56 protein-coding genes and 5 tRNA genes (2 of these 61 cut by a window edge) are annotated in these 56,316 nt (G+C 58.6%); 11 read left to right on the top strand and 50 right to left on the bottom strand.

Annotation, left to right across the window (positions count from 1 at the left end; translation table 11 throughout):
- The 34 genes from WNY37_RS10940 to WNY37_RS10775 all read right to left on the bottom strand — a co-directional run.
- Positions 1–212: the 5' portion of a DUF1467 family protein gene (locus tag WNY37_RS10940; RefSeq protein ID WP_342973423.1), read on the bottom strand. It extends 31 nt beyond the left edge of the window; 212 of the gene's 243 nt are visible here — the first part of the coding sequence; the start codon lies at positions 210–212; the stop codon falls past the left edge of the window.
- A complete protein-coding gene (mce, locus tag WNY37_RS10935; RefSeq protein WP_342973422.1) occupies positions 212–643 on the bottom strand; it encodes a methylmalonyl-CoA epimerase in 432 nt (143 codons plus the stop codon). Before mce ends, WNY37_RS10940 begins: the two co-directional genes overlap by 1 nt.
- An 8-nt stretch (positions 644–651) precedes the next feature.
- Complete coding sequence (locus WNY37_RS10930) at positions 652–2,331, bottom strand: ribonuclease J (RefSeq protein WP_342973421.1); 1,680 nt, start codon at positions 2,329–2,331, stop codon at positions 652–654.
- Between the two features lies 1 nt (position 2,332).
- On the bottom strand, positions 2,333–3,106 hold the full coding sequence (locus WNY37_RS10925; protein WP_342973420.1) for a type III pantothenate kinase: 774 nt from the start codon (positions 3,104–3,106) through the stop codon (positions 2,333–2,335).
- Position 3,107: 1 nt separating this feature from the next.
- Positions 3,108–3,851, bottom strand: a complete 744-nt coding sequence (locus WNY37_RS10920; protein ID WP_342973419.1) for a biotin--[acetyl-CoA-carboxylase] ligase — start codon at positions 3,849–3,851, stop codon at positions 3,108–3,110.
- Complete coding sequence (locus WNY37_RS10915) at positions 3,848–5,272, bottom strand: NADH-quinone oxidoreductase subunit N (protein WP_342973418.1); 1,425 nt, start codon at positions 5,270–5,272, stop codon at positions 3,848–3,850. Before WNY37_RS10915 ends, WNY37_RS10920 begins: the two co-directional genes overlap by 4 nt.
- A gap of 6 nt (positions 5,273–5,278) precedes the next feature.
- A complete protein-coding gene (locus WNY37_RS10910) occupies positions 5,279–6,769 on the bottom strand; it encodes an NADH-quinone oxidoreductase subunit M (protein WP_342973417.1) in 1,491 nt (496 codons plus the stop codon).
- Positions 6,769–8,937: an NADH-quinone oxidoreductase subunit L gene (gene nuoL / locus WNY37_RS10905; protein WP_342973416.1), complete on the bottom strand. Its 2,169-nt coding sequence runs from the start codon at positions 8,935–8,937 to the stop codon at positions 6,769–6,771. The genes WNY37_RS10910 and nuoL overlap by 1 nt, the downstream gene beginning before the upstream one ends.
- 7 nt (positions 8,938–8,944) lie before the next feature.
- Complete coding sequence (gene nuoK, locus WNY37_RS10900) at positions 8,945–9,253, bottom strand: NADH-quinone oxidoreductase subunit NuoK (RefSeq protein WP_084393707.1); 309 nt, start codon at positions 9,251–9,253, stop codon at positions 8,945–8,947.
- A gap of 2 nt (positions 9,254–9,255) precedes the next feature.
- Entirely contained in the window at positions 9,256–9,864 is a 609-nt protein-coding gene (locus tag WNY37_RS10895) for an NADH-quinone oxidoreductase subunit J (protein ID WP_342973415.1), read from the bottom strand.
- A gap of 40 nt (positions 9,865–9,904) precedes the next feature.
- Positions 9,905–10,390: an NADH-quinone oxidoreductase subunit NuoI gene (nuoI, locus tag WNY37_RS10890; protein ID WP_342973414.1), complete on the bottom strand. Its 486-nt coding sequence runs from the start codon at positions 10,388–10,390 to the stop codon at positions 9,905–9,907.
- Positions 10,387–11,463 carry an NADH-quinone oxidoreductase subunit NuoH gene (nuoH, locus tag WNY37_RS10885; RefSeq protein WP_342973413.1) on the bottom strand — a complete coding sequence of 359 codons (1,077 nt, stop codon included), beginning with the start codon at positions 11,461–11,463 and terminating at the stop codon, positions 10,387–10,389. Before nuoH ends, nuoI begins: the two co-directional genes overlap by 4 nt.
- 9 nt (positions 11,464–11,472) lie before the next feature.
- Entirely contained in the window at positions 11,473–13,572 is a 2,100-nt protein-coding gene (nuoG, locus tag WNY37_RS10880; protein ID WP_342973412.1) for an NADH-quinone oxidoreductase subunit NuoG, read from the bottom strand.
- Between the two features lie 3 nt (positions 13,573–13,575).
- Complete coding sequence (locus tag WNY37_RS10875) at positions 13,576–13,956, bottom strand: hypothetical protein (RefSeq protein WP_342973411.1); 381 nt, start codon at positions 13,954–13,956, stop codon at positions 13,576–13,578.
- Positions 13,957–13,971: 15 nt separating this feature from the next.
- Positions 13,972–15,276: an NADH-quinone oxidoreductase subunit NuoF gene (gene nuoF / locus WNY37_RS10870; RefSeq protein ID WP_342973410.1), complete on the bottom strand. Its 1,305-nt coding sequence runs from the start codon at positions 15,274–15,276 to the stop codon at positions 13,972–13,974.
- A complete protein-coding gene (gene nuoE / locus WNY37_RS10865; RefSeq protein ID WP_342973409.1) occupies positions 15,276–16,403 on the bottom strand; it encodes an NADH-quinone oxidoreductase subunit NuoE in 1,128 nt (375 codons plus the stop codon). Before nuoE ends, nuoF begins: the two co-directional genes overlap by 1 nt.
- Complete coding sequence (locus WNY37_RS10860; RefSeq protein ID WP_342973408.1) at positions 16,403–17,602, bottom strand: NADH-quinone oxidoreductase subunit D; 1,200 nt, start codon at positions 17,600–17,602, stop codon at positions 16,403–16,405. The genes nuoE and WNY37_RS10860 overlap by 1 nt, the downstream gene beginning before the upstream one ends.
- Complete coding sequence (locus WNY37_RS10855; protein ID WP_342973407.1) at positions 17,595–18,212, bottom strand: NADH-quinone oxidoreductase subunit C; 618 nt, start codon at positions 18,210–18,212, stop codon at positions 17,595–17,597. The genes WNY37_RS10860 and WNY37_RS10855 overlap by 8 nt, the downstream gene beginning before the upstream one ends.
- 17 nt (positions 18,213–18,229) lie before the next feature.
- Entirely contained in the window at positions 18,230–18,799 is a 570-nt protein-coding gene (locus WNY37_RS10850; RefSeq protein WP_342973406.1) for an NADH-quinone oxidoreductase subunit B family protein, read from the bottom strand.
- On the bottom strand, positions 18,799–19,173 hold the full coding sequence (locus WNY37_RS10845; RefSeq protein ID WP_342973405.1) for an NADH-quinone oxidoreductase subunit A: 375 nt from the start codon (positions 19,171–19,173) through the stop codon (positions 18,799–18,801). The genes WNY37_RS10850 and WNY37_RS10845 overlap by 1 nt, the downstream gene beginning before the upstream one ends.
- Positions 19,174–19,365: 192 nt before the next feature.
- Positions 19,366–19,440: transfer RNA gene (locus tag WNY37_RS10840), tRNA-Phe, on the bottom strand.
- 87 nt (positions 19,441–19,527) lie between these two features.
- On the bottom strand, positions 19,528–20,769 hold the full coding sequence (locus WNY37_RS10835) for an aspartate aminotransferase family protein (RefSeq protein WP_342973404.1): 1,242 nt from the start codon (positions 20,767–20,769) through the stop codon (positions 19,528–19,530).
- A gap of 42 nt (positions 20,770–20,811) precedes the next feature.
- Positions 20,812–20,888 (bottom strand) — tRNA-Arg (locus tag WNY37_RS10830).
- A 12-nt stretch (positions 20,889–20,900) separates the two neighbouring features.
- The gene (locus WNY37_RS10825) at positions 20,901–21,206 is read right to left on the bottom strand and encodes an ETC complex I subunit (RefSeq protein ID WP_342973403.1); all 306 of its coding nucleotides are present in this window, start codon (positions 21,204–21,206) and stop codon (positions 20,901–20,903) included.
- 30 nt (positions 21,207–21,236) lie between these two features.
- A tRNA-Pro gene (locus tag WNY37_RS10820) sits at positions 21,237–21,313 on the bottom strand.
- 45 nt (positions 21,314–21,358) lie between these two features.
- Positions 21,359–21,793 carry a PaaI family thioesterase gene (locus WNY37_RS10815; RefSeq protein ID WP_342973402.1) on the bottom strand — a complete coding sequence of 145 codons (435 nt, stop codon included), beginning with the start codon at positions 21,791–21,793 and terminating at the stop codon, positions 21,359–21,361.
- Entirely contained in the window at positions 21,783–22,241 is a 459-nt protein-coding gene (locus WNY37_RS10810; RefSeq protein ID WP_342973401.1) for a DUF192 domain-containing protein, read from the bottom strand. Before WNY37_RS10810 ends, WNY37_RS10815 begins: the two co-directional genes overlap by 11 nt.
- A 52-nt stretch (positions 22,242–22,293) precedes the next feature.
- Positions 22,294–22,746 (bottom strand): cold shock domain-containing protein, encoded by a 453-nt coding sequence (locus tag WNY37_RS10805; protein ID WP_342973400.1) that lies wholly within the window; start codon positions 22,744–22,746, stop codon positions 22,294–22,296.
- Between the two features lie 164 nt (positions 22,747–22,910).
- Positions 22,911–22,985 (bottom strand) — tRNA-Glu (locus WNY37_RS10800).
- Positions 22,986–23,068: 83 nt separating this feature from the next.
- Positions 23,069–24,847: a single-stranded-DNA-specific exonuclease RecJ gene (gene recJ / locus WNY37_RS10795; RefSeq protein WP_342973399.1), complete on the bottom strand. Its 1,779-nt coding sequence runs from the start codon at positions 24,845–24,847 to the stop codon at positions 23,069–23,071.
- A 5-nt stretch (positions 24,848–24,852) separates the two neighbouring features.
- Positions 24,853–25,809, bottom strand: coding sequence for a class II fructose-bisphosphatase (gene glpX / locus WNY37_RS10790; RefSeq protein WP_342973398.1), 957 nt, complete (start codon positions 25,807–25,809; stop codon positions 24,853–24,855).
- A 35-nt stretch (positions 25,810–25,844) separates the two neighbouring features.
- Complete coding sequence (locus WNY37_RS10785; RefSeq protein ID WP_342973397.1) at positions 25,845–27,131, bottom strand: homoserine dehydrogenase; 1,287 nt, start codon at positions 27,129–27,131, stop codon at positions 25,845–25,847.
- 25 nt (positions 27,132–27,156) lie between these two features.
- On the bottom strand, positions 27,157–28,356 hold the full coding sequence (locus WNY37_RS10780) for an LL-diaminopimelate aminotransferase (RefSeq protein WP_342973396.1): 1,200 nt from the start codon (positions 28,354–28,356) through the stop codon (positions 27,157–27,159).
- A gap of 42 nt (positions 28,357–28,398) precedes the next feature.
- A complete protein-coding gene (locus WNY37_RS10775) occupies positions 28,399–28,803 on the bottom strand; it encodes a hypothetical protein (RefSeq protein ID WP_342973395.1) in 405 nt (134 codons plus the stop codon).
- A 100-nt stretch (positions 28,804–28,903) separates the two neighbouring features.
- On the opposite strand from WNY37_RS10775, the gene phaC reads away from it, so the two are divergent.
- Positions 28,904–31,063, top strand: coding sequence for a class I poly(R)-hydroxyalkanoic acid synthase (phaC, locus tag WNY37_RS10770; RefSeq protein ID WP_342973394.1), 2,160 nt, complete (start codon positions 28,904–28,906; stop codon positions 31,061–31,063).
- On the opposite strand, the gene argC is transcribed toward phaC, so the two are convergent.
- The 3 genes from argC to rplM form a co-directional block, all read right to left on the bottom strand.
- Positions 31,021–32,064 carry an N-acetyl-gamma-glutamyl-phosphate reductase gene (argC, locus tag WNY37_RS10765; protein WP_342973393.1) on the bottom strand — a complete coding sequence of 348 codons (1,044 nt, stop codon included), beginning with the start codon at positions 32,062–32,064 and terminating at the stop codon, positions 31,021–31,023. The genes phaC and argC overlap by 43 nt on opposite strands.
- Positions 32,065–32,154: 90 nt before the next feature.
- Positions 32,155–32,640: a 30S ribosomal protein S9 gene (rpsI, locus tag WNY37_RS10760; RefSeq protein ID WP_342973392.1), complete on the bottom strand. Its 486-nt coding sequence runs from the start codon at positions 32,638–32,640 to the stop codon at positions 32,155–32,157.
- Between the two features lie 5 nt (positions 32,641–32,645).
- Positions 32,646–33,110, bottom strand: coding sequence for a 50S ribosomal protein L13 (gene rplM / locus WNY37_RS10755; protein ID WP_342973391.1), 465 nt, complete (start codon positions 33,108–33,110; stop codon positions 32,646–32,648).
- Positions 33,111–33,146: 36 nt separating this feature from the next.
- Here rplM and WNY37_RS10750 point away from each other — a divergent pair, with 36 nt between their 5' ends.
- The gene (locus tag WNY37_RS10750) at positions 33,147–34,166 is read left to right on the top strand and encodes a hypothetical protein (RefSeq protein WP_342973390.1); all 1,020 of its coding nucleotides are present in this window, start codon (positions 33,147–33,149) and stop codon (positions 34,164–34,166) included.
- Here the strand turns inward: WNY37_RS10750 and WNY37_RS10745 are convergent.
- A complete protein-coding gene (locus WNY37_RS10745) occupies positions 34,141–35,166 on the bottom strand; it encodes a COX15/CtaA family protein (RefSeq protein ID WP_342973389.1) in 1,026 nt (341 codons plus the stop codon). The genes WNY37_RS10750 and WNY37_RS10745 overlap by 26 nt on opposite strands.
- Positions 35,167–35,254: 88 nt before the next feature.
- Here WNY37_RS10745 and WNY37_RS10740 point away from each other — a divergent pair, with 88 nt between their 5' ends.
- The gene (locus WNY37_RS10740) at positions 35,255–35,461 is read left to right on the top strand and encodes a DUF2842 domain-containing protein (protein WP_342973388.1); all 207 of its coding nucleotides are present in this window, start codon (positions 35,255–35,257) and stop codon (positions 35,459–35,461) included.
- Here WNY37_RS10740 and WNY37_RS10735 read toward each other — a convergent pair.
- Together WNY37_RS10735 and WNY37_RS10730 are read right to left on the bottom strand one after the other, a co-directional pair.
- Positions 35,458–36,381: a phosphatidylserine decarboxylase gene (locus WNY37_RS10735; RefSeq protein ID WP_342973387.1), complete on the bottom strand. Its 924-nt coding sequence runs from the start codon at positions 36,379–36,381 to the stop codon at positions 35,458–35,460. The two genes, WNY37_RS10740 and WNY37_RS10735, sit on opposite strands and share 4 nt — an antisense overlap.
- A gap of 12 nt (positions 36,382–36,393) precedes the next feature.
- A complete protein-coding gene (locus WNY37_RS10730; RefSeq protein WP_342973386.1) occupies positions 36,394–38,232 on the bottom strand; it encodes an ABC transporter ATP-binding protein/permease in 1,839 nt (612 codons plus the stop codon).
- A 100-nt stretch (positions 38,233–38,332) separates the two neighbouring features.
- Here WNY37_RS10730 and WNY37_RS10725 point away from each other — a divergent pair, with 100 nt between their 5' ends.
- On the top strand, positions 38,333–38,896 hold the full coding sequence (locus tag WNY37_RS10725; protein ID WP_342973385.1) for a TIGR00730 family Rossman fold protein: 564 nt from the start codon (positions 38,333–38,335) through the stop codon (positions 38,894–38,896).
- Here the strand turns inward: WNY37_RS10725 and gltX are convergent.
- The 4 genes from gltX to WNY37_RS10705 are packed head-to-tail and all read right to left on the bottom strand — an operon-like array spanning position 38,893 to position 43,995.
- Positions 38,893–40,236 carry a glutamate--tRNA ligase gene (gene gltX, locus WNY37_RS10720; RefSeq protein WP_342973384.1) on the bottom strand — a complete coding sequence of 448 codons (1,344 nt, stop codon included), beginning with the start codon at positions 40,234–40,236 and terminating at the stop codon, positions 38,893–38,895. The genes WNY37_RS10725 and gltX overlap by 4 nt on opposite strands.
- The gene (locus WNY37_RS10715) at positions 40,236–41,894 is read right to left on the bottom strand and encodes an NAD+ synthase (RefSeq protein ID WP_342973383.1); all 1,659 of its coding nucleotides are present in this window, start codon (positions 41,892–41,894) and stop codon (positions 40,236–40,238) included. The genes gltX and WNY37_RS10715 overlap by 1 nt, the downstream gene beginning before the upstream one ends.
- Positions 41,895–41,916: 22 nt before the next feature.
- Positions 41,917–43,071, bottom strand: a complete 1,155-nt coding sequence (locus tag WNY37_RS10710; protein ID WP_342973382.1) for a DegT/DnrJ/EryC1/StrS family aminotransferase — start codon at positions 43,069–43,071, stop codon at positions 41,917–41,919.
- 3 nt (positions 43,072–43,074) lie between these two features.
- The gene (locus tag WNY37_RS10705) at positions 43,075–43,995 is read right to left on the bottom strand and encodes a Gfo/Idh/MocA family oxidoreductase (RefSeq protein ID WP_342973381.1); all 921 of its coding nucleotides are present in this window, start codon (positions 43,993–43,995) and stop codon (positions 43,075–43,077) included.
- Positions 43,996–44,163: 168 nt separating this feature from the next.
- On the opposite strand from WNY37_RS10705, the gene WNY37_RS10700 reads away from it, so the two are divergent.
- The 3 genes from WNY37_RS10700 to WNY37_RS10690 all read left to right on the top strand — a co-directional run bounded on the left by WNY37_RS10700 (position 44,164) and on the right by WNY37_RS10690 (position 46,486).
- A complete protein-coding gene (locus WNY37_RS10700) occupies positions 44,164–45,186 on the top strand; it encodes an NADP-dependent oxidoreductase (protein ID WP_342973380.1) in 1,023 nt (340 codons plus the stop codon).
- A gap of 26 nt (positions 45,187–45,212) precedes the next feature.
- On the top strand, positions 45,213–46,124 hold the full coding sequence (locus tag WNY37_RS10695) for a hypothetical protein (protein WP_342973379.1): 912 nt from the start codon (positions 45,213–45,215) through the stop codon (positions 46,122–46,124).
- Positions 46,125–46,219: 95 nt separating this feature from the next.
- Positions 46,220–46,486, top strand: coding sequence for an HU family DNA-binding protein (locus tag WNY37_RS10690; RefSeq protein ID WP_084393670.1), 267 nt, complete (start codon positions 46,220–46,222; stop codon positions 46,484–46,486).
- A gap of 15 nt (positions 46,487–46,501) precedes the next feature.
- On the opposite strand, the gene WNY37_RS10685 is transcribed toward WNY37_RS10690, so the two are convergent.
- Complete coding sequence (locus WNY37_RS10685) at positions 46,502–47,887, bottom strand: MATE family efflux transporter (protein ID WP_342973378.1); 1,386 nt, start codon at positions 47,885–47,887, stop codon at positions 46,502–46,504.
- Between the two features lie 14 nt (positions 47,888–47,901).
- Positions 47,902–49,281, bottom strand: coding sequence for a 3-deoxy-7-phosphoheptulonate synthase class II (locus tag WNY37_RS10680; RefSeq protein ID WP_342973377.1), 1,380 nt, complete (start codon positions 49,279–49,281; stop codon positions 47,902–47,904).
- Positions 49,282–49,417: 136 nt separating this feature from the next.
- Here WNY37_RS10680 and WNY37_RS10675 point away from each other — a divergent pair, with 136 nt between their 5' ends.
- On the top strand, positions 49,418–50,728 hold the full coding sequence (locus tag WNY37_RS10675) for an AAA family ATPase (protein WP_342973376.1): 1,311 nt from the start codon (positions 49,418–49,420) through the stop codon (positions 50,726–50,728).
- Between the two features lie 10 nt (positions 50,729–50,738).
- On the opposite strand, the gene gor is transcribed toward WNY37_RS10675, so the two are convergent.
- Genes gor through glmU form a run of 3 tightly spaced genes read right to left on the bottom strand, consistent with a single transcriptional unit; the run spans position 50,739 to position 54,266 of the window.
- Positions 50,739–52,139, bottom strand: coding sequence for a glutathione-disulfide reductase (gene gor / locus WNY37_RS10670; RefSeq protein WP_342973375.1), 1,401 nt, complete (start codon positions 52,137–52,139; stop codon positions 50,739–50,741).
- Positions 52,140–52,199: 60 nt separating this feature from the next.
- Positions 52,200–52,898 carry a ribose-5-phosphate isomerase RpiA gene (gene rpiA, locus WNY37_RS10665; RefSeq protein WP_342973374.1) on the bottom strand — a complete coding sequence of 233 codons (699 nt, stop codon included), beginning with the start codon at positions 52,896–52,898 and terminating at the stop codon, positions 52,200–52,202.
- 12 nt (positions 52,899–52,910) lie between these two features.
- Positions 52,911–54,266 (bottom strand): bifunctional UDP-N-acetylglucosamine diphosphorylase/glucosamine-1-phosphate N-acetyltransferase GlmU, encoded by a 1,356-nt coding sequence (glmU, locus tag WNY37_RS10660; RefSeq protein ID WP_342973373.1) that lies wholly within the window; start codon positions 54,264–54,266, stop codon positions 52,911–52,913.
- 77 nt (positions 54,267–54,343) lie between these two features.
- On the opposite strand from glmU, the gene gph reads away from it, so the two are divergent.
- Entirely contained in the window at positions 54,344–55,027 is a 684-nt protein-coding gene (gene gph, locus WNY37_RS10655; RefSeq protein WP_342973372.1) for a phosphoglycolate phosphatase, read from the top strand.
- Here the strand turns inward: gph and WNY37_RS10650 are convergent.
- Positions 55,024–55,272: a hypothetical protein gene (locus WNY37_RS10650; protein ID WP_342973371.1), complete on the bottom strand. Its 249-nt coding sequence runs from the start codon at positions 55,270–55,272 to the stop codon at positions 55,024–55,026. The two genes, gph and WNY37_RS10650, sit on opposite strands and share 4 nt — an antisense overlap.
- Before the next feature lie 502 nt (positions 55,273–55,774).
- Here WNY37_RS10650 and WNY37_RS10645 point away from each other — a divergent pair.
- Positions 55,775–55,849: transfer RNA gene (locus WNY37_RS10645), tRNA-Val, on the top strand.
- Positions 55,850–55,965: 116 nt separating this feature from the next.
- Positions 55,966–56,316 carry the start of a lysophospholipid acyltransferase family protein gene (locus WNY37_RS10640; protein ID WP_342973370.1) on the top strand. It continues 357 nt past the right edge of the window, so the window shows 351 of its 708 coding nt (coding positions 1–351); the start codon lies at positions 55,966–55,968; the stop codon falls past the right edge of the window.

Raw genomic sequence — 56,316 nt, 5'->3', positions numbered from 1 at the left:
ACGACCAGTCCCGCAATCGCCGTGCAGATGGCCGCGCCTATGGACGCCCAGACAATTTTCTTTGGCATCATGTGCTTGGCCGGGGCGCCCTCCTCAGTTCCCTCGACGACCTCGCCATCTTCGAACTGTCCCCGCACGCCAATCGGCAGCACAGCAAAAAGGCACATCCACCAGGAGATGATGAAAATGACGACGCCGCCAACGAGGTTCATCAGTGATCCCCTTTGGGCGTTTCCATCAGTTCGATCAGAACACCGTTTGAGTTCTTTGGATGCACAAAAATGATTGGCGTACCATGGGCCCCGATGCGAGGCTCCCCGAGCACAGTGGCCCCACGCTCTTTCATCGCCACAACCGCCTCATGAATGTCATCAACTTCGAAGCAGACATGGTGCTGGCCGCCATTTGGATTTTTCTGCACGAAATTCCAGATGGGGCTTTCTTCGCTCAGCGGCTCGATCAATTCGATCTGACTGTTCGGGAGGTTCACGAAGCATACCTTCACGCCTTGTGCCGGCATGTCGAAAGGCTCAGTGATGTCGGTTGCACCGTATAATGTCCGGTACGTTTCCATTGCCTCCGGAAGGGATGGCACAGCGACGCCCACATGATTGAGCGGCCCGATTTTAAATGGCTTCGACATTGGCTTCCTCACACTCTCATTATCGTCACATCGACGAGCGGCTTGCGCCCGAAGACCTTCTCGCACGACCGTCGGATCGCTCTCACCAGAACAGTCTCCACGACGTCATCGTCAAGACGCTTGCGACGTGACAAACCGTCCAGCGCCTCTTCGCAGGCCGCCTCAACCGCATCCAGCGACTCATCGGCGAGGCTTCCATCATCCTCGGATAAACCGCGCGCTGATACAAAAGGCCCATCGGCTATGCCGCCCCCTTCGTCCAGGGAAACGCTGGCCGTTACGTAGCCGTACTTTGAAATCGCGATGCGCTCACGCAATCCTTCGGAGCCGGCCGGCACCAGACGATTGCCGTCCAGGTGCAAGCGACCATTCGGCACGATATCGATAACTTCCGCCTTGCCCGGCGCGAGACGAATAAGATCACCATTGCGCGGCGTGACCGCTTCGGAAATCTGGAGCGACTTCGCAAAGGCTGCGTGCTCCATGATGTGGCGGCGCTCTCCATGTACCGGAACCGATATGCGAGGACGCACCCACTGGTACATGCGTTCGAGTTCATCACGCGCCGGGTGGCCCGACACATGGATCGGGTCTTTGGACATCCTGTCGGTGATTATCCGGACGCCCTTTTCGGCCAGTGTATTCTGGAGGTCGAAAATCCCTTTTTCATTGCCCGGGATCACCCGGGAAGAGAAAATGACGGTATCGCCTTCGCCGAGACTGATGTGGCGATGGCTGCCGCTGGCGATTCGGCCAAGCGCCGCGCGTTCTTCGCCCTGGCTACCCGTGCAGAGATAAAGGATCTTGTCTCGCGGAAAGCTACCGGCGTCCGCTTCGTCAACGAGGTCCGGCAAGTCGGTCAGAACGCCCGTCGACACCGCAGCGTCTACGATCTTGTGCATGCTACGGCCGGCCAGGCAAACACTACGCCCCGCCTGTTTTGCGGCCTCGATCACGGTGGCGACGCGCGCAACGTTGGACGCAAAAGTGGCAACCGCTACCCGCCCGGTGAGGGATCCAATCAGGTCGATGAGGTTGCGGCGGACCGTTGCCTCAGACCCGCTCTCACCCTCAACGAACACATTCGTGCTATCGCAAACCATCGCAAGCACGCCCTCGTCGCCGAGGCGTTTGAGGCCATCGATATCGACGCCTTCTCCGATCAGTGGATCCGGATCGATTTTCCAGTCGCCCGTATGCAAAATCGTCCCTACCGGCGTTTTGATGGCGAGCGCATTTGGCTCCGGAATGGAGTGTGTCAAAGTCATATAGGTGACTTCGAACGGACCTGCCTCGACGCTTCCTTCCAGCGGTACGACATTCACGTCGACATGCGACAAGCCGCGTTCAGCAAGTTTTCCAGCGATCAAATGAGCGGTAAACGGCGTGGCATACATCGGCGCTCGCAATTGCGGCCAGAGCAGACCGACGGCGCCAATATGGTCTTCATGAGCGTGTGTGAGGAAGATCGCATCGATCTGATCTGCATGCTCTACGATGAACTCCGGGTCGGCGCAGATGAGGTCGATACCGGGCGTGGTGTCATCGCCGAAAGTGACGCCTAGATCGACCAGGATCCAACGACGATCATCGGCCGGGCCATAGCCATACGCATTCAGATTCATCCCGATTTCGCCGCATCCGCCGAGCGGAAGAAATACAAGTTCAGGCGTATCGAGATTGGGCATATCAGCCTTTTTGGTTGCGTCTGTAGATTTCCAGAAGCCCGGATTCCATCAGCGTCTGGTCATAGTGGTCGATCGTGGCGCTTGCGCCCTCGAACAGTGAAGCCACCCCGCCGGTCGCGATCACTGTCATGGGCTGGCCGTACTCTTCCTTAACGCGGCGCACAAGGCCATCGATGAGATCGATATACCCCCAGAAGACACCCGACTGCATCGCCGCAACCGTAGAATCGCCGATGACTTTCTCCGGTCGCTGGATCGCAATACGCGGAAGCTGCGCCGCTGCATCGTGCAAAGCCCGCATGGAGAGGTTGATACCGGGGCTGATGATGCCCCCCTCAAACCCGCCATCAGGACCGACAATGTCCAATGTCGTCGCTGTCCCGCTATCGATGACGATCAATGCTCCGGAATACGCCACATGCGCGCCAATGGCGGCGACGAGACGGTCCGCACCGACTTGCTCAGGCCTCGCAATACGAATTGGAACTCCCAATTCGACGCCCGCCTCACCAATGACAAGCGGCTCCACACCGAAGTAACGGCGCGCCAGATTTCGAAAATTGAAGAGCGCCTGCGGCACCACACACGATATCACGCAAGCATCCACATCGTAGAGCGAGACCTTGCGCATATCCATGAGCGGGCCGAGCCAGACCACATAATCATCGGCCGTCTTGCGAGGGTCGGTGGCGCTGCGCCACATCGCGACCCAGTCTTCACCATCATGCAATGCGAAGACCGTGTTGGTATTGCCAATATCAATTGCCAGCAACATCTCAGCCTACCTCTCTGACGAGCTCGACGTCGCCCGCCCTGATAATCTCCACCGCACCATTCGGCAATTCCAGGCGCAGCCCACCATCTGACTCAAGCCCGACGAAACGGCCAACCTTCGCCGACACGTCCTTGCCGATCCGTACCGTTTCGCCCAGACCTTCGGCAAAGGTCAGCCAGTCGTTGAGCAATCCGGGAAAGTCATCCCGCGCCTGCGCAATACGTTTGGCAAAGGCGGGGCGAATGGCCTCCATCACCAGATCCGCATCAAGCGGCGCGCCGGGCACCATGTCTTTAAGACAGGTCGCGCTTTGGCCGACGGCTTCGGGCGCAGATTGCACATTCGTGCCCATGCCGGCAGCCACCCATGAAGCGCCTCCCGGCCCTGCCCCGGCTTCCACCAGAATGCCGCAGAGCTTGGCGCCATCGACGCGCACATCATTCGGCCATTTCAGTTTAACGGGCGCGTCTGGTGCGATCTGGGCGCATATATCGGCGATAGCGAGCCCCGCAGCAAACGGGAATCTCGTCGCGACCTGTATACCGCCTGGCTCAAGGAACAGCGCCGTACAATACAGATTGCCTGTGGGAGAAGACCATTGCCGTCCCAGGCGACCGCGGCCGGCTGTCTGCTCGCGCGCGGCGATCCAGATCGGACCATAATGACCCGCCTGCGCCAGACGGCGCGCTTCTTCATTCGTGCTGTCGATGGAGGCGTGCCACTGAACCGGCGTGTCTGGCCTCACTGAGTGAACCTGTCCGTCACCGCAATCGCCCAGTCAGTAAACGGTGCGATAAAGATGAAGAGCCCAATACAGGCGGCTGCGGCCGCATAGATTGAAAGCGTGACAATCGTATCGACCGGTTGGAACTTCTCAGCTGGCTCGCGCACCCACATGATCAGAATGATCCGCAGATAATACCCGAATGCGATAACCGAGCTGATCACGAGAATGATCAGCAGCGGCAGCAGACCAGCATTCCAGCCAGCTTCAAAGATCAGCAATTTGCCGAGAAAACCAACAGCGAGTGGGAAACCTGCAACGGATATCACAAGGATGGTGAGCGCAATTGCCAGGCCAGCACGGCGACGAACCAGGCCGGCCAGTTCGTCGATGCTCTCAACCATGCCGCCTTCACGGCGCATCGCGAGAACGCCGCCAAACAGACCGATGGAAGCAATCACATAGCTCGTCATGAAGACCAGCAGGGCTGCGGCGCCGTTCTGAGCACCAGCCGCAATCGCGATCAGGGCGTACCCCATATTCGCAATCGAGGAATAACCAAGCAGCCGCTTCAGATTGGTCTGAACGAGTGCGCCAAATGCACCGACCAGCATCGAAAGAGCTGCGATGATGGCAATGATCATCTGCCAGTCTTCAAAGGCCGTTGGGAAAGCGGTGAACATCAGATTGGCAAAGACAACCATGCTCGCCATTTTCGGCGCCGTCGCGAAGAAAGCCACAACAGGGCTTGGCGCGCCTTCATAAACATCAGGCGTCCAGACATGCATCGGTGCTGCGGAGACCTTGAAGGCCATACCGGAAATCATCAGCACCATGCCAAACAGCAGGCCAATACCGCCCTCGGCCTCTGCGATGCCTTCATAGCTCGTCGTTCCGGCAAAGCCGTACACCAGCGAAATACCGTAAAGGAGCAGACCGGACGCCAGGGCCCCAAGCACGAAATACTTCAGGCCTGCCTCAGCCGAGCGCATCGAATCGCGGTGGAAGGACGCCAGCACATAAGAGGACAGGCTGAGCGTTTCGATGCCCATATAGAGCGTCATCAGGTTCGACGCCGAAAGGATGATGCCCATACCGAGCGACGCGAAAATGATCAGCAGCGGATATTCGTAACGGATCGTCTCATGACGCTTCAGGAAATTCTCACCCATCAAAAGCGTTATGGCGCCAGCGCCAAAGCTGACGAGTTTTGCAAAATTCACGAACGGGCCGGTTGTTACGAGGCCGCCAAACGCTTCCCCGCCTTCCCAATTCATCAGCGTCAATGCCGCAGCACCGATGAGCACGAGCGCACCGAATTTGAAGGATATCCCGTTGAAGCCGTCACGCATGACAGCCCCGAGCAGAACCCCGGTCAGGCCTGCTGCCGCCAGAAAGAACTCTGGCCCAATTGCCGCTATCATCGCCTCGAATTCAAACATGGGCGACTAACCTCCGGTGATCATCTGAAGCGCGCGAAGGCTCGTTTCGCGCGTGATCGTGAAAATGAGATTTGGAGCCACACCAAGCAGGATCGTACCAATCGCCAACGGGACGAGGCAGATCAGTTCCTTGGTGCTGACGTCCTTGATGGATTCCAGAGCCGGGTTGGTGATCTGACCGAATACCGTCCGCCGGTAAAGCGTCAGCATGTAAACGGCTGAGAAGATCACACCGAGCGCTGCGCCCGCCGCCGCCCAGCTGGAGGCCAGGAAGGCGCCAGTCATCGTCAGAATTTCACCAACGAAGCCGCTGGTACCGGGCAGACCGACATTGGCCATGGAGAACAGCATGAAGATGGCCGCATAAATCGGCATCTTGTGCACGAGGCCACCATAAGCGGCGATCTCCCGTGTGTGCATCCTGTCATAGACGACGCCGACGATAAGGAAGAGCGCGCCAGAGACCAGGCCGTGCGAGATCATCTGGAAAATTGCGCCCTGCATGCCGACTTCCGTGAAGGAGAAGATCCCCAGTGTCACAAAGCCCATATGCGCGACCGATGAATACGCGATCAGCTTCTTCATATCGGTCTGACGCCAGGCGACGAGAGACGCGTACACGATCGCGATCACGGACAGCGCAAACATCATTGGCTGGAAGAATTCACTGGCGTCCGGGAACATTGGCAGTGAGAAGCGAATAAAGCCGTACCCGCCCATCTTCAGCAGCACACCGGCCAGAATGACGGAGCCTGCAGTCGGCGCCTGAACGTGTGCATCCGGCAGCCAGGTGTGGACCGGCCACATCGGCAGCTTCACCGCAAAGGACGCAAAGAAGGCCAGCCAGAGCCAGATCTGCACCTCCGGCGCGAAAGCATAATTCGCCAGTTCTTCAATGTCAGACGTGCCAGCCTGGAGATACATGAACACCACAGCCGCTAGCATGAAGAGCGACCCGAGCAGCGTGTAGAGGAAGAATTTGAAAGAGGCGTAGATCCGATCAACGCCGCCCCAGACGCCGATGATGATGAACATCGGAATGAGGCCTGCTTCGAAGAAAACATAGAACACGACGATATCGAGCGCGCAGAACACGCCAATCATGAATGTCTCAAGCACCAGGAAGGCGATCGTGTATTCGGTGAGCCTCGTTTTAACTGAGCCAATCGACGCAATGAGGCTGATCGGGGTCAGTAGTGTCGTCAGCAAGATGAGGAGCAGTGACATGCCGTCGACGCCCATCTTGTACTGCACATTGGCGAACCAGTTCACGTTCTCTACAAGCTGATAGCCACTTGCGGACATGTCGAAACTGGCAAGCATGACAAGCGATGCGAGGAATGTCGCGACCGAGAAGATCAGGCCCGCGATAAGCGACTTCTCGCCGCCGCCAGCGTCATTGTCCTGGCCACCCGTCATGGCGCGCACGAGCATGATCAGCACAGCACCAGCAAGCGGCAGGAATGTTACCGCGGTCAGAATCGGGAAATTGCCCATCAGCCCGCGCCTCCGACGCGCCAGAAGATCACCGCGCCAAAGACGAGCGCCGCGCCAATGATCACGAATGCATAATGATAGAGATAGCCGGTATGCATGGCCGAAAGCCTGCGGGCGCCCCAGCGCACGGCAGAAGTCACGCCATCCGGCCCGAAACCGTCGATAATTTTCTTGTCGCCAACTTTCCAGAACACATTGCCGAGGATCCGCGCGCCGCGAATGATCGTGGCGTTGTAGATCTCGTCAAAATACCACTTGTTCGAGAACAGGCTGTGCAGGGGTCCCCCAGACGCGGCGATCTTCGCACCAAAGCCCCGGTTGAAGAGGTAAGTGAACGTCGCGATCAGGAAGCCCGTGACCGTAACAATCAGCGGCGCCCAGAAGACCCATTCCGGCACGTCATACTTTTCTTCCAACAGGTGGTTCGCCGGCGTTGTGTAGATCGCCCCCGCCCAGAAGTCTGCCTGGTGGTGGCCCACAAAGGAGCCATAGAAGATGAAGCCTGCAAAGATGGCTCCAAGAGACAGGAGGCCAAGCGGGATGAGCATGACCAGCGGAGATTCATGCGGATCGCCGTGATGGTCATGCGCGTGGTCGGCGTGGTCATCATGCGCCAGATGGTCGTCAGCGTGGCTGTCCGCCTCATGCGCGGTAGCCGGCATCGAATCTTCACGCGGGCCATGGAACGTCATGTAAATCAGGCGCCAGGAGTAGAAGCTCGTCAGCAGCGCTGCGATGATACCGAACCAGAAGGCGACCTGCGCGAAGGTGATACCGTTTTCGCTCGCGGCAAATGCCGTTTCCAGAATGGCGTCCTTGGAAAAGAAGCCAGCAAAACCGAGCTGCGAGTGCGGCAGACCGAGACCGATAATCGCGATCGTACCGATCATCATGGCCGCATAGGTAAGCGGCATGTATTTCGCGACACCGCCCATACGGCGCATATCCTGCTCATGGTGCATGCCATGAATAACCGAGCCGGCACCGAGGAAGAGCAACGCCTTGAAGAAGGCGTGGGTAAACAGGTGGAACATGGCGGCCTGATAAGCGCCAATACCGGCTGCGAAGAACATGTAGCCAAGCTGCGAACACGTTGAATAGGCGATGACCCGCTTGATGTCATTCTGGGCGAGACCAACCGTTGCCGCATAAAGCGCGGTTACCGCGCCAATAATCGTCACCATTCCAGCGGCAACAGGCGCGTACTCATAGATCGGCGAAACAAGGCAGACGAGATAGACGCCCGCAGTCACCATGGTCGCAGCGTGAATAAGCGCCGATACGGGCGTCGGGCCTTCCATGGCGTCCGGTAGCCAGACATGCAGGAAGAACTGGGCCGACTTACCCATCGCCCCGATGAACAGCAGAACGCCGATCACTTCGAGCGCCGGTAGGTCCCAGTTGAGGAACGGGATCACAAGCTCCTGCACAGGTGCCGCGGCCGCCAGAGCGAGCGGCGTGACCGTTGCGTTCGCCTTGATGGCATCAAGAACCGGCGCGAACTCAACCGAGCCAAACACCAGGAAAACGGCCATGATGCCTAGAGCGAGACCGAAGTCACCCACGCGGTTGGTCACGAAGGCCTTGATGGCAGCGTCATTCGGCGCCTTGTTCTGATACCAGAAACCGATGAGCAGGTAGGATGCGAGGCCAACGCCTTCCCAGCCGAAGAAGAGCTGGATGAAATTGTCTGCCGTCACCAGCATCAACATCATGAATGTGAACAGCGACAGGTAAGAGAAGAAGCGCGCGCGGTGCGGATCTTCCGACATGTAGCCCCAGGAATAGAGGTGCACGAGCCCGGACACGCCGGTGATAACGGCCATCATGACGATGGAAAGCGCATCTACCCGGATCGCCCAGTCGGCGTGGAACTGGCCGACATCCATCCAGGTCATCAGCTTGATAACGTGATGGAAGGCTTCAGCGGCAACCGCTCCATGCGCGCCCTCAGCCGGGCCTGCTGTGTGCACGGCTTCAGCCGCTTCATGACCGCCAAACGCAAACAGGAAGAGCTGGATGATCGACAGGATGCCCGCCAGGCCAACCGTGCCGGTCGTGATGATCATCGCACCGCGGTCGGTCACGACCTTCTGAAACAGGCCTGCGATGATGGCCGCAAGGCCAGGCCCGAGAACGATAAAGAGAAGAAGGGAATCGGAAAGCATGTCTGGGTCAGCCCTTCATCAGATCCACGCTCTCGACGGCGATATCGCCGCGATTGCGGAAGTAGACCACCAGGATCGCAAGCCCCACGGCGGCCTCAGCGGCCGCGACAGTCAGTACAAGCATGGCAAAGATCTGCCCGGTGATCGTGCCGGAGAAAACAGAGAATGCCACCAGGTTCAGATTGACCGAAAGCAGGATCAGCTCGATCGCCATCAGGATGACGATAATGTTCTTACGGTTCACAAAGATGCCGACGACGCCTGTCGTGAACAGCACTGCCGAAACGGCCAGGAAGTGATTGACGGTAATATCCATGGCTACAGCCCCTCGCCCGATTTGACGTCCAGCTGACGCGTCGCATCCTTGCGGCGGCGCGCGGTCTGCTTCGCGATATTCTGTCGTTTGACGTGCGGGCGATGACGAAGCGTCAGCACAATGGCGCCGATCATGGCGACCAGCAGGATGATGCCCGACAGCTGAAAGAGCAGCAGGTAATCGGTGTACATGACCTGGCCAATCGCCTCGGCATTCGTCTCGGCGCCAGGATACGGATTGAAATTGTCGTTGCCGCCGCCACGCGCAAAGGTCGCCAGCGCGATCTCGGCAATGAAGGCAATCCCCATCAGGACGCCAAACGGCAGATAGCCGAGGAAGCCCTGCTTCAGCTCAACAAAGTCCACGTCGAGCATCATCACAACGAACAGGAACAGCACGGCAACCGCGCCGACATAGACGACGACCAGCAACATGGCGAGAAATTCCGCCCCGATCAGGACGAGCAGCCCGGCCGACGTAAAGAAAGTAAGGATCAGCCAGAGCACCGAGTGCACCGGGTTCTTGGCCGCGATCACCGCGATAGCGGAAATCGTGACGATGGCCGCCAATATGTAAAAGGCAATCAGTTCCACCGGGTCAGCCCCAATCATTGCAGCGGCAGTGCCGCCAAAATCCTAAATCTGCACCGCCCTAGCGGTACGGCGCGTCGAGTTCGAGATTGCGTGCGATCAGCCGTTCCCAGCGATCTCCGTTCGCAAGCAGTCTCTCTTTGTCGTAGTAAAGTTCTTCGCGCGTTTCCGTCGCGAATTCGAAATTCGGCCCCTCGACAATGGCGTCCACTGGGCAGGCTTCCTGACAGAAGCCGCAATAGATGCATTTCACCATGTCGATGTCATAGCGCGTGGTGCGGCGAGACCCGTCTTCGCGCGGCTCGGCCTCAATCGTGATGGCCTGCGCCGGACAGATCGCCTCACACAGCTTACAGGCGATGCAGCGCTCTTCGCCATTGGGATAACGACGCAGCGCATGCTCGCCGCGAAAGCGCGGGCTCAGCGGGTTTTTCTCGAACGGGTAATTGTTCGTCGCCTTGCGGCGGAACATCTCACGAAGGCCAAGGCCAAAGGCGCTGAAGAAATCAGTTAGCAGCGCGCCGCGAATGGTTTGAACGAGGCTCATGACTGGACTCCCGCATAAACAACATATCCCGCGACAATGAAGACAGCGACGAGTGACGTCGGCAGAAAGATCTTCCAGCCAAGCCGCATCAGCTGGTCGTACCGGTAACGCGGAACGACGGCTTTCACCAGCGCGAAGAGGAAGAAGAAGAAAACAATCTTCGCCATGAACCAGGCCAGATGACCAAGATTGACGAGCCAGAGCGGGAAATTGGCGACAAAGTCCTCACCCATCGCAATTGGTCCATGCCATCCACCCAGGAACAGGATGGTCATCATGGCGCACATCAGAACGATGTTGAGATATTCACCGATCATGAAGAGCAGGTATGGCGTTGACGAATACTCGACCTGATAGCCGGCAACGAGTTCGGATTCTGCTTCCGGCAAGTCAAATGGCGGCCGGTTTGTTTCAGCCAAGGCCGAGACAAAGAACATCACAAACATCACCACCATAACCGGGAAGAGGATGATGTGATTGAAGCTGAAGACGTGCCACGTCCAGAAGCCACCTGACTGGTTATTGACGATCTCAGACAGGTTCATCGAGCCAACGAGCAGGATCACGGTGATGATGATGAAACCAATCGAGACTTCATATGACACCATCTGCGCTGCAGACCGGAGCGATCCGAGAAATGGATATTTCGAGTTGGATGCCCAGCCGCCCATGATGATGCCGTAAACACCAAGCGACGAGATCGCGAACAGGTAGAGGATGCCGACATTGAGGTCGGAAACGACCCAGCCTGGCGCAACCGGGATCACGGCCCAGGACGCGAATGCCAACGTCAGAGACAGGATCGGCGCGAGCAGGAAGACCGTCTTGTTCGCACCCGCAGGGATAATGATTTCCTTGAGAAGGAATTTCCCGAAATCTGCAAAGCTCTGCAGCAGGCCGAACGGGCCAACCACGTTCGGGCCTTTGCGCATCATCACCGCTGCCCAGACCTTGCGGTCCATCAGCAGCAGGAAGGCCAGCGACAGCAGAAGCACGACCGTGAACAGCAATATCTGGCTGATCACTGTCAGCCAGCCAAAAAGCAGTCCATGTTCCTGGATGAATGCACTCATGGCGCTCGCCTACTCCGCTGCTACCGGCGTTTCAAGGCCACGCTTCATCAGCGAGCACTCAGCCATTGTCTTGGAAGCCCGGGCAATCGGGTTCGTCAGGTAGAAATCCGCAAAAGGCGCTTCAAAAGGACGCGCTTTTTCAAGGCCTTCCGGTTTGGCGGGCGGTTCGCTCAGCGCCGTATGACCGGCTGTGCCTGGGGCGAATCCGTGGCCTGCAAACACAGAATTCTGCTCGCGCAGGATTTCCCGAAGTTCAGCCGCCGAATCGTAAGCGAGCGTTTTGCCGACCGAGTCCGACAGGGCGCGGAAGATTGCCCAGCCATCCTTGGCCTCGCCTTTTGGCTGCACGGCCTGGCTCGTCATCTGTACGCGGCCTTCTGTATTCACGTAGGTCGCGTCAATTTCAGAGTATGCCGCGCAGGGAAGAATGATATCGGCTTTCGCCGCGCCCGCGTCGCCATGGTGACCGACATAGATCGTCTTTGTGTCGCCGAGGCCAGATAGATCAAGCTCATCCGCCCCAAGAAGAACCAGCGTGTCGACGCCGCCGGACAACATGGCAGCAGTGTCTGCGCCGCCTTCGCCAGGCACAAAACCGACATCGAGCGCGCCAACACGGCCAGCTGCGTTGTGAAGCACGCCAAATCCGCTCCAGTCTTCACTGATGGCGGATGCTTCCAGTGCCAGACCGTGCGCTGCGTTCAACACGTCGAGCCCCGCATCGCCGAGCAGTGCCTGCTCACCAACAACGACCATCGGCCGCTTCGCCTTGCGGAACGACTCCATAAAGGTGCTGTCGCGACCATAGAGACCGGTCAGACTGTCTGCCGCTGAACCGAGGTGCTCATAATCGTAAGTCAGGTCGACCGGCTCACCGACGACACCAACCTTCAGATCATTCCACAGCCAGGCCTTCCGGATACGCGCATTCCAGACGGCCGCTTCGACGCGCGGGTTCACACCAATCAGGAGCAACGCATCGGCTTCTTCCACACCCATCAAGGTCGGGTTCAGAATGTAGCGCTCACGCACTGAATCTGTGCCATATTTTGCGCCCGCAGGGCGGCAATCCGTCGACTGAATACCGAGATTGCGCGCCAGATCCAGCGCCGCTTTGGCTTGCTCAACTTCGATGAGATCGCCAGCAATCATGCCGATCTTCGACGCGTCACCCTTCAACAGGTCTGCGGTTGCCGACAGCGCTTCGCTCCAGCTTGCCGGACGCAGCTTACCGTTCTCGCGGATATACGGTTTGTCGAGGCGCTGACGGCCGAGACCGTCCCAGATGAACCGCGACTTATCGGAAAGCCACTCTTCATTCACTTCCTCGTTGATGATCGGCATGATGCGCATGACCGCATCCCCTTTGGCATCAATTCGGATCGCCGAGCCGAGCGCGTCCATGACGTCGATCGATTCGGTCTTGCGCAGCTCCCATGGGCGCGCATTGTAAGCATACGGCTTCGACGTCAGCGCGCCGACCGGGCAGAGGTCAATCACATTGCCGGAAAGCTCTGAGGTGAGAGACTCCTCAAGATATGTCGTGATTTCAGCGTCTTCACCGCGGGAAATCATGCCGATTTCCTCAACGCCTGCGACCTCGGCAGCAAAGCGGACACAGCGCGTACACTGAATGCAGCGCGTCATGATCGTCTTGACCAGCGGCCCCATATATTTGTTTTCCACCGCGCGCTTGTTGAGGTCGTAGCGCGAGCCCGACCGGCCATAAGCCATCGCCTGATCCTGCAGGTCGCATTCGCCGCCCTGGTCACAGATCGGGCAGTCCAGCGGGTGGTTGATCAGCAGGAACTCCATGACGCCGTTGCGCGCCTTTTCAACATAATCACCTGAAGTGAGAATGTTCGGTGGCGTGCCGTCAGGGTTCATCCGCATCTCGCCAACGGTCTGGGCGCAGCTCGCAATCGGCTTCGGCGCGCCCTTCCATTGGACAAGACACATACGGCAATTACCGGCGACCGATAGTCGCTCATGGTAACAGAAGCGTGGAATCTCGGCGCCCGCTTCCTCGCACGCCTGCATAAGCGTGTAGGACTTCGGGACCTCAATGTCCTTACCGTCGATATTCAGTTTGAACAGATCATCAGCCATGAATCAGAACTCTTTCACGGGATTGAAATTCGTTTTGCGCGCAGCGGTGTTCCACCGCGCGAGGAGATAGGTCGGAATAATTGTCGCGAGGGCGCCGAGCATACCGGACGAACGCCACATACGCTGTATAAAAATGTCGTAGGTCAGTCCCAGGAGCAGCGCCATAACGGCGACCGCCAGCACGAACCAGAGATACTTCGTCGACACCAGTGCCAGCAGTCCGAAGCCCGCCATCAACGCCATCTTGACGACAGGCAGCAACAAGCCAGGCGACAGCAGCGCATTCATACCGACCACCTGCGACAGGACAATCAGGCCGAACACATTCGTCCCGATAATCACAGCACACCAGATGGCGGTGATAATATTGCGCGTCAGATCCATCCCAGCCCTGCCCCGCTACTCAGCCGCAACCACATTGCCCTGCACCAGCGCGCGCGGCGCCCGGTACTGGGTGATGCGATCTTCGATTTCATGACGGAAGTGACGAATCAGGCCCTGCACGGGCCAGGCCGCCGCATCGCCGAGTGCGCAAATCGTGTGGCCCTCAATCTGGTGCGACACGTCGAGCAGCATGTCGATCTCACCGTGCTCAGCAACGCCCTTGGCCATCCGCTCCAGCACGCGCCACATCCAGCCGGTGCCTTCCCGGCACGGCGTACACTGGCCGCAGCTCTCATGCTTGTAGAAGTATGAGATCCGCGCGATCGCCTGGATCAGGTCTGTGGATTTGTCCATGACAATCACGGCCGCCGTACCGAGACCTGACTTGAGGTCGCGTAGCGTGTCGAAGTCCATATACGCGTCCAGGATCTGCTCAGCCGGCACCATTGGCACCGATGATCCGCCCGGAATGACAGCCTTGAGGTTGTCCCAGCCACCCCGGATGCCGCCGCAATGGGTCTCGATGAGATCCTTGAAGGTGATCGACATCTCTTCTTCAACATTGCACGGCTTGTTCACGTGCCCGGAGATACAAAACAGCTTGGTGCCCGTATTGTTCGGGCGACCGAAGCCTGCAAACCACTCGGCGCCGCGGCGCAGAATTGTTGGAGCGACAGCAATCGACTCAACATTGTTGACGGTTGTCGGGCAACCATAGAGCCCGGCATTGGCCGGGAATGGCGGCTTCAGACGGGGTTGACCTTTCTTGCCTTCAAGGCTTTCCAGAAGGGCCGTCTCTTCACCGCAGATATACGCACCGGCGCCGTGGTGGACATAGAGATCGAAATCCCAGCCATTCTTGTTGTTCTTGCCGATCAGACCAGCCTCGTAGGCCTCTTTGACGGCCTTCTCGAGCGCTTCCCGTTCAGCAATATATTCGCCGCGCAGATAGACGTAGCAGGCATTCGCCCGCATTGCGTATGACGCGACCATGCAGCCCTCGATCAACAAGTGTGGATCATGGCGCATGATCTCCCGATCCTTACAGGTGCCGGGTTCCGATTCATCAGCGTTTACAACGAGGTAGTGTGGACGGTCGCGAACTTCCTTCGGCATGAAGGTCCATTTCAGACCCGTCGGGAAGCCGGCGCCGCCACGTCCGCGAAGACCGGACGCCTTGATCTGATCGCAGATCCATTCTGGCGTCTGTTGCAGCATCTCACGCGTCAGGTGCCACGCGCCGCGCTTCTTTGCTTCCTCAAGATCCGGCGAATGGACGCCGTAGAGGTTCGTGAAAATCCGATCCTTGTCCTGTAGCATCAGTCTTCGCCTTCTTCCTGGCTCGATGGGACATCGCCCGCATCAACCCGTTTGGAAAATTCAGTCTCTTCACCTGCTGCGAGTGTCTTGGCCTGGCCAATCCAGTCCTCGCGAGCGATGCGGCCGCGGAAGGACAAATAACCCTCCACCCATTTTACGTTCTCTTCAGTCCAGGCTGCAATCTGCGCGAACTTGAAGATGCCCAGCTCGTTCAGCTGGTCCTCATTCTTGGGCCCGATGCCTTTGATGCGCTTGAGATCATCTTCCTCGCCTGCGGCAACGCTGGCCGCTTCGGGGCGGTCGCCTTCGATATCATCGCTCGCGACCGGTGCATCATCGTCAGCATTCTCTTTCGCAACGACGTCCTGGTCCGCCTCGATTTCTTCCTCTTCAGGCTCCTCGCGGTCGACATTGGTCGGGGCCGGGCGGTCGGGCTTGCCAGCGGCTTCGGCAGGCGGCGCTTCGCTCTTGGTTGCCTCTGGCAAATTCGGAATACTCGTGATGTTGTTTCGACTTCCATCGAAACACGCCTCATCTTCGAGCGAGGTCAGCCCGCCCTCGGGCGCGCTATTGATGCGGTCGACAAACGTGCCTGGCGCGACATCGACGCCATTCGACAGTTTGCCTAGAATCTCTTCCAGTTTTTCCGGCGTCAGATCCTCGTAATAGTAGTCGTTGATCTGAACCATTGGCGCATTCACGCAGGCACCAAGGCATTCGACCTCTTCCCACGAGAGCCGACCGTCATCGGTAACGGCCATTTTCTTGCCGATCTTGCTTTCGCAGACCTTCTTCAGATCATTCGCCCCGCGAAGCATACATGGCGTCGTGCCACACAGCTGGACGTGATGCTTACCCACAGGCTGAAGGCGGAACATCGTGTAGAAGGTCGCGACCTCGTAGACACGAATATATGGCATTTCCAGCCTGTTCGCGACCTCGCGCATGGCCGGCTCGGACAGCCAGCCGGCATTGTCCTTCTGCGCAAGCCAGAGCAGCGGAATCACGGCCGAGCGCTGTTTGTCGGCCGGATATTTTCCGCGCCAGAACGAAATCTTTTCTTCCGTCTCGGGCTTGAAGGCGAAGGTATCGCCGCCCGCCTCGATATCAAAACGACGAAGCGCCATTAGCGGTCAATCTCCCCAAACACGATGTCGAGCGAGCCCAGAATGGCCGATACGTCTGCCAGCATGTGGCCTTTGCAGAGATGGTCCATCGCCGCGAGATGCGGATAGCCCGGCGCGCGAATCTTGGCGCGGTACGGACGGTTGGTCCCGTCGGATACGAGATACACACCGAACTCGCCTTTCGGCGCTTCGACGGCAGCATAGACTTCGCCTTCCGGCACGTGGAAGCCTTCGGTGTAAAGTTTGAAGTGATGGATCAGCGCTTCCATGGAGCGCTTCATCTCGCCGCGGCGTGGCGGCGACACTTTTGAGCCAGCCAACAAGACCTCGCCAGCCGGCATGTTCTCGATGCACCACTTCATGATGTCATTGGCGATCAGCATCTCGTCCATGCGGCAGACATAGCGATCGTAATTGTCGCCATTATTGCCGACCACGACTTTCAGCACGTCGCCCGGAATTTCGTCATAGATTTCATAAGGCTGCGAACGGCGCAGGTCCCAGGCGAGCCCCGACCCGCGGACCATCACGCCGGAGAAGCCCCACTCCATGATCGTCTTTTCGTCCACAACACCAATGTCGACATTGCGCTGCTTGAAGATGCGGTTCTCGGTGATCAGGCCTTCAATATTCTTGAGGGCCGCCGGGAACTCATCACAGAACGTCATGATATCGTCGATCAGATCCTGCGGCAGGTCCTGATGGACACCGCCCGGCCGGAAATAAGCCGAGTGCATACGCGAGCCCGAAGCGCGCTCATAAAAGCCCATCAGCTTCTCGCGCTCTTCGAAACCCCATGTGATGGGAGCAAGCGCGCCGCAGTCCATGGCCTGCGTCGTGATGTTCAACATGTGCGACAGGATGCGCCCCATCTCGGAGTACAGAACCCGAATAAACTTCGCACGGCGCGGCACTTCGAGCTCAAGCAGGCGCTCAATGGCAAGGCACCAGGCATGTTCCTGGTTCATCGGCGCCACGTAATCGAGGCGGTCAAAGTAAGGCAGCCCCTGCAGGTACGTCTTGTATTCCAGCAGCTTTTCGGTGCCGCGATGCAGCAGTCCGATATGGCTATCGATCCGGTCCACAACCTCGCCGTCGAGGTCCATGATCATGCGCAGAACACCGTGAGCCGCAGGATGCTGCGGGCCAAAGTTCAGCGTGAATTTGCGCTCATCAACAGGCGTTGCATCATCAGCCATCTGCCTGCTCCTTCTCAGCCTTCTCATCGCCGGGCAGCTCTTTGGTCATGCCTTCCCATGGCGAAAGGAAATCGAAATTGCGATACTCCTGGACCAGCGTCACAGGCTCGCTCACGACGCGCTTTTCCAGATCGTCATAACGGACTTCGACGAAGCCGGTGAGCGGGAAGTCCTTGCGCAGCGGATAACCTTCGAAACCGTAATCGGTGAGAATGCGGCGCAGGTCCGGATGCCCCGAAAAACGGATGCCGTACATGTCAAACGCTTCGCGCTCAAACCAGTCTGCACTTGGGTGCAGATCAATAAGGCTCGGCACTGGCGTTGCTTCATTCGTCGCGATCTTCACGCGAACGCGCTGATTGAGGCGCATCGACAGGAAGTGATAGACAACATCAAAACGCTGGTTGCGCTCTGGCCAGTCCACGCCGCAAATGTCGATCAGTGTTTCGAAAACGCACTGATTGTCATCCTTGAGAAACTTCGCGAGCTTCAGGATGGAATCGCGCTCAGCGACGATGGTCAGCTCCCCATGCTTCACATGGAAATCCTTCACCGAGTCGCTGCACATCTCGCTGATGTGGGCGCCGAGATCTTTCAGGGCTTCAGACATGTCTTTTTCCCTCTCGCCTAGCGCTCGATCGAGCCTTCGCGGCGGATCTTCTTCTGCAATTGCAGCATTCCATAGACCAGCGCCTCAGCTGTCGGAGGACAGCCCGGCACATAGATGTCGACAGGAACGACCCGGTCACAGCCGCGAACAACTGAATATGAATAGTGATAGTAGCCGCCGCCATTCGCGCACGATCCCATCGACACCACATAGCGCGGCTCCGGCATCTGGTCGTAAACTTTGCGCAGGGCTGGCGCCATCTTGTTGGTAAGCGTACCGGCGACAATCATCACATCGGACTGACGGGGTGACCCGCGCGGCGCCATACCGAAACGCTCCAGATCGTAGCGCGGATTGCCGGCCTGCATCATCTCAACAGCGCAGCACGCCAGACCAAACGTCATCCACATCAGAGAACCGGTGCGCGCCCAGGCAATAAGATCATCGGCAGCAGCCGTGAAATAGCCTTTGTCGGCCAGGTGATCGGACAATCCAGCGAAGAACGGATCATCAGCACGAACCTGATGACCACCTTCCACGCCGGCGCGGCCGGCTCCCAGTGCGTATGGCTTGTAATCGTCGGCCATTATTCCCACTCCAGCGCCCCACGGCGCCACTCATAGATAAAGCCTACAGTCAGAACCCCGAGGAACACGACCATCGACCAGAAACCGAAGACGCCAATCGTCCCGAGGCTGACCGCCCACGGAAACAGGAAAGCGACTTCCAGGTCGAAAATAATGAACAGGATCGAGACTAGGTAAAAACGGACATCGAACTTCATGCGAGCATCGTCGAATGCATTGAAGCCGCACTCATATGCCGAATTCTTCTCAGGGTCAGGATTCGACGGCGCAAGAATCGCTGCGCCAATGATGAAAAGGAGCGACAGGATTACGCCCAGCGCCAAAAACAGAATGACGGGCAGATAGTCGAGCGCGAACCGTTCAATTTCTGTCATCTCAGATCAACTCCCGAGAGCTTGCGGCTGAAAGCGCCGGACTAGGACGGTTTCACAGGCTTGGCAACAGGCTAGCTTCACACTTTATAACGGTTTCAACAGAGGATTTCGCGTTCGCAGCATGCGGCGTGGTGCCACGCCGGACATAGACCGACATCAGCGCGCATATGGACCTGGGTATCGTCAGGAAAATGGTGCCCGGGGGCGGATTTGAACCACCGACACGCGGATTTTCAATCCGCTGCTCTACCCCTGAGCTACCCGGGCGGGCCGTGGGGAAACGGCGTCATAGCCCTGCTGAGGGGCCTTGTCCAATCCCCTTTTTGAAGTTTTTGCAGCGAAGACGGTCAGTCCTCAGCTGTAACGCGCTTCGACCTGCTTTTTCTTCGCCGCTTGCCCGTTGCGAACGGCGTCGCAGGCGGCGGCAAGATCTTCCAGATAAGCGTCCGCAACATCTGCATGGCGCGGAGACAACATTAAATGCAGGCTCGGCGGCTCCTTTGTCACGGACGTGAACCAGCCGCGCCGATAGATTTCACCGTACACTGCGAATGAATGGAGATCCGGGTGCCGAAACGCCATCAGGCCCAACATAGGGTTTCCCAGTACGTCAAAGCCGAGTGCCTTTACGCCCTCCTGGATCTTTTCGCGCGTCGCGCAGACCTGTCCTTGCAGCCGTTTATAGCCCTCTTCGCCCAGATAATTCATGACGGCCCAGGCGGCGGAAATCGCCCCACCAGGCCGCGTGCCGGCCAACGTTGGGGTCTTCATCGGCGCGCCGGACCATCCGTCCAGATCAAACGGCATATGGGCATAGAGGTCTTCTGACCGGAACAGGACGGTCGACGCCCCTTTCGCGGCGTAACCGTACTTATGCAGGTCCGCACTCATCGAGCAGACCGCCGGAACGTCGAAATCAAATGCCGGAACGGGAACGCCATTCATCCGCGCGAAAGGCGCAAAATAGCCGCCGACGCAGGCGTCGACATGCAGCCAGACCTGTTTGGACTGTGCCACTTCGCCGAGCGCATCAATTGGATCAATGATGCCATGAGGGAAATTCGGCGCTGAACCGACCATCATGATCGTTTTCGAATCGCAAGCCTCACGCATCGCATCAGGATCGGCCTGATAGCTGTCGTCACTCTTGAGGGCGATGCGGCGCACCTCAATGTCCATGAGATGAGCCGCCTTGTCGAAAGCCAGATGCGCCGATTGCGGCAGGACAATATTCGCGGGTCCGGAATGCCCCCTCGAACGGGCATAATCGCGCGCGGTCTTCATCGCCATGGTTATGGAATCGGTGCCGCCAGAAGTGATTGCTCCGGTCGCACCTTCCGGCCCATGCAGCAACCCAAGCGCCATGGAGATGACATCCTTCTCCATCTGCGCGATCGAAGGAAAAGCGAGCGGGCCGAGTCCATTCTCGGACATGAAGGCTGCGTAGGCCTTCTTCTGAACCTCGGCGATCTCCTCACCGGCATTAAAGACGTAAACTGCGGTCTTTCCATCACGCCATTTGGCATCATTCGCGCCGCGAGACGTCATTTCCGCCTCGATCTGCGGCCACGATTTTCCTTGCTTGGGCAATCGCATATCGGTCCTCCCTAGTACGGAGGATAACCGAACAGCGCGCAATGGCGACCCCTACAGGACTTGAACCTGTAACCGTCGGATTAGAAGTCCGGTGCTCTATCCAGTTGAGCTAAGGGGCCGGAAGCAGACGCCTAATGCGTCCAGGGCTGTTTGCGATCTGCGGAGAAATTTTCCGAATAGGATTTCACGAGACGCTTGGGCTCTCTCGATTCCTCAACGGTAAAGGTGATCTTTTCGCGCTTGGCATAGTCGATCGCCTGTTCACGCGTTTCGAAGTGCAGGCGAACCTGGCCCGTCGTGTCGTTGATGCTGGTCCAGCCCATGAGAGGATCAGAAAAGCGCGCATCTTCGGAGCGGAACTCCAGAACCCATTCATGAGTTTTCGCCCGTCCGGACTGCATGGCAGATTTTCTGGGCTTGAAGATGCGAGCGTCCATTAAAAGCCTCCGGCCTGTCCGGTTAACCGATGGTCGGAGCGAGAGGATTCGAACCTCCGACCCCCTGATCCCAAATCAGGTGCGCTACCAGGCTGCGCCACGCTCCGACATCGGACGCCCCTTCTATGCAGGCATTTCTTCTAGAGCAAGCCCTATTTGGCTGTGCGTCGCAGTGTCCTGAATGTCGCATCGGCGCGCGCCCCCAACTTCTCACCATTGATCAGCAGATCTGCACACACATGGACGATTCCGTCCTCAGAAGAAATCACTTCGGGATGGGCTTCCAGCCAGGTGCCCGGCCGGATCGTATCGAAATAGCTGATCGTAAGTTTAAGCGTCACGGACATTTTCTTCGTCGCGTGCCAGACAGCCCAGGCGAGCGCACCGTCTGCAAATGAGCTGACCATCCCGCCATGCATGAAGCCCATACTATTGCAGTGGCGATCAAGAACCCTGATTCCGCACCGCAAATCGCCAGCACCGGTTGCCCGGAAGACAGGTCCATTGTGAGTGGTAAAGGGCCCCCGCGACTTCGAAAGCTCAAAGCCCTCCGGAATATCCACCTCAGCGGCGGATTCAGCCGGCATTTGTCTCGAATATCGGGTGGCTGATCTTGTCGCCTGGCTCAATGCCAAGCTCGGCGGCACGGCCACCATTGATTTCCAGAACGCCTTTGACGGGCACGCCAGGGCTGATCGTACGCAGGGATCCGGGCACCGTGTTTCGGGCGATCATCTGGATCGTACCGTCACTGGAGATGAAGAGCATGTCGAGCGGGATGAGCGTATTCTTCATCCACATGGCCGGTTCACGCGGATTGCCAAAATCGAAAAGCATCCCGGCATCTGGCCCCAGCGACTCCCGTTCCATCAGGCCAAACGAAATTTCATCGGGCTCATCAGCGATTTCAATGGAAAAGGCATGCGCCTCTTCGCCCGTATCAACGGTCAATTCACCCGTTTCGAGCGTTTGCGCCAAAGCAGCGAGTGGCAGGGCAATCGCCGCTACAAACAGATAGGTCAGTCGCATATTCATGCACTTCGTCTAGCGCCTGACGCATGATGCCGCAACACAATTGGTCTGTTGGCTATTTGGCCTTCACGCTTGTGAGGTGGGCGCCTTTCGGCCCCGTTTCGATCGTCCCCTCAAGGATCGAACCGGTTTCGGTCGATTCGATCGCAGCCCGGCGAAGCACCGAAATGTGCAGGAAGATATCTTCAGGATCATTCGGGCGATTCACGAAGCCGAAGCCCTTGGTATTATTGAACCATTTCACGATGACGGTCTCTGGGTCCGGCGCGATGCCCTGCTCTTTCGCAACGACAGCCTTGGGGCGATCCATCTCAATGATGTTTTCGACCTGCCAGCCACGATCACCTCGAACGGCATCGCATACGATTCGCGCGCCCTCGTCGGCATATGGCTCACCAAAATTGCGAAGGCAGGAAATGTGAAGCATTACATCGGCATTCAGTGACGCCTCGCTCACAGAGTCAGGAACGATGAAACCATACCCCTTGGCCACATCGAACCACTTCACGCGACCAATTACCCTGACCATCGCGGAAGGTTCCGGTGTTTCATGTTTTGCATTTACAGCCGTCATTATTATCAACCCCAATGGCGGACAGTAGAAAAGCAAAATTCCAAAGTCATCCCTTTTCGGGCGACTTATTCACTATAAAAGCGAGATTGTTGCGAAAGTGGCACTCCCTAGGGGAATCGAACCCCTCTTTCCAGGTTGAAAACCTGGCGTCCTAACCGATAGACGAAGGGAGCGCTCAGTTGGAAGGCGTGCGTATAGCGGGGCTTTACGGGCTGTTCAAGTCGCCTTTCAGCAGCAAAACGAGATTTTGTCAGTTCTATTCAGCTTCAGCTGCATCAATCAGCTCAAATTGCGCGCGGCGACGGCCATTCCATTCGTCCGCTTTTAGCCGTCCAGCGACATGCAGCCGCTTGCCAGAGAACAGGGCCTGGCCAATTTCAGTATCCGCCGTGCGCCACGATACGCACTCGACCCGGCCCGTTGTGTCTTCTGCATAGAAGCGCACGTGGTTCTGGCCGATCCGACGCGCCGAGACGGGCTTGATGCCCTGCATCGCAAAGACGGGCTGTGGCGCGCCCTGCCCGAACGGCCCCAGTGTTTCCAGCTGATCGCAGAATTCCGGTGAGACCGCGCCGGGCGCAACCACCGCATCAATCTCCAGTCGGCGGGCTTCGGCGCGTTCTTCAGCAAACTGGTCCATGTGCTCAACCATCCATGTGTCGAATGCACCAATGGCATCGGGGTCCAGGCTGAGACCGCCTGCCATCGCATGGCCCCCACCCGAAAGCACCAGGCCCTCTTTTGCCGCCATGGAGATCGCGTCGCCAATATTGACGCCCTTCACGGACCTGGCCGACCCTTTTGCGACAGGGCCGAGCTCGGCTCCCCAGCCGATGACAATGGTCGGCAGATGGAACCGGTCCTTTATGCGGCCAGCAACGATTCCAATGACGCCGGGGTGCCACCCCTCGCCTGAGGCGATAATCACGCCGCGTTCCGGGTTCGCCTCAATCTGCTTTTCCGCCTGCAACGTCGCAGCATCCAGGATCGACGCCTCGACCGCTTTGCGCTCATCGTTCAACCCGTGCAATCGCTCGGCGAGCTCTATGGCTTCCTGCCGGTCATCGGTCGCCAATAGCTTCGCAGCGAGCCAGGGATCGCCAACCCGGCCACCCGCATTCAGTCTTGGCCCAAGAACGAAGGTCGCGTGATAGACGGTCTCGATCGCGCCAATGCCCGCCACATCGGCGAGCGCTCTCAATCCGGTATTCGTGTTGCGGGCCATGATCTTCAGCCCCTGACGGACGAATGCCCGGTTGGCGTCGCGCAGCGGAGACATGTCGCACAGCGTGCCAAGCGCGCAGAGGTCGAGCCACGGAATGATATCCGGCAGACCGCCATCCGGCGCGACCCCCTTCTCTCGGGCAACCTTGTTCAACGCAGCGAGCAGGACAAATACAACCCCAGCCGCCGCAAGGTGACCATAGCCAGACTCGTCGTCCGGGCGGTTAGGGTTCACCAGCGCTGCCGTGACGGGCAGCTCCTTGCCCATCAAATGGTGATCCACAACGATTACCGGCAAACCTATGCGCGTTGCTTCTTCCAGCGCTGGCGTCGCCGCGGCCCCACAATCAACGGTAATGACGAGATCCGCGCCCTGGTCTTTCAGATAGCGAAAGGCTTCAGGCGACGGGCCATAACCTTCAATGAGTCGGTCTGGCACATAGAGACCAAGCTCGCGTCCCCACGCACGGAAGTACCGCGCGAGAAGCGCAGACGAGGTTCCGCCATCCACATCATAGTCCGCAAAGACTGTCACTTTGCGGCCGTCGAGCAGGGCCTCGAGGATGAGCTCTGCTGCCTTCTCCATGTCTGCGAATGCAGAGGGATCTGGAAACAGCTCTTTTAGCGTCGGCTCCAGAAAGGAGTGAGCGGTCTCTGGCGTAACGTCTCGGCTAACGAGAAGACGCGCGAGAATATCGGGCGCACCCGTGCTCTGCGCCATCTTGCGCACAGCGGCTTCATCGGTTGGCTGGAGCGTCCAGAAACGTCCGGAAAGAGATCCCGAGACGCCGTAGAGACAATCCTCGCCCATGCCGATCAGGCCGAGCGATGGCGCGATGTAATCTTGCGGACCATGCCATCTGCCGAGCTCATCACAAGCGTATCCGTGATCGAGACACCCTTGCCAAGAACAACCCCATCAACCAGGCCACCCTTGGTCACACCGGTGGCACAAAAGACGGTTTCGCCACTTGCGAGTTCGTTGAGCGAGTATTTCTTGTCGAAATCCTTGATGCCGACGCGGCTGGCTCGGCCGCGTTCATCCTCGTTTCGGAAGACAAGCCGCCCCTGCATCTGACCGCCAACGCATTTCAGCGCTGCCGCTGCCAGCACACCTTCCGGCGCACCGCCCTGACCAACGTAGAGATCGATGCCGGTGTCAGAATTGGTTGTATTGATCACGCCGGCAACGTCACCATCCGAAATCAGGCAGATTCGTGCACCAACGCTGCGCAGGCTCTCAATGATCTCTGCGTGGCGTGGACGGTCGAGAACACATGCGGTCATGTCTTCAACGGGCTTGCCGGCGACTTTGGCCATCGCCGTGATGTTGGCAGCCGGGGTTTCATCGAGATCGACGACGCCGTCCGGGTATCCCGGTCCAATGGCGATCTTGTCCATATAGGTGTCCGGCGCATGAAGCAGCCCGCCCCGCGGCGCGATGGCCAGGACAGCAAGCGCATTGGCCATGGCTTTCGCCGTCAGTGTGGTCCCTTCAAGCGGGTCGAGCGCGATGTCGATTGCCGGTCCGTTGCCCGTGCCGACTTCCTCGCCGATATAGAGCATTGGCGCTTCGTCGCGTTCGCCCTCACCAATCACGATCCGGCCCTGAAAGTCCACCGAGTTGAAAGCGCGGCGCATGGCATCTACCGCCGCCTGGTCCGCGGCCTTTTCGTCGCCCCGCCCAACCATTTTATAAGCCGCAATTGCAGCAACTTCGGTGACACGAACCATTGCATCGGAAAGATGCGGTACCAGAACACTATCAGACATCTATTTTTCTCCGGCGGCGGATGCCACCGGTCCTCCTATTCCGTTGATGCCTCGATCGCGATGATCTGAGGCTGACCCATATTTGATTCCAGAGCCCGTAAGCGGTCTCTCGCATCATTGATTTCACTACGCGCACAGACATGGGTCACAATTGCGACCGGCGCAGCGCCATTCTCGTCTGCTGAATCTTGCAACAGCTTGTCGACAGACACGCCGCTTTCGGCAAGCGCTTCGGTCAATTCTGCCAGCGCCCCTGCCCTGTCAGCCAGACGGACTCGCAAGAAGAATGCCGACTTCTCGTCGCTCTCGGCAAACACAAAAGACCGCACATCATGGTGTTCGGCCCGGCCGAACGCAGGACGTGCAATCGGATTGAAAAGCTTGGCGACATCGCCCATGACCGCGCTAGCGGTCGGACCAGGTCCGGCGCCAGGCCCAGTCAGCGTCACCGCGCCAAGCGGCTCTCCTTCGACACGAACCGTATTCAGGCTGCCATTAACGCGCGCAAGCGGATGCCCGGTTGGCAGAGCCAAAGGCTCCACACGGCAAACAACGCCGCTATCAGTAATTTTACCTTCGGCAATCAGTTTGATGCGAAGGCCGAGCCGGTCCGCCAGATCAAGGTCCAGCAACTCAACTTCATCAATGCCGCGCACCGACACTTTCGAGAAATCGAGATCGGCAGAGAACGCGATCGCGGCAAGAATGGCTGCCTTGTGAGCCGCGTCCATGCCGGACACATCAAGCGTCGGGTCAGATTCTGCATATCCGAGGCGCTGCGCCTCTGCGAGGACGACTTCATAAGGACGGCGGGTGGCCAGCATTTCACTGGAGAGGAAGTTACAGGTCCCATTCAGGATGCCGGTGACGCGGCGCACATCGACGCCAGCGAGCGAGTCACGCAGCACCCGCACGACCGGAACACCGCCAGCAACCGCCGCTTCGAACAGCAGGTCGACACCATTCTCACGAGCAAGCTCAGCCAGCTCCTGACCATGCATGGCAATCAGAGCCTTGTTCGCCGTGATCACAGCCTTGCCTGATTTCAGCGCTGTTTCCACCGCCACCTTGGCCGGTCCGTCAGAACCGCCAATCAATTCGACAAAGACATTGATGCTGTCATCGGCCGCGAGCTTGGCTGCGTCGTCGAACCACTCATAGTCATCCGTCGACACGGGACGATTGCGTGACCGATTGCGCGCAGTCACGCCCGCAATCTCCACCTTGCCAGGCAGCCTCAGGCGGTCCTGACGCTGAACGAGATCGATTAGCCCGCACCCTACATGGCCCAGGCCGGCAATACCGAGCTTAAGTGTTTTCAATCCCCGACCCTCCGGCGCAACTTTACTAGACGGCGCACCTGCTATCAGCTTCCTTCGTGAGAAGAAACCGTTTGATGTTACGTGCAGCCTGCCGAATGCGCTGTTCGTTCTCAACCAGGGCAATTCTGACAAATCCGTCACCACGTTCGCCGAATCCCGCTCCGGGTGAGACAGCGACGCTCGCTTCGTTGATCAGTTCAAGCGAAAACTCGAGGCTCCCCATGTGTCGGCAAGCCTCAGGAATCGGTGCCCAGCAAAACATGGACGCTGACGGCACCGGAATGTCCCAACCGGCACGGCCAAAGCTCTCGATCAGCGTATCACGGCGCGACCGATAGATCTGGCGCATCTCTTCGACGCAGTCCTGTGGTCCATCGAGAGCCGCGCAGGCCGCGACCTGAATTGGCGTGTAGGCACCATAATCGAGGTAGGATTTGACGCGCCCCAGAGCACCGATCAGGCGCTCACTGCCCGCCGCAAAGCCGATACGCCAGCCCGCCATCGAATATGTCTTCGACATTGTCGTCGTTTCGACAGCGATCTCCTTCGCGCCATTGACCTGCAGGATCGATGGCGGCGGATCGTCAAAGTAGATCTCGTTATAGGCGAGGTCTGACAGGATCCAGAGATCGTGCTTCTTCGCGATCTTTACCGCTTCCTTATAGAAGTCGAGATCGGCGACAGCGGCCGTCGGGTTTGACGGGTAGCACAGCACCATCGCGGTGGGCGGCGGCACGCTGTACTGAATCGCATTGGCGATGTTCTGCAGATACTGCTCAGGCGACTGGGCCGGCACACCCCGGATGGACGCACCAGCGATGATGAAGCCAAAAGAGTGCAGCGGATAGGACGGATCGGGCGCAAGAATGACATCACCAGGCGCGGATATCGCCTGGGCGAGGTTCGCGAACCCCTCCTTGGAGCCTAGCGTGACAATAACCTCCCGGTCCTTGTCGAGCTCTACGCCGAAACGCCGCTTGTAATAATTCACGAGCGACCTGCGCAAGCCAGGTATTCCTCTTGATGCGGAATATCCGTTTACGTCCGGCTTCCGTGCAGTTTCGCACAGTTTATCGACAATATGTTTCGGCGTCGGCAGGTCGGGATTACCCATGCCGAGATCGATGATGTCCGCACCGTCCGCTCGCAAGGCCGCCTTTTTCCGATTGACCTGTTCGAACACGTAAGGGGGAAGTCGTCTGATCTTGTAAAATTCGCCCGACATGGGCCTCTACTCCTGCATAGGTTAGTGGAAAACGATTAGGGTCTAGCGACGCGCTCGCGGCCGGTCAAAGCGCGCGTGCAAACGGGCGATCTGGGCATCGGTCAGAAAGCTCGCTTCGGTTAGCTGCTGGTCCACCCTGGCGCGAAGCGCTCGGCTCCATTCAAGAATTTGCTCAAGGGTTTCATCAACTTGCGCGGAGCGAGGGTTTGCCTCGAAAGCCGCAAGCAAGGCATTCTGTTCTTCTCGCGTCAAAACCATGGATGCCTGCTGACGACGATAGGTCGTGTTCTGAGGAACATTCGCAAGGCTCGGATACCCTTCACCAGCGAGTTCGGTTTTGCGCGCCTCATACCAGTCAGGCGCGGCGTCGCGCATGTCTGATAGTTTGCCCACAGAACCGGCACAACCGGCGAGCAGGAAACCTAAAATGAGCAAAAAAGGCCGCATACCGTCAAATTACCGCGCATCTTCATGATTCTTGAAACGTTTCTTACCTATACGTGTTCGTGTAGAATGGCGAGAATAAGGTGATGAAAAGCCTAAAGGCATGGCAGATAAAGAAAATCGCAGTCTGAACGAAATCCTGGCAGAGCAGTCGCCTGCTCAGCTTCAGGCCATTGGAATATCACTCGCAGAAGCGGCCGCGGAATCACAGGCGCTGCTCTCCGAGGTGATGTCGAACAGCAATGGTCAGCTCAAAACACCTGATAAGAGCGATCCCTTTGGAATGCTCGGTGCTTACGGCCGCTTGGGACAGTCACTTGCCACCAACCCCCAAGCGCTGATGAACGCCAACATCGATCTCTGGATGGGTTGGGTAAATCTCTGGAAAGACTTCACTCTTGGCGAGGTCAGCGAGTCACGCGACCGCCGCTTCTCCGATCCCGACTGGTCGGCAAATCCCGCATTCGAATTCATGCGCAAAGCATATGAGCTGAACTCCAGCTGGATGATGTCCCTGCTTGATTCCGCGAGCGAACTGACCACGGCTGAGAAGCGCAAGGCACAATTCTATACCCGCCAGACAATCGACGCGCTTTCACCAAGCAACTTCTTCGCGACCAACCCGGCTGCCCTCAAGGCGATGGTTGAATCAGGCGGTCAAAGCCTCGTCGACGGCCTGCGCAATGCCCGCGCCGACATCAAGAAGGGCCATGGCCGCCTCTCGATCAGCCAGACGGACGAATCCCCATTCGAAGTCGGCGTGAATGTCGCAACGGCACCCGGAAAGGTCGTCTTCCGCAACAAGCTTATCGAACTGCTGCAGTTCGAGCCGACCACGGACAAGGTTTACAGCCGTCCGCTCCTCATTTTCCCGCCTTGGATCAACAAGTATTATATTCTCGATCTTCGCGAAGAGAATTCGATGATCCGTTGGCTGGTGAACCAGGGCCTGACGGTCTTTGTGGTGTCCTGGCGTTCAGCCGATGATGTCACCCGCGATTATACCTGGGACGATTATATCGAACAGGGCGTCATGGCGGCGACCAATGAAGTGCTTGCCCGCACCGACAGCGATGACCTGAATGCCGTTGGCTATTGCATTGGCGGCTCGCTGCTCACCGGCGCGCTCGCCTACATGTCGAAGACCGATGACAAACGCATCGCATCGGCAACCTTCTTTGCCTCTCAATCGGACTTTTCAGACGCTGGCGACCTGATGGTGTTCACGGATGCGGAGTCCCGCCGGAATATCGACGACATCATTGAAGCCAATGATGGCATCATGCCGGGCGAAATGATGGGCGACACGTTCAACTGGTTGCGTCCCGTGGACCTGGTCTGGCGTTACGTCGTCGACAATTACATGCTCGGCAAGAAGCCACGCCCGTTCGACCTCCTCTACTGGAATGCCGACCAGACGAATATTCCTGGCAAGACCCATCACACCTATCTCAATGACCTTTATGGCGAGAACAAGCTCAGCAACGGCCTGTTCAAGGTGCTCGGCGAGAGCATTTCCATGAAGGACATCGAAATACCGATCACCGTTCAGGCCAGCCGCGAAGACCATATCTGTCCCTGGCATTCGATCTATCGCGGGGCCCAGCGCTATGGCGGCGATGTCAATTTCATCCTCGCAGGCTCCGGTCACATTGCAGGCGTGGTCAATCATCCGCGTGCGGAGAAATATCAGCACTGGACCAATGAAAGCCTGCCCGGCACGCCAGAGGCCTGGTTGACAGCTGCAGAAGAAACAAAGGGCTCGTGGTGGCCGACCTGGTGGACATGGCTCGAACCGAAATCCGGACCAAAGAAAGCAGCGAAACCCGTTGAAGACGCCGGCCTTGGTGAGGCTCCGGGCACCTATGTAAAAATGCGCCTTGAAGCCATCGCGGCAGGCGAACATCCTGCGACGAAATATTCGACGCCGTCTGTTGCCAAACCGAAACCTGCAAAGAAAGCCGCGCCGAAACCGGCGGCCAAGAAGGCTGCGCCGAAGAAAACCGCGACTCGCGCTGCATCCGCCAAGACCAGGACAACCGGCACAGCAAAACCGACGACGAAGTCGACCACAAAGTCTCGCACGACGTCGACGCGGTCGAAAACGGCGGCGTCGGCGAAAGCCAAACCGGCAACGAAGAAAGCCGCGCCTAAAAAGGCCGCCGCGACGAAGTCGAAAACTCCGGCCAAGTCGTCAGCGAAGAAGGCTCCTGCCAAACGTCAGGGGAAGAGCGGCAAAAGCACGTCCAGCCCCAAGGCCTGATCCCAGCCCATCATCAGGTTGAGGTTCTGGACCGCCTGGCCGCTTGATCCTTTGACGAGATTATCAATCACGCCAATCACGATGACGCGGCCTTTTACGCGGTCTGGAAACACAGCGATGCGGCAGTCATTCGTTCCGCGGACATGCCGCGTATCAGGCGGCGGCGAGCCGAGCGGCAGAACCGTCACGAAGGGCTGGTCAGCATAGGCGGCCTCAAGCGCGGCCTGGACCGCATCGACATCGCCCCGCAAGTGACAGGTCACATGCTCGCCGCGCGCCATCGGCAGCAGGTGCGGCGTAAACGTCACCTCAATATCGCTGACGCCTGCCCGGAGATTCAGCTCCTGCTCGATCTCTGGCGTATGGCGGTGCGTGCCGACCCCATAGGCGTGCGTGCCCTCGGTGACCTCGCAGAAGAGATTACCCTCCTTGAGCCCCCTGCCCGCGCCCGATGCTCCAGACTTCGCATCGATGATGATCGCATCCTTGTCGATGATCAGTGGTGACATGAGCGGCAGAAGAACCATGAGAATCGCCGTCGGATAACATCCCGGGCAGGCAACGAGATCTGCGCCTTTCAGCGCGTCGGCCGCGTGCTCGCTCAACCCGTAAACGGCGTTGGCCGTCCGCTCAGGGGCGATGTGTTCGCGGCCATAAGCTTTTGCGTACGCCCCCGCATCCCGGAATCGGTAATCGGATGACAGGTCCACGACTTTTACATTCGCCGGAAGCGTCTCGATCAGATCCTGGCTGGTGCCGTGCGGCAGGCAGCCGAAAGCCACATCCACCTCGTCCCAACACACATCTTCGGCCTTGATCACATCAAGGTCGCCCGGCCCCGCCAGATGCGGAAAAATACCTGAGAGCTTTTGCCCTGCCAGAGCATTACCCGTCGCGGCCACCGCGTCGACATGGGGGTGATTTCGCAGAAGGCGGACGGTCTCTGCGCCCGTATACCCTGATGCGCCAAGAATGGCGGCTTTCAATGTCTTTTGTGTCATGCGGCTCTCCTCTCACGCCTCGGCGCAAAGAAAAAGGGCGCTTCCCGAAAAGAAGCGCCCCATTCCAAAATTCTGTTTTGAAATCGCGTCTTAGCGCTTCGAGAACTGGAAGCTACGGCGGGCTTTCGCGCGGCCATACTTCTTGCGCTCGACGGTCCGCGGGTCGCGGGTCATGAAGCCGTGTGGCTTGAGAACGGCGCGAAGGCTCGGCTCATAGGCGACCAGGGCGCGCGAGATGCCGTGACGGACAGCGCCGGCCTGACCGGAAAGGCCAGAGCCCTTGACCGTGCAGATCACGTCGAACTGCGTGCGGCGATCGGTTTCGATCAGCGGCTGCTCGATGACCATGCGCAGAACCGGACGAGCGAAGTATTGCTCCTGATCCTTGCCGTTGACGGTGATCTTGCCGGTGCCCGGCTTGATCCAGACGCGAGCCGTAGCCGACTTGCGGCGGCCGGTGCCATAGGCGCGGCCGAGATCGTCGATCTTCGGCTCTACAGTTACGACCTCAGCTTCCGCAGCTTCACCGCCGGTGACGGTTTTCAGGTCTTCAAGAGAATTTGCAGTGTCGGACATGATACTCAGTCAGCTCTCTTATTCTTGTCGTTCATCGACGCGAAGTCGACGGTTTCTGGCTTCTGGGCTTCGTGCGGATGCTCTGCGCCAGCGTAGACGCGAAGCTTTGCAAACTGCTGTTTGGCGAGCGGGCTTTCACCCGGCATCATGCGCTTTACAGCAAGCTCGACCGCACGCTCAGGGAAACGGCCAGACAGGATCTTTCCTGCCGTGGTTTCCTTGATCCCACCCGGATAGCCCGTGTGGCGGTAATAGGTTTTGTCGCGGAGCTTGTTTCCAGTGAAACGAGCTTTGTCAGCGTTGATTACGACGACATGGTCGCCCGTATCGATGTGCGGAGTGAAATCAGCACGGTGCTTGCCCCGCAGGCGTTTGGCGACATATGAAGCAAGGCGACCGACAACGACATCTGTCGCATCGATAACGATCCACTTGTTCTCCACGTCAGCTGGTGCGTTATAAGTCTTCATTGCTCCTCGGGAGCCTCTCATTCGGAGTGTTGGAATATGTTCAAGCGCCCGCGTTTAAGCGCGCAGACCTTACCTGTCAACGCAGGGATCGCCGGTTTCCTGCTTTTCTATGCCGCGTCCTGCAGCGGACCGCAAGAGCCCGAGCCTGAAGAGCCTTCTATACAGGAAAACAGCGCCGTCGAACAGGAAGTCGAGATTGAAACAGCGACGGACACCCTCCCCGCCGTCTGGTCGACTGATTCCCTCGATTTGCCCGTGCGCAGTATTGGAATCGCTGGCGGCGCTGGCTCGACCTTTGCGCTGGCCTATGAGGGCGGCGGCTTGCAGCTGTTCAATTTTGACGGTGAGCGTATCACCGATATCGCCGATTCCGATGTCGCTGCACTTGCAGAGGGGCGCTATGCCCTTCTCGCTGACACGCCCGTGACCTTCTTTCCCGGCATTGACGGCTCCGGCGACCTCAAAATCTGGATTCACGGTGGAGGCTTGCAGGAAGCGATTCCCTACGCCTTCCAGATAGAGCAATCAGGACGCGCGGAAGGCCTCTGCGCCGCGCCGCCGATCGCGGGCACAGACGCTCTGCATCGTCTCGCCTACTGGACGGCTGGCTCGACCACGCTGATGGTTGGTGACATCAATGAAAGCGGCGGTGAACTCGTCTGGTCGCCGACCGAAGAAATCGAAACCGACGGCACGATTGGCGCCTGCACCTTCACAGCCGACGGCGTCGAAGTCTACGACACGCCGATCATGGCCACGTCCACGTTGCGCCGAATGGGGCGGGAAACCCTTCTGACCCTTTCCGACGCCGGCACGCTGACAGCGATCTTTGAAAACGGTCAGTCACAAGCGCTGAATATCGAGGATGGAATCACCATTCGCATGCCAGACGTACCGACCTCGCTGGCAGCGACAGGCGATGCACGCGGCGGCGGTTATCCAGGCGGCGTTATCGTCATGGGCGGGACGATTGGCAGCGACGATCATCGCGCCATTCTGATCGATCCGAGCCGGATTACGCTGACCCCGATCAGTATTCCGCCCGGCGGCCAGTGAGCCAGGCAAACCGTACCGCCGCAACAAACAGGATCACCCCGAGTGCCTGATGGACAATGGCGAGGCCGAGTGGGGCGCTACTCAACAGAGTGAAGATGCCCCACGACGCCTGCGCCGTGACCAGCACCGCCAAGGTCGCCGTTTCTCGCCATCCAGGTTTGCCGCGCATCACGGCGACGCCCACCAGGACGATGATCCAGATCGCATAGGCGATGATCCGATGATTGAACTGCGTCGCCGCGCGGCCTTCGAACAGGCTGCGGATGCCAAGTTCGGCCGGCATGTAGGGTGATGGGAAGAACTCGCCAGCCATCAAAGGCCAGTCATTGTAGGTGCGCCCGGCATCGAGCCCCGCCACAAGCGCGCCGCTCGCCATCTGCACGAAGATCAAGCCGAGCAGACCAAGCGCGAGCCACCGCCCTGCCGAACCCACCTCGATCCTCTGGCGTTTGCCGAGATCGAGCCACAGCCAGGCTGTGTATCCGATAATGACCAGCGCCAGCACAAAGTGTGTCGCAAGTCGGTAAGGCGCGACGTCGAGGCGTTCGGTCTCTCCGATGCCACTCGACACCATCCACCATCCAATCGCGCCTTGAAGGCCGCCCAGCGCGATCAGGATAAGAAGACGGACAGATAATGACCGGCTGAGCCAGCCTTTGATTGCAAAGATTGCGAACCCGCCGACAGCGATAAGGCCGATGAGCCGCCCAAAAAGCCGATGCCCCCACTCCCACCAGTAGATGTACTGAAACTCTGCCAGCGACATATTATAGTTCTGCTGCTGGAACTCCGCTGTCTGCTGGTACTTTGCGAACTCACTGGCCCAGGCGTCAGCGCCAATTGGCGGGAGCGCGCCGCTGACCGGGTCCCATTCAGTGATGGATAGTCCGGAGTCAGTCAGACGCGTCATGCCGCCGATAAGGATCATGGCATAAACCATGAGCGCGATCAGGATCAGCCAGCGGCGGACCCAAAGGGTCGCAGTTTCGGTCTTTGCCATTTGTCTCATGGCTCTCTATCTGACTGCACAGGCGTGGCAGGCAAGCCGCCATGGCGTCGCATATGCAGTTCCTTGGGAGAAACGCGACATGAGAAAGATCATCGCTGGCGTGGTATTGCTTGCCTTCATCGGGCTCTGGATCTTTCTGGCCGGCACGATTGGGTCATGGCTCGCCACGAAAAATGACTGGCTGCAACTTGCGTTCTACGTTTTTGCGGGCGTCGCCTGGGTTATCCCACTCCGCCCTCTTCTGCGCTGGATGAACAGAGCCGAAGCGCCGTCAGACCAAGTCTAGTCGTCTTCGTCTGAAATCTTGCTTGCTTCCCGGCGAAGCCGAGCAAACATCTCGGCTGGGTCGTCGGACTTGGTAGCCGCGTCTGATTCGGTTTTCACCTCCTCCTCGACGTCTTCGGCGACTTCCGGCGGCGTTGTTTCCGGAGAGGCGGCATAGTCAGCATCAAGTTCCGTCGGCTCGTCCTCATCGTCGAAAATATCTTCCTCAGCATCATCCGGCTCAGGCACGGCCGCCGCTGCACCGTAACGCCAGATGGCCGTTTCGCCGCCGATCAGCGTCCGGCCGGGCTCAACCTGAGTGGCACCGCCCCTGGGCACATACACATCGCACCAGCCGCCCAATCGGCGCGTTGCAATCGTCTTGCCTGCGGGCACGTGATCGCCAATGTCGACCTTCGTCACAAGACGAGGCCCAAGTCCGCCGGTGGCGACCCGCATGCCAACTTTCCCCACACCGCCGGTCAGGCTGAAGAAGAGCACTTCAAGCCCCGGCGTATCGGGCCGCAGCGCCGCAAAATTCTCCGCGGCCCCCGTTTCACGTTCGGCGTGTTCGATACTGCCTTCGGTCACAGCATGGATGTTGTTCGTTGCGAATGGCGAAGACGAAACGCGGATCCGCTTATGCGGCCCAACCAGACCAAGCTGCTCTGGCGGATCGACGTCCTCGACCGAAACGATCACGCCATCACAAGGCGCCAGGATCAGTGAGCTGTCTTCCGGGCTCACGCGCTCGGCGGTCCGGGTCGCAAACAGAATCACGATGCCGGGGATAAAGCCAATCCAGAACAGCGGACTCCACAGCATGCCGAGCAGAATGCCGAGCAACCAGCCCGCGAGAAAGCCAACGACGCCCTCAAGATCAAAGCCGCTCTGCCACCAGGGCAGCGAGCGTTCGGTCATCGGTTTTCCACGTTTAGCCATTCTTACCTCTTCCTATTCAGCAACTGCGGCGAGTTCATCGCGTGCAATCTGGCGCTCCCACATGCGGGCATATGCACCATCCCGTTGCAACAGTTTAGCATGAGAGCCGCGCTCCACGATACGCCCTGCTTCTAGCACAATTATTTCGTCCGCGTTCTGCACGGTCGATAGCCTGTGAGCGACCATCAGCGTGGTCCGCCCGCGGGCCGCTTCGTCGAGCGCATCCTGGACGGCTGCTTCTGTTGCGCTGTCCAAGGCTGATGTCGCTTCGTCCAGAACGAGCACGGCAGGATCAGCGAGGATAACGCGGGCGATACCCACACGTTGCTTTTCACCGCCGGATAATTTCAGACCGCGCTCACCAACCCGCGTGTCCCAGCCTTCCGGCAGCGCCTCAATGAAGGGGAGCAGCTGCGCGCGCCGGGCCGCATCCCTCAATTCATCAAGGCTCGCCTCAGGCTTTGCATACGAAATATTGGAGCGGATCGTGTCATTGAACAGCACAACATCCTGGGGCACGAGACCAAGCGCGCCACGAAGCGACGCCTGCGTCAGGTCACGCACATCGCTGCCATCGACTTTCACCGAACCGGTTTCGACATCATAAAAGCGGAAGAGCAGCTTCAGCAACGTCGACTTGCCCGCGCCGGAGGTGCCGACGAACGCGACTTTTCGGCCGGGTTCGACAGTGAAGGATATGTCCTGAACGCCAACGGCGCGGCCATCATGGGTGAAGGACACCTGGTCAAACACGACGCGCCCGTCTGGCTTCGCCAGAACACGCGCATTCGGATTATCAGCAACTTCCGGCTTCATGTTCAGAAGGCCATGCAGCTTTTCGAGGTCGACAGCGCCCTGTTTGATTTCCCGCCACGCCCAGCCGAGGATATTGAGCGGGGCATACAAGCTGAGCAGCACCATCATCACGGCGGTCAGGTCACCGATCTCCATGGTGCCCTGTTTGTAATTCCAGGCTGACAGCGCCAGCACCGCCAACAGGCCGGCATTCATGACAAAGGCCTGCACACCGTTGAGCAGGTACATGCTCCGCACCGCCTCGACATAGCGCTTATTGTATCGCTTCATCGCGCCGTCGTAGCGCAGGGTCTCGCGCTCTTCGGCGGCAAAGGCCTTCACCGTTTCGAAATTCGTCAGCGTATCGATGGAGACGGCCCGCAGCTCCGTATCGGCCTTGTTCATGCGTCGGCGTTGCCGCACGCGCCATTCGGTAATGACTACCGTCGCGATGACGTAGATGACGATGGTCACAACAGCGATCAGCGAGAGCCTGTAATCATAGGCCACCCCCAAGGCGATGGACGCGAGCGCCAGCCGCACGAAGGTCGGGCCGATATTGAAGGCTAGAAACCGGATCAGATAGTCGATCGCGCTCGCGCCGCGCTCGATCACGCGGTTCAGCGCTCCGGAACGACGGGTCTGATGGAAACCAAGCGACAGGGACTGCGCGTGGCCAAAGGCATCAACACAAGCGATACGTTGCGCGTCCTGGCTGACCGGGCTGAACAGCGCGTCGCGCGCCTGTGGCAGCGCCGCCGCCAGAAAGCGAAGCCCGATGGCCAGCGCAATCCAGAGAACCGCAACCGTTAGAGACGTGGCGACAGGCCCTTCCCCCGCAACCCTGTTGATCGCATCCCCAAGAATAATCGGAGACGCAACTTCAAGAACGGCAGCGCCCAAGGTTAGCACAATCGCAACCGCCATGATTGGACGCCATTTGGAAAGCTCGGGCCGGGCCAGCAGCTTCAGAATTCGGATGATCGCACCACCGAGACCACCGTCGGCACTCTCGATCTGATCCTTGTCAGGCTGCGTCGCGTGTGTGTCACTCATTTGCGCCATATGGGGAGGAAACCTGTTTCGAACAGGGCGGGTCTGGTGCGAATCTGCTCAAGCCATTACATGCCCGGTGGAATAAACGATAGGAATCCGAATGCCCAAGCTGAAATCGATCTGCGTCTATTGCGGCTCCTCGAATGACGTGAAACCGGGCTATCTTGAGCTCGCACGCGCGCTCGGACGCCAGATGGCCGAGAAGGATCTGCGCCTCGTCTATGGCGGCGGCGGCGTCGGCCTGATGGGCGCATGCGCACGCGCCGTTCATGAAGCCGGCGGCGAAGTTCTTGGCATCATGCCGAAATTTCTGCTGCAGAAAGAACGCATCTTCGAAGACGTCGAGCACGTGATCGTTGATGACATGCACACGCGCAAGCAAATGATGTTTGACGAGTCAGATGCCTTCATCGTGCTGCCAGGCGGCATCGGCACGCTTGAAGAAGCCGTCGAAATGCTCAGCTGGGCGCGGCTCGGCCTGCACGCAAAGCCGATGGCTTTCCTCGATGAAGACGGCTTCTGGTCACCTTTCTTCCAGCTGATGGATCACATCATCGAAGGCAAGTTCACGCCGGAAGAGTTCAAGGCCTGCCTCGTGCACGAAAGCACGCCCGAAGCGGCACTAACCGCGCTCAGGGATCGAATTGTCGTGATGAACGACTAGACGCGCGACAGCCGCCGCTCGATCGCCTCTCGGCCGATGAGGGGTAAGATGGTCCCCATATCCGGCCCGTGTTCCTGCCCCGTCAGCGCTTTGCGGAGCGGCATGAAGAGTCCGCGGCCCTTGCGGCCGGTCTTTTCTTTCAGCGCCGCTGTCCAGACGCTCCACGACTCACTGGTCACGTCGCCGGCCAGAAGCAGCGACTTTGCCTCGGCGATAAAGTCGGCATCTTCATCATCGATGATGGATTCGATGCGGCCATAGGCGATATCGGCAAACGGTTTCGCATCCTGCACCGTCTGACAGTTCTCCCGCACGGCCAGCCAGAAGGCTTCATTCGCAGCATCGGGCGAAATCTCGTTCAACTGCTCTTTCACAGCGTCAAATGGCAATGCGTGGATCAATGATGCATTGAGCGCAAGAAGGTCTCGTTCATCGAACTTTGCAGGCGCTCGGCCGATCTTGCCAAAGTCAAAGTCCGCGGCGAGCGCATCGAGCGTCTCACGCACTTCGATATTGTCCGACGTGCCAAGCTTGGCGAGCAGCGACAGGATCGCCATTGGCAGAATGCCGCGTTCGTTCAGCGTTTCCATGTTGAGCGAGCCCAGGCGCTTCGAAAACGCCCCGCCTTCTGCATCGACCAGCAGCGGCGTGTGCGCCATATCGGGCGCGGTCCCATCAAGCGCCTTGAAGATTTCAATCTGCGCGCCGGAATTCGTGACATGATCCTCGCCGCGCACGACATGCGTGATGCCGGCATCGATATCATCGACCACAGATGGCAGCGTATAGAGATAGGAGCCATCTTCACGGATCAGAACCGGGTCAGACACGCTCGACGTATCAATGCTTTGCGGGCCGCGCACCAGATCAGTCCATTCAACGCGGTCGCCTGACAGTTTGAACCGCCAGTGCGGCTTGCGCCCTTCGGCTTCAAGCTTCGCCTTGTCTTCATCCGTCAGGTTCAGCGCCGCCCGGTCATAGACCGGCGGACGGCCCCGTGACAGCGCGATCTTCCGCTTGCGATCGAGTTCGTCAGCGGTCTCATAGGCCGCATAGAGCAGCCCCATTTCGCGCAGCTTGTCGGCTGCCGCATCGTATTGCTCGAACTTGTCAGACTGATTGAATGTGTCATCCCATTCCAGGCCGAGCCATTTCAGGTCCGCCTTGATCTGGTCTTCATACTCTTTCGTTGACCGTTCCGTATCGGTGTCGTCGACGCGCAGGATGAACTTGCCGCCCTGCCCCTTGGCGAACAGCCAGTTGATCAGCGCTGTGCGGACATTGCCGACATGCAGCTTGCCGGTCGGCGATGGAGCAAATCTAACGATTGGAGACGTCATCAATCATCCCTGAAACGGTTGGTAATCGGATAGCGCCGGTCGCGCCCGAAATTCTTGCTGCCGACCTTCACGCCGGGCGGCGCCTGCCTACGCTTGTATTCGGCAAGATACAAGAGATGCTCGATCCGCTTTACAGTCGCCTCCTCATGGCCGCGGGCCATGATATCGCGAATGTCTTCTTCCTCATCGACAAGGCCGCGCAGGATATCGTCAAGCTGGTCATAGGGCGGCAGCGAATCTTCATCCTTCTGGTCTTCGCGCAGCTCCGCCGATGGCGGCTTTGTGATGATCCGCTCGGGAATAACCTCACCTTTCGGACCGAGCGCGCAGTCTGGATGGTTGAGGTTGCGCCACCTGGAGAGCTCGAAGACTTCGGTCTTGTAAAAATCCTTCAGCGCATTGTAGCCGCCGCACATATCGCCATAGAGCGTGGCGTAGCCCACAGCCATCTCTGACTTGTTGCCGGTCGTCACGACCATGTGGCCGAACTTGTTCGACAACGCCATCAGCGTCACAGCCCGCAGGCGCGACTGGATATTCTCTTCGGTCGTATCGCTCTGCGTTTCAGCAAACTGCTCGGTCAGCATCTCGTCCAGCGCGTCCACGCCGGGCCGGATATTGATGATGTCGTAGCGCGCGCCAAGCGCTTTGGCGCACGCCTTTGCGTCTTCCAGACTGTCGGACGACGTGTACTTCGACGGAAGCATCACGCACCAGACGCGGTCCGGGCCAAGCGCATCAACCGCAATCGCCGCCGTCAGCGCGCTGTCTATCCCGCCGGACATGCCGAGCACGACGCCCGGGAACTTGTTCTTGTTGACGTAATCGCCGAGCGCCAGCATCGCGGCGCGATACTCCATGTGCCAGCCGTCATGATCCAGCCGGCAGCCTTCATCCTTCAGGACAAATTTGCGCTCTTCCAGATCGAACTCGACCATCTCAGTGCCGGACACAAACTGGCCCACCAGCCCACACCGTTCAGCATGGGTGGTATTCGTCGCGTATGATGCGCCATCAAAGACAAGCTCATCCTGTCCGCCGACCTGATTGACGAACAGATATGGCATGCCGAGGCGGCTCCACCGGTCAAACGCTTCGGCGCGTTCCTTATGGATGCTCCGGCGCCACGGCGATCCGTTCGGGATGATCAGCATCTCGGCCCCGGCGGCCCGGGCCGCATTGGGCACCCGGTCGAACCAGACATCCTCGCAGATGGCGAGACCGATTTTCACGCCTTTCAAATTGATGATGACGGCGGGCGACTTCCCCTTGGTGAACAGGCGCTGCTCATCAAAGACGCCGTAATTGGGCAATTCCTGCTTGTCGTATCGCGCCTCGATCACTCCGCCGGCGCAATAGACCGCAGAATTGTACAGCGCTCCGTCTTCTGCCCACGGCGAGCCCGTGACGAAAGCGGGAAGGTCCGCGCTCTCTTCGGCCAGCTGCCTGACGGCATTCATACTGTCCTCGACAGCACTTGGCTTCAGGACCAGATCTTCCGGTGGATAGCCAAGCATGAACATCTCGGCGAACACGACCAAGTCAGCGCCCTTTTCAGCGCCTTCCTTCAGCGTCGCACGCGCTTTTTCGAGATTGCCGTCAATGTCCCCGACAATCGGATTGAGCTGCGCGACCAATATCTTCAGCGTATCTGCCATGTCGCTGACTTAAGGTGCCTTTTTAGCGCTGCAAAGCCCCCAGCAGTGCGTCACAGACACGGTGAAGCTGATCTTCCGACAAATATGGGTGCATCGGCAGACTCAGAACCTCCTGAGAGGCCTTCTCGCATTCAGGCAAACCGCGGGCCGGCGAGAACTGCTCGAAGGCCGGCATCTGATGAATCGGCGTATCGTAATAGATCGCTGTTGGCACACCGGCGTCCTGCAGCTTCGCCCGAATCGCATCGCGATCCGGCACCCGTACCGTGTACAGCCCATAAGCGGGCTCATCGGACTGCGAGCCGGTCTGCATCTCGACTTTGCCCTCCAGCCGCTGATTATAAATCGACGCAGCCGTGATCCGCCGCTGGCGTTCCCCTTCGAAAATACCAAGCTTTTCTGCAACAACGGCGCACTGGATAGAGTCGCATCGACCGTTGATTCCGACGCGAATCGATTCCTTGCGATTGTCGCCCGTGCCGTGCCAGCGGATCGAGCGAAGCAAGTCGCCCATCTCCTTGTCACGCACCAGGATTGCGCCGCCGTCTCCATAGCCGCCAAGCGTCTTGGTCGGGTAGAAGCTGGTCGCCGTTATCTCGGCCAGCGTGCCGAGCCATTTGCCATCCTGCTTCGCACCGAAAGCCTGCGCACCATCACCAACGATGACGAGACCATGCGCATCGGCGACTTGCTGAATGGCTTTATAATCCGCAGCCAGACCATAAAGGTCGACCGGAATGACGGCGCGGGCTCGCAAGTTACGCGTGCCTTTGACCCGCTGGACTTTCCGCTCAAGGTCTTCGGGATCCATATTGAACGTGTTCGGGTCGATATCGACGAGAACCGGTGTTGCCCCCGCCAGAAGAACGGCATTGGCCGTCGCATTGTAAGTAAAGCCCGGAATGAAGACCGCATCGCCATGGCCATAGCCAAGCGCGATCAGCGGCATCACCAGTGCCTGCGTCCCGGAACCAACAGCAACCGCGTCGGCAGCGCCTGTGAATTCACACAGTTTCTGCTCGCATTCGTCGACTTCCGGCCCGCCAATATAGCGTCCATGATCAAGGATCGTGATCCAGCGTTGCTCGAGCGCTGGGCGGATCGAGGCCTGCTGCGCCTTCAGGTCAAAGAACTGGATCGGCGCATCCGCAGGAAGTGAGTTGAGGGCAGCGGCCATGGTTCAGGCTCCAATCTTTTCGAGGGCGGTCTGTTCGACTTGTTCGGCAAGCCGCACGGCTTCGGCGGCTTCCCGACCGGGAATTGGGGATTCGCGCTCGCCGAGGCAAGCGGCAAAGAAAGCTTCGTCGGCAGCGCCCAGCGGGTCAGGCAGACTGTCGGAAATGTCGGCGTTTATGATGTGACTGGTCGAGTTCTCCACCTGGCGGGTGAGGAAGTCGACGTGGATCGCACCAGACGGATACGTCACCGTCATATTCCGGCGCCGCTCCGGGGCGGCACGGCTGGCAGAAATCCTTGCCGTTCGCGCGTCATCGAAGATGAGGTCCGCTTCGGCCTGATCGATATGTTTGGTGTGGTGCACCTGGCCCCGGCCGGTCGCCGTCGCGCCTCCGCCCATCAGGCGGGCAACGAGGTCGAGATCATGGGTCATCAGATCCCAGATAACAGAGACGTCGCCTGCCCGGCCGTCCGGCGCTGGAGGGCCTTCGCGGATCGCTTCAATTGACAGCGGCGCCTCTGATATATCGAAGAAACCCATCGCCTCAAGAACAAGCCGCTCCTGGTGTCCGACCTGCAGGACCAGCGATTTCTCATCGGCCAATTCGGCGAGCTCTGCTGCAGCGGCCCCGCTCAGCGCCAGGGGTTTCTCGACGAGTACATGCAGCCCCAATGTGAGCGCCTTTTTGACAACGCTCTCATGATAGCTGGCCGGGCACGCAACGATGACGGCATCGCATGCGCCGTAGAAGTCCGCTTCGCTCTTGAAGGCGTTCACGCCTTGCTTGTCGGCAAGCGCTGAGGCTCTTTCCAGATCCGGATCGAATACGCCGACAAATTCTGCCCGATCCGACGCTGCGATCTTGCCGGCATGATATCCGCCAAACACACCCGCTCCGACGAGGCCAACCTTCAGAGATGACATTGTGTACTCCACCTTGTTGGCTCCCCTTCGCACCGGTTTGTGTCTCATCACAAGTCCGGCGCACAGGCTTGTCGATCAAAGAGTCTTGCGAATTCTTTCGCTCCGCCCTTCACACGATGCGCGCTGCGGCCCATCTGTTGGCCATATATAAACAAGGAGGACACCGTAATGGCTACACTGAAATCGAAAGAATGGGCGCTCGCAGCACGCCCGGTCGGCATGCCGAAACTCTCTGACTTTGCGATGAGCGAAACCGACGCCGCTGAGCCAAAGGACGGTGAAATCCAGGTCCAGAACAGCTGGATGTCCGTTGACCCTTATATGCGCGGGCGGATGTACGATCGCGAAAGTTACGTGCCCCCTTTCCAGATCGGCGAAACGCTTCAGGGCGGCGCTGTTGGAAAGGTCACCGCATCGGCTCATCCTGACTTTGCCGTCGGCGATCTCGTCACATCGATGGCTGGCTGGCGCGAAGCCTGGACGGCCAAGCCTGAAGAGGTGATGGCCAACAAGGTTCCGCAGACGGGTCTCCCCGATTCGGCGCTGCTCGGCGTTGCCGGCATGCCCGGCCTGACCGCCTATGCAGGCCTGCTTCGCGTCGCCGACCTGAAAGAAGGTGATACCGTGTTCGTGTCGGGCGCAGCCGGCGCCGTCGGGTCAACCGTGACACAGATCGCCAAGATCAAGAATTGCACGGTGATCGGGTCTGCCGGCGGCAGTGAAAAATGCAATCTTATCAAAGACCTCGGCGCTGACGCCGTGATCGATTACAAGCAGCACGACACCTATGAATCCCTGCTCGGTGCACTGAAGTCAGCCGCCCCGAAAGGCATCGACGTCTACTTCGACAATGTCGGCGGTGATCATCTTGAAGCCGCGATTGAATGTGCACGGCCTATGGCCCGTTTTGCCGAGTGCGGCATGATCAGCCAGTATAATGCCACCGAACCCGTTCCCGGGCCGCGCAACATTATTCAGGTCGTCGGCAAGCAGCTGCAAATCCGGGGTTTCATCGTCTCCACGCACACTGATATGCAGCCGCAATTCCTGCAGGACATGGCTGGCTGGATTCAGTCGGGCAAGATGAAGTTTGAGGAAACAGTCATGGAAGGAATCGAGACGGCTCCTGAAGCCTTCCTCGGCCTCTTCCAGGGGCGAAACACCGGAAAGATGCTGGTCAAAATCGACTAGCCAACACTCAATAATCGAGGCTTTGCATGGCACGTTTGTTCGATGCCTACATCATCGTTGACTGGAGCGCGGCCAGCAAACCGGCGCAGGGGGCCAATTCGATCTGGATTGGAGCTCTCGCCCGTGACGCGCGGCTGAAGTTCCAGTTTCAGGCGGCCAACCCACCCACTCGCCTCAAGGCGCGCGACATGATTGCGGGCCTCGCGGAACGCTTTGCCGCGCGCGGAGACAAGGTGCTGATCGGTTTGGACTTCAGCCTTGGTTATCCGGCTGGCACCGCAAAAGCGGCCGGTCTGGAAAAGGCCGGCGAGCCAGCATGGAAAAGCACCTTCGATCATCTGGCGTCCAAGCTTAAGGACAAGGACGACAATTCGAACCGTCGCTTCGCCATTGCCGCCGGCATGAATTATTCCATGACAAAAGGACCCCAGCCGTTCTGGGGGGCGCCCGCCCGTGACCAGATCACCACTCTGTCAGGTAAGAAAGGCGACTTCACGCAATCGCCCGTTGCCGAATACCGGATCGCGGAAGACTACGTGCGACGGAATTTCAAGGCGAAACCCAAATCGGTCTGGCAGCTTTATGGCGCTGGCTCCGTTGGCAGTCAGTCGCTGCTTGGGATTCCCACCGTCAAAGCCCTCACCGAACGACTGCCTAACTCGAAGATCTGGCCATTCGAGACCGGCTTTCAGGCACTCGACGAAGACGCGCTAGAAACCACGGACATCGTCTTCGCCGAGGTCTATCCTTCGCTGGTCGATGCCAAGCCCGGCCCCGGTGAAGTGCTCGACGAAGCACAGGTCCGCGCACTCGCCCACCACTATTACGATCTGGACGAAGCGGGAAAACTCGGCCCTCTCTTTGGCCCGCCGGAAGCGCTCGAAAGCACGGAAATTGCGCAGATAACCACAGAAGAAGGGTGGATTCTGCTGAAATAGCCCGTCGTTATTGGGTTTTCGGGCTATTTACCCCCTCCGAATCATGTAGAACCAAGACGCGGCACTGTTGAGCCGTAAGCTAAAAGGAGAGCCCAATGAACAAGGGTGAACTTACAAAAGCCGTCGCAGAATCTGCAGGCATGTCTCAAGCAGACGCCGGCAAGGCGGTAGACGCAGTTTTCGATACCATCTCTGGTGCGGTCAAAAGCCGTAAGCAGGTGGCAATCGCAGGTTTCGGCACATTCCACGCGAAGACGCGTGGCGCGCGCGAAGGTCGTAACCCGGCAACGGGCGAAACGATCCAGATTCCTGAGAAGACGTCTGGTGCTTTCAAGCCTGCTTCGGCTCTGAAAGACATCTAAGCTTCGACAGCGATCTTAGATCACTGGGCGGCGCGTCGGTTTCAACCGGCGCGCCGCTTTCATTTCCAGCATCAGGGTCTGCATCAGACCTGCGAACACAGAAGCGATCAGCACAGCCTGCATCATCCCCATGGCACCGCCGCCCCGGACCATGCCGAAATACCAGGCGAGTGGCAGCATCAGGATGAAATAGGATCCAAGATGGATGAAGGTGGGCGGCCAGATCACATTCTGTGCTCGCATCGCCATCGAGGCGACGTTCTGCAAACCGTCAAAGACGATAACCACAGACGTGAAGCCGATTATCGGCACAAGCGCAGCATGGATGGCGACGCCCCCGACTTCCGCATCCGACTTGATCAGAATGGATGCCAGCGGTTCCTGGAACATCCAGACGAGCGCGCCCAGAAGTACGCCGATCAACACGGTCGCCACAACGCCCAGTCGGGAGGCTTCGCGCACCTGATCGGAATTCTTGCGCCCATAGGCTTCGGCCACACGGACGCTTGTCGCTGTGCCGAGGCCCAGGAACGCCATGAAGCAGAAGCCAATGACATGGATCGCCATGCCGTAAATCGTATTCACAGCGGTGCTGATCAACGTGGCGATAATGAAAGTCGAGTTGAACCCGCCCCACTCGGCGACATTCGAAACCGCAGTGCCGTAACCGACGGAGAATTGATGTTTGGCTTCCCCCTCTGGCCCAGCTTCAGACGGCTTGAAGGCCGGGGTCAGCTTCCACACGGCCAGAAGGAAGAAGATCACGAGCCCCCAGCGCGTGCCGGTCGTTGCGATGGCAACGCCATCGGCGCCCAGTTTCGGCATACCCCACCAGCCCGCTACAACCGCCAGATCGATCACGAGGTTGATAAGAACGCCGGTATACATGATTGCCGTCACAATCAGTGGGCGCCGAAGCGCTTCAAGATACGACCCGGCAACATGGGTCAGCATATGACCGATCAGGCCAATCGCGAGAATGCGCGTGACCGACGCCGTGCCTTCTGCCACATGCTCCTCGAAGCCGAACAGCCTGAACATCGGACTCGCAATCAACAGGATTACGGCCGTCAAGATCGCCCCGAACCAGAGCGAAAACTTGATGCCCCGCCGGAAAATGCGGCCGCTATTATGCCCATCGCCGACGCCTGCCAGTTCCGCCGTCAGCACCGAGACGCCCATCAGCAAACCCATCGTCAGCCCCAGCGACACACCAATCGGCAGCCACGAGTTCAGGACAAAAGGCAGCTCACCCGGCGCATTCTGGCCGAGCACAATCACGTCCGTCAGGCCCATCAACATCATCGCAGCGCGCGAGACGGCAATCGGCCCTGACAGCCGCAATAGATCTGCAATGTCGGATGGCCTCGCCCAGGCGGGCCAGACCCGCCTGCGACGCATGGCTCGTCTCCCTCTTAGCTCGCGGCGCGCGCTTCGGCGCTGACGGCGGCTTTCATGTGCTGGAGCTTCTCTGCGATCAGGAAGGCCAACTCAAGCGCTTGTTCGCCGTTCAGACGAGGATCGCAGTGAGTGTGGTATCGAGACGACAGGTCGGCCTCAGAGATGGCCTGTGCGCCACCAATACACTCGGTGACATCCTGGCCGGTCATCTCGAAATGAACCCCGCCCGGATAGCACCCTTCTGACGAGACGACCTCAATGAACTGGCGCACTTCGGACAGGATGCGGTCGACCGGACGGGTCTTGAAGCCGCTGTCCGTCTTCAGCGTGTTGCCGTGCATCGGGTCACAGGACCAGACGACATTCCGCCCACTCTTCTTCACAGCGCGTACCAGCGGCGGAAGACCTTCCTTCACGCCTTCTGATCCAAAGCGGGTGATCAGCGTAATACGGCCGGCTTCGTCCTTCGGGTTCAGCGTCTCGATCAAACGCAGAAGCTCGTCGGTCTCCAGGCCCGGCCCGCACTTGATGCCCAGCGGGTTGCGGATGCCCTTGCAGAACTCGACATGCGCATGGTCGACTTGGCGCGTACGGTGGCCGATCCACAGCATGTGCGCCGAGGTATCGTACCAGTCGCCAGACGTAGAATCGACACGCGTCATCGCTTCCTCAAAGCCCAGCAGCAAGGCCTCATGCGACGTATACACATCGACCTGCGCCATTTGCGGCACGGTCTTGGAGTTCACGCCGCACGCGTTCATGAAGGACAAAGCGTCGGAGATACGGTCCGCGAGCGCTTCATACCGAGCGCCCTGCGGTGAGCGGTCAACAAAGCCCAGCATCCACTGGTGCACATTCGCAAGGTCAGCATAGCCGCCCTGCGAGAAAGCCCGCACAAGGTTCAGCGTCGATGCGGACTGTGAGTAGCTCCTGATCAGCCGCTCAGGGTCCGGCAACCGCGCTTCCTCGGTGAACTCCATCCCGTTGATATTGTCGCCGCGATAGGATGGCAGCGTCACGCCATCGACCGTCTCGACAGGCGACGAACGGGGCTTGCCGAATTGTCCGGCCAGACGGCCAACCTTCACGACAGGCTTTGACGCGGCAAACGTCAGGACGACCGCCATCTGCAGCATGACACGCAGCGTGTCGCGAATATTGTCCGCGCTGAATTCCTTGAAGCTCTCGGCGCAATCGCCGCCCTGCAGCAGAAAGGCTTCACCGGCAGAGACAGAAGCGAGCTGTTGCTTGAGTTTGCGTACTTCGCCTGCAAACACCAGCGGCGGAAACTCTTTCAGGCGTGCTTCCACATCAGACAGCGCCGCGCTATCCGGATAATCTTCCGGAATATGCTTGGCAGGCTTGGCTCTCCAGCTGTTCGGTGTCCAGGTCATGTCTCTACTCCTCAGGCGCGCGTCTTAATCATAATGGCAGCGGTCGCACAAGTTTTACCACATTTCATGGGCAGTTTGTGTGGCGGAATCACCCCCATTGCCCTACCCATCGGGGTAAAAGAAAGCCACACCTCCCATGTCGCACGCCTTCATTGTTCACGGCCCCAAGGATGTCGATAACCTCTTGCAGGTGCATGAAGCGCTGCGCCGGGCCGGCATTCCTGTCTGGTATGACGCCCCCGGCGCCGACACTGAGGAAAGCCGGGCCACGATCATAGAGGCGATCGACAAGGCCTTCGCGATGGTCGTTCTGGTGTCCGCGAGCAGCGTTCGCTCCCGAGAGGCCCAGGGGCAGATCGAGCGAGCCATTGCCCGTGGCACCACCATTTTCCCTTTCCGAACCGATAATGCCCGCTTGTCCGGCGTCTTCAAGAAAGAGCTGGCCAACAGTCTGAGCTATGGCCTCATGGATGAAGGCGGTCTCGAAAAACTGACGAGCGACGTGCGACGCCGCTATCGCCGCAAGTGCCCTGTCCTGTCCGTGATGAACCTCAAAGGCGGTGTCGGTAAGACAACCATCACGTCACAGGTGTTCGGGGCATGGCAGGCCACAATTGGCGGCCGCGTCCTGCTGATTGACCTCGACCCACAATACAATCTGACCCAGACCTTCTTCGACATGGAGGCCGCAGACAAAAGCGCCATCCAGGACAAATCGGTCATCTCATTGTTTGAACGAAGCCGGCTACACGCCAGCGATGCGACATCGCCAGCCGAAGCCTGGAGCAGCCTGTCGATCGAGCCGTTTCCTGCGCCAGATCCTGATGACATCGCCCATTCCCTGATGGAGGAAGGCGCACCTGGAGGCGTGCTGGATCTGATCTCCGGCCAGTTCGAGATTTCCAAATATGCGTTCGCCACGGATGCAGCTGCGCTGGCAGCCATCCGGGAAAACTTCCTGCGAATGATCGACCATCTGCGCAGTTCGTACGATCTCATCGTGTTCGACACCAACCCGAACGCGACATTCCTGACAAAATGCGCCCTAGAAGCCAGTGACCGCGTGATCGCGCCGATGCATCCCGACATGTATTCGCTGCGCGGCGTGAAGCTGCTCAACCTTGTTCTCAATGAACAGATCGCCGACGACGTTCGTCCAGATCTGTCGGTTCTGTTCAATCGCGTTTCGAAGAATGAGCAGTCATCGTTTGAAGCCGACGCCCGCAATGGCGCTCATGACCAGCGCGCCGGTTTCAAACTCTCTGAAGCCCTTCTCCAGCATGCGATTCCGAAAAGCGGGCACCTCACAGTGAAAGCGCCAGAACCGGACCAGGCGCCATGGAAGAGCCTCATCATTCACAAAGGTCGCGGCGGCGGGCTGAAAGCTGTTCGCGAAGCCCTGAAGGCGTCAGCTGGCGAAATCCACCAGCTCGTCATGGCACCTTAGCCTTCCACCATCAGCCTGGTTCAACGTCCGGCACCCATTTCTGCCGCAGCGTGACGATTTCCTCGGCAATGGTGGGGTGCACCGCGCAGGTGCGATCGAAGTCCGCTTTTGTAGCGCCCATCTTCACCGCCACGCCAATCATCTGGATCATTTCGCCCGCATCCGGGCTGACGATGTGAACGCCAACGACTTTCTGGTCATCCTGCTTCACCACCAGCTTGATCATCACGCGTTCCGATGATTCCAGAAGCGCCGTTTTCATCGGGCTGAAACGCGTCTTGTAGATATCGACATCGCCGAATTTCTTGCGGGCTTCAGCCTCCGACAGCCCGACCGTGCCCACTTCCGGCTGCACGAACACAGCTGAAGCGACATTGTCGTGCTCGAACGACCACTCATCGTCGCCAAAGATGCTGTCAGAGAAGGCATGCCCCTCCCGGATTGCGACCGGCGTCAGCGCGATGCGGTCCGTCACGTCGCCCACAGCGAAAATATTCGGAACATTGGTGCGCGACGCATCATCGACGATGACAGCGCCTTTCTGATCAAGCTCGACGCCAGCCTTGTCACAGCCAAGTCCATTGGTGGACGGACGACGGCCAACAGCCATCATGATGACGTCGGCCATGACCTCCGTCTCATCGTCGAGCGTGATCTTGTACGGGCATTTTTCGCCCTCCACCTCATCGATGCGGTCAAAGGTGCGGTTGGTGATCACGCGAACGCCGGCTTCCTTGAGACCCTCGTGGACCGACGTGCGGACGTCATAATCAAAACCGTTGAGCACAGTGTCGCCGCGATAGACGAGACACGTCTCGACCCCGAGACCAGCAAAGACGTGCGCAAACTCGCAGGCAATGTAACCGCCGCCAGCGATCACGAGATACTTTGGCAGCTCTTTAAGCTGGAAAATCTCATTCGACGTGATCGTATGCTCGACGCCTGGAAGGTCTTCCTTGGCGGGTCTCCACGGCTCACCGCCCGTGGCGATCAAGATCTTGTCGACGGTAAATGACTTGCCGGTCTCCTTCAGTACGACCTTGTTCGGACCATCCAGTTCTGCCCGTTCTTCGAAGACCTCAACGCCGGCATTGGCGAGGTTACGCAGATAGATTGCGGACAGCCGATCGACTTCAGCGTGCATGCTGGACATGAATTTTGGAAAGTCGAAGCCATTCGACTCAACCTGCCAGCCATATTCCGCGGCTTCCTTGATCTTGTGACCATAGTCGCTGGCGTAGACCATGAACTTCTTCGGCACACAGCCGCGGATGACGCAGGTCCCCCCAACGCGGTACTCTTCTGCGATGGCCACTTTCGCACCAGCCTGCGCAGCAATCCGTGCAGCGCGCACGCCGCCGGATCCAGCCCCGATTACAAAGAGATCATAGTCATACTGCGCATCGGCCATAGTGGAGCGTCCTTCGGATTCCTGGTGTGTTTCTTGCCGCCCTTAGATGGCATGCGAGGATCAGTGTTCAATCACCGATGCCCCATCTTCATCACCGACGATGACCGTGCGGGCTAGACCGATAAACAGCCCATGCTCCACAACGCCCGGCACAACAGACAGTAATGCGGCAGCTTTCACAGGGTCCGGGATAACGCTGCAATGGCAGTCCAGGATGTAGTTTCCGCCATCGGTCACCAACGGCTTGTTGCCGCCGCTCGTGCGGACATCGATCTTCGGTCGGCTCACGCCAGCCGCCTTCAGCGCATCAAACACTTTCTTGGCTGTGATGGTGTATCCGAACGGTGTGACTTCGACCGGCAAGGGAAAAGCGCCTAGCACATCGACGACTTTGGACGGGTCAGCGATCACGACCATCAGGTCACTGGCATTCGCGATGATTTTTTCACGCAGCAAGGCGGCCCCGCCCCCTTTGATAAGCTGGGCGTCATCATTCACTTCATCAGCACCGTCGACGGTCAGCTGAATGCGATCGACATGCTCGATCGGCAAAAGCGGCACGCCGAGCGATTCCGCCAGTCTCCTGGTTTCCTCACTGGTCGGCACACCCTTTACCATCAGGCCGTCGGCAATCTCCTCGGCCAGCATTTCCACGAAAAACTTTGCTGTTGAGCCTGTTCCGAGACCGACCGTCATGCCGTCTTCCACGAACTCGATCGCGGCCGCCGCCGCATTCTCTTTCTCTCGCTCAAATGCCATCGCCCACTACCCTTATTTCTGATTCTGCTTTTTCTTTTCCGCCATTTCGACGCGGAAGCTCGTCGCCCAATCGGCCTTTTCGACTTGTCTACCCCGCCCGATCGCAAGCGCATCAGGCGATACATCTTCGGTGATCACAGAGCCTGAGCCGACATAAGCGCCTTTTCCGATTGTCACTGGCGCGACCAGCGCACTGTTGGAGCCCACAAAAGCGCCTTCGCCAATGCGGGTCTGATATTTCAGGAAGCCATCATAATTGCAGAAGATGGTGCCCGCGCCGAGATTGGCATTCGCGCCGACATCGCCGTCGCCGAGATAGGCGAGGTGGTTGGCTTTCGCGCCTTTGCCGACTTTCGTCTTCTTCACTTCCACGAAGTTGCCAATCCGGGCGCCCTCGCCGATGCGAGCACCCGGCCGCAGACGCGCATAAGGCCCGATCTGTGCGCCCTCATCGACAATTGCCCCTTCGAGATGGCTGAACGCGCGGATCACCGCCCCCGTTCGCACATGCACGCCCGGTGCAAATACGACGTTGGGCTCGATCACGACATCGTTTTCTATGATGGTGTCATGCGCAAAGAACACGGTTTCTGGCGCCGTCATCGTGACCCCGGACTCCAGCAATTCGCGCCGGCGGCGGGACTGGAACGCTGCTTCGGCAACGGAAAGCTCGACGCGCGAGTTCACGCCCATCACATCAGCTTCCTGGCACGTCACGACCTTACAGCTCGCCCCTGCCTTTCGGGCGAGTTCCACGACATCCGTCAGATAGTACTCACCCTTCTTGTTGTCGTTAGTGACCTTGGCGAGAAGATCAAACAGCCGGCTGGCGCGCGCAGCCATGACGCCGGAATTGCAGAGATCGATCTTCAGCTGTTCGGGCGAAGCATCCTTGGCTTCCACGATGGCCTCGAGTTCGTCTTCGCTCGTTGTTACCAGCCGGCCGTAAGCACCCGGCTTTTTGGCCCGAAAGCCGAGCACGCCGACACCGGTTCCCGCTTCCAGCTCGCCGAACAAAGCCTCGACCGCTGTCGACGGAATGAGCGGTGTGTCACCGTAGAGAACAATAACATCGCCCTTGAAGTCCTGGAGCGCGGCTTCTGCAGCCCGCACGGCGTGGCCCGTCCCGAGCGGTGGGTCCTGAATGGCAATCGCGTCCTCGCCCAGCGCTGCCGTCACATGCGACTTCAGAGCATCCGAGTTCGGGCTGATGACTGTGATGATACGCTCGCAACCGACGCGTTTTGCAAGCTGGATCGACCAGTCGATCATCGCTTGTCCGCCGACCGGATGAAGCACCTTCGGCAGGGAGGATTTCATTCGCGTTCCCTGCCCCGCGGCCAGAATGATTGCTGCTCTTTCCGACATGTATTTTCGTCTCATACTGCTTTGACATCTCGCCTAAACCATCTGACGAGTCGATGCGAGCCATTTGGAGCAAACTGATGGAAACGCACGAGCTTGACGGCTGGACAATCATTTTTGACCTCGATGGGACGCTTGTCGACAGCGCCCCCGATCTTCATGCCGCGCTCAATGACTGTCTCACGCGTTCCGGCTACGATCCCGTCGCTTTCGACCTCATCCATGGTATGATCGGCGAAGGCGCGAAGGCCATGATCCGCAAGGCGTTGACGCATCAGGGCGAACAAGTATCCGAAACTGTCGTCGACGATCTCTGGGGCGACTTCCTGAACCACTATCGCGAAAACCTCTGCCATCTGAGTTCGCTCTATCCCGGGGTGGAAACCGCGCTGGACGAAATCGCTGCCGCGGGCGCGACGCTCGCCGTCTGCACGAACAAGCCGCAGGCGCTGTCGGAGGCGGTCCTGAGCGGATTTGGCATTTTCGAACGGTTCGCAGCTATCGTGGGCGCAGATGCGGTCCCCGACAAGAAGCCAAATGGCGATCATGTGCTAGAAGCATTGCGCCGGGCGGGTGGCGATCAGCGCCGTTCAATGATGATCGGCGACAGCCAGATAGACGAAAGGGCAGCCCGGAATGCCGGACTGCCCTTCGTTTTTGCACCGTTTGGGTACGGGCCTGAACCTGTCGATCTCTCAAAAGTCTCAGGGGTCTACGAGACGTATGGAGACCTGCCCGGCTTGATCCGGGCGATCAGGTTTTAGGCCGCTTCGGTTGCGGCGTCCGCTGGACGGTAGGTCGTGCGGACATCTTCTTGTGCTTTAGCAACGCGGCGACGCGGCATGCCGTTCACCATATTGCTGCGCAGGTCAGTACGAGCACTACGCATGGCCGGCACGAAGCCAGCATCTACGAGGTCAACGTCGACTTCGTAGCCGCGCTCTGCCCAATACTCACGAATTTTCTCGCGAAGGCGCTTTGCACCTTCATTGTTACACCAGTCTTTCATTTCAATCTCTCCAGGCTAAATAAGGGGTACTGGGGGTTGTCCACCAGCATGCCTGCCCTTCTGTTTGCTATTTTTTTTCACGACAGCAGACGCGTTATTCTCCCGCCGTTCGTGAAGCTTAGATGACGGTTCTCGGGCTGAATCTCAAGGGGAAATCTAGATGAAATTTGGTTTAATGACTTTTATGAACAGCTGTTCATTCTGAACAACCGTTCATATTGTTGGCCCCTGTTCATCCAAATATCGGCCTGCTTTCACCATTCCGTCTCAGACTATTGATTTCAAATGCAATAATCGTAATTCCGAGGCCTTAACCACGAGTCCCTCAATCGGGTGACACTTTGACGCAAAAGTTTTAGGACCCAAAAATTCAAAAAAAGCGGCCTGCATTTTCGCATCGCTGCCATGCGCCGAAACATGCACAAAACACCTTGCTCAGCCCTCGTGTATTCTTCGTTTGACGTCTCGCGGCACTCTATTTATCAACTCCGCTCCCCATCACGGGCGATTAGCTCAGCGGTAGAGCACTGCCTTCACACGGCAGGGGTCACTGGTTCGATCCCAGTATCGCCCACCATTCCCTTCGGTTTTTTGCAATTTTTTGCGTTTTCGCCGACATATCCAGGCGGGGACTGGACCAATTGTTTTTCGCCTTTGCGCAAAACGGCAACGCCTTCTACAAGGGCCGCTTCGATGAAGTCCCTTCTGCGCCAACCTGCTGTGTCCTCCATATTGGGCGGACTGATCTGGGCCTATATGGTCCTGTGCGCCCGCACGATCCGCTGGACCGTCGAGGGCTCAGAGGGATTCAAGCAGGCTTGGCAAGCCGACAACGGCCTTGTCGTCGCCGCATGGCATTCCCGGGTTCTGTTGCTGCCAACCATCTGGAGCAAGATCGCGCGCAAACTTCCCCCAAAACAGTATCGGACCGCAATGTTGATCTCCCTGTCGAGGGATGGGGAAGCCGTCGCCAAGGCGATCGATCATCTGGGCCTTGAGTCCGTACGGGGATCTTCCACGCACAAGCGCAAGAAAAAGGACAAG

The sequence above is a fragment of the Henriciella sp. AS95 genome (genome assembly GCF_038900055.1).
Taxonomy (GTDB): domain Bacteria; phylum Pseudomonadota; class Alphaproteobacteria; order Caulobacterales; family Hyphomonadaceae; genus Henriciella.
The sequence above is the reverse complement of the archived record's forward strand: the minus strand, read 5'-3'. Positions and strand labels throughout refer to the sequence as shown.

Bases quoted from the DNA above. Each gene is read 5' to 3' on its own strand.
- mce (WP_342973422.1), bottom strand. From the start codon at position 643: ATGTCGAAGCCATTTAAAATCGGGCCGCTCAATCATGTGGGCGTCGCT.
- WNY37_RS10930 (WP_342973421.1), bottom strand. From the start codon at position 2,331: ATGCCCAATCTCGATACGCCTGAACTTGTATTTCTTCCGCTCGGCGGA.
- WNY37_RS10925 (WP_342973420.1), bottom strand. From the start codon at position 3,106: ATGTTGCTGGCAATTGATATTGGCAATACCAACACGGTCTTCGCATTG.
- WNY37_RS10915 (WP_342973418.1), bottom strand. From the start codon at position 5,272: ATGTTTGAATTCGAGGCGATGATAGCGGCAATTGGGCCAGAGTTCTTT.
- WNY37_RS10910 (WP_342973417.1), bottom strand. From the start codon at position 6,769: ATGGGCAATTTCCCGATTCTGACCGCGGTAACATTCCTGCCGCTTGCT.
- nuoL (WP_342973416.1), bottom strand. From the start codon at position 8,937: ATGCTTTCCGATTCCCTTCTTCTCTTTATCGTTCTCGGGCCTGGCCTT.
- nuoK (WP_084393707.1), bottom strand. From the start codon at position 9,253: ATGGATATTACCGTCAATCACTTCCTGGCCGTTTCGGCAGTGCTGTTC.
- WNY37_RS10895 (WP_342973415.1), bottom strand. From the start codon at position 9,864: ATGATTGGGGCTGACCCGGTGGAACTGATTGCCTTTTACATATTGGCG.
- nuoI (WP_342973414.1), bottom strand. From the start codon at position 10,390: ATGAGCCTCGTTCAAACCATTCGCGGCGCGCTGCTAACTGATTTCTTC.
- nuoH (WP_342973413.1), bottom strand. From the start codon at position 11,463: ATGAGTGCATTCATCCAGGAACATGGACTGCTTTTTGGCTGGCTGACA.
- nuoG (WP_342973412.1), bottom strand. From the start codon at position 13,572: ATGGCTGATGATCTGTTCAAACTGAATATCGACGGTAAGGACATTGAG.
- WNY37_RS10875 (WP_342973411.1), bottom strand. From the start codon at position 13,956: ATGGATCTGACGCGCAATATTATCACCGCCATCTGGTGTGCTGTGATT.
- nuoF (WP_342973410.1), bottom strand. From the start codon at position 15,276: ATGCTACAGGACAAGGATCGGATTTTCACGAACCTCTACGGCGTCCAT.
- nuoE (WP_342973409.1), bottom strand. From the start codon at position 16,403: ATGGCGCTTCGTCGTTTTGATATCGAGGCGGGCGGCGATACCTTCGCC.
- WNY37_RS10860 (WP_342973408.1), bottom strand. From the start codon at position 17,602: ATGGCTGATGATGCAACGCCTGTTGATGAGCGCAAATTCACGCTGAAC.
- WNY37_RS10855 (WP_342973407.1), bottom strand. From the start codon at position 18,212: ATGTCTGAAGCCCTGAAAGATCTCGGCGCCCACATCAGCGAGATGTGC.
- WNY37_RS10850 (WP_342973406.1), bottom strand. From the start codon at position 18,799: ATGGCCGACGATTACAAGCCATACGCACTGGGAGCCGGCCGCGCCGGC.
- WNY37_RS10845 (WP_342973405.1), bottom strand. From the start codon at position 19,173: ATGACAGAAATTGAACGGTTCGCGCTCGACTATCTGCCCGTCATTCTG.
- WNY37_RS10835 (WP_342973404.1), bottom strand. From the start codon at position 20,769: ATGCGATTGCCCAAGCAAGGAAAATCGTGGCCGCAGATCGAGGCGGAA.
- WNY37_RS10825 (WP_342973403.1), bottom strand. From the start codon at position 21,206: ATGGACGCTCGCATCTTCAAGCCCAGAAAATCTGCCATGCAGTCCGGA.
- WNY37_RS10815 (WP_342973402.1), bottom strand. From the start codon at position 21,793: ATGCCGGCTGAATCCGCCGCTGAGGTGGATATTCCGGAGGGCTTTGAG.
- WNY37_RS10810 (WP_342973401.1), bottom strand. From the start codon at position 22,241: ATGAATATGCGACTGACCTATCTGTTTGTAGCGGCGATTGCCCTGCCA.
- recJ (WP_342973399.1), bottom strand. From the start codon at position 24,847: ATGGGCGAGGATTGTCTCTACGGCGTCTCGGGATCTCTTTCCGGACGT.
- glpX (WP_342973398.1), bottom strand. From the start codon at position 25,809: ATGTCTGATAGTGTTCTGGTACCGCATCTTTCCGATGCAATGGTTCGT.
- WNY37_RS10780 (WP_342973396.1), bottom strand. From the start codon at position 28,356: ATGTCGGGCGAATTTTACAAGATCAGACGACTTCCCCCTTACGTGTTC.
- WNY37_RS10775 (WP_342973395.1), bottom strand. From the start codon at position 28,803: ATGCGGCCTTTTTTGCTCATTTTAGGTTTCCTGCTCGCCGGTTGTGCC.
- phaC (WP_342973394.1), top strand. From the start codon at position 28,904: ATGGCAGATAAAGAAAATCGCAGTCTGAACGAAATCCTGGCAGAGCAG.
- argC (WP_342973393.1), bottom strand. From the start codon at position 32,064: ATGACACAAAAGACATTGAAAGCCGCCATTCTTGGCGCATCAGGGTAT.
- rpsI (WP_342973392.1), bottom strand. From the start codon at position 32,640: ATGTCCGACACTGCAAATTCTCTTGAAGACCTGAAAACCGTCACCGGC.
- rplM (WP_342973391.1), bottom strand. From the start codon at position 33,110: ATGAAGACTTATAACGCACCAGCTGACGTGGAGAACAAGTGGATCGTT.
- WNY37_RS10750 (WP_342973390.1), top strand. From the start codon at position 33,147: ATGTTCAAGCGCCCGCGTTTAAGCGCGCAGACCTTACCTGTCAACGCA.
- WNY37_RS10745 (WP_342973389.1), bottom strand. From the start codon at position 35,166: ATGGCAAAGACCGAAACTGCGACCCTTTGGGTCCGCCGCTGGCTGATC.
- WNY37_RS10740 (WP_342973388.1), top strand. From the start codon at position 35,255: ATGAGAAAGATCATCGCTGGCGTGGTATTGCTTGCCTTCATCGGGCTC.
- WNY37_RS10735 (WP_342973387.1), bottom strand. From the start codon at position 36,381: ATGGCTAAACGTGGAAAACCGATGACCGAACGCTCGCTGCCCTGGTGG.
- WNY37_RS10730 (WP_342973386.1), bottom strand. From the start codon at position 38,232: ATGAGTGACACACACGCGACGCAGCCTGACAAGGATCAGATCGAGAGT.
- WNY37_RS10725 (WP_342973385.1), top strand. From the start codon at position 38,333: ATGCCCAAGCTGAAATCGATCTGCGTCTATTGCGGCTCCTCGAATGAC.
- gltX (WP_342973384.1), bottom strand. From the start codon at position 40,236: ATGACGTCTCCAATCGTTAGATTTGCTCCATCGCCGACCGGCAAGCTG.
- WNY37_RS10715 (WP_342973383.1), bottom strand. From the start codon at position 41,894: ATGGCAGATACGCTGAAGATATTGGTCGCGCAGCTCAATCCGATTGTC.
- WNY37_RS10710 (WP_342973382.1), bottom strand. From the start codon at position 43,071: ATGGCCGCTGCCCTCAACTCACTTCCTGCGGATGCGCCGATCCAGTTC.
- WNY37_RS10705 (WP_342973381.1), bottom strand. From the start codon at position 43,995: ATGTCATCTCTGAAGGTTGGCCTCGTCGGAGCGGGTGTGTTTGGCGGA.
- WNY37_RS10700 (WP_342973380.1), top strand. From the start codon at position 44,164: ATGGCTACACTGAAATCGAAAGAATGGGCGCTCGCAGCACGCCCGGTC.
- WNY37_RS10695 (WP_342973379.1), top strand. From the start codon at position 45,213: ATGGCACGTTTGTTCGATGCCTACATCATCGTTGACTGGAGCGCGGCC.
- WNY37_RS10690 (WP_084393670.1), top strand. From the start codon at position 46,220: ATGAACAAGGGTGAACTTACAAAAGCCGTCGCAGAATCTGCAGGCATG.
- WNY37_RS10685 (WP_342973378.1), bottom strand. From the start codon at position 47,887: ATGCGTCGCAGGCGGGTCTGGCCCGCCTGGGCGAGGCCATCCGACATT.
- WNY37_RS10680 (WP_342973377.1), bottom strand. From the start codon at position 49,281: ATGACCTGGACACCGAACAGCTGGAGAGCCAAGCCTGCCAAGCATATT.
- WNY37_RS10675 (WP_342973376.1), top strand. From the start codon at position 49,418: ATGTCGCACGCCTTCATTGTTCACGGCCCCAAGGATGTCGATAACCTC.
- gor (WP_342973375.1), bottom strand. From the start codon at position 52,139: ATGGCCGATGCGCAGTATGACTATGATCTCTTTGTAATCGGGGCTGGA.
- rpiA (WP_342973374.1), bottom strand. From the start codon at position 52,898: ATGGCATTTGAGCGAGAGAAAGAGAATGCGGCGGCGGCCGCGATCGAG.
- glmU (WP_342973373.1), bottom strand. From the start codon at position 54,266: ATGTCGGAAAGAGCAGCAATCATTCTGGCCGCGGGGCAGGGAACGCGA.
- gph (WP_342973372.1), top strand. From the start codon at position 54,344: ATGGAAACGCACGAGCTTGACGGCTGGACAATCATTTTTGACCTCGAT.
- WNY37_RS10650 (WP_342973371.1), bottom strand. From the start codon at position 55,272: ATGAAAGACTGGTGTAACAATGAAGGTGCAAAGCGCCTTCGCGAGAAA.